This is a genomic window from Sphingomonas sp. R-74633, assembly GCF_013416555.1.
In the GTDB taxonomy this organism is placed as follows: Bacteria; Pseudomonadota; Alphaproteobacteria; order Sphingomonadales; family Sphingomonadaceae; genus Sphingomonas.
Genome location: NZ_JACCFG010000005.1, coordinates 390802 through 446814 on the forward strand (window position 1 = coordinate 390802; position 56013 = coordinate 446814).

The following is a 56013-nucleotide window of genomic DNA, read 5'->3' on the forward strand; positions in this document are numbered from 1 at the left end:
CGGTGCGCGCATTGAGGAAGAAGTCGGGTCCGACCGTCCAGCGGATCGCGGCGATGCGCGCGGACTGGTCGGTCACGCTGTGGATCGTCCGCGCAGGGGTGCCGTTGGTCGCGACGATCTGGTCTTCGAAATTGCAGCCGATCGCGCCGGTGGCGACGAGCTTCTCGACATTGGCGGCGACCGCGTCCGGATCGACGGCATAGCCGCCCTCGAAATCCACGCTCACCGGCAGCGCCACCGCCGCCACGGTACGCCGGGAATTGGCGAGCGCGAGATCGAGCGGCAGCGCTTCGGCATCGTCATAGCCATGCGCGGTGGAGACCGAGGCGCTGCCGGTGCCGATCGCCTTTGCGCCTGCCCGCTCGGCGACGCGCGCGCTGCCCGCATCCCACACGTTGAACAGGATCACCGGATCGCCGGGCACGTGAAGCGCGGCAAAGCTCTGATACTTGGACATGGAGAACCCCTCTTGTTCATGGATTGTTCTAGAGGGGTAACGACGCTACGGCAAGGGGGTGTAGCACCCGACTACCGCACAAAATTGTCGGCCGGGCCGGAGGTATTTCGGCGGCGTTGGATCGCTGCTCCTCTTAGTCACCCCGGCCTTGTGCCGGGGGCCACTGTGCCGCGCGGACTGCGCAAGCCGGTCTTGTCTTCAGCTCACCTCTCGGTGGACCCCGGCACAAGGCCGGGGTGACGAGGGAATATGGCTGCGGCCGCTTTGCGGCCTTCAGTGCAGGCTGGCGCGTGCAGGTGCGCGACGTGCCGGCACCGCGGCCGCCTCGGCGATCTGGAAGCGCGCGGCGCTGTCCGCCAGCGACTCCACTTCGTCGCTGAGCTTGCGCGCAGTGGCGGAGGTTTCCTCGACCATCGCCGCGTTCTGCGTGGTGGAGGCTTCCATCGTGCTCACCGCGGCGCTGATCCGGCCGATCGCATCGGCCTGGGTCTGATTATCTTCGGCCATCGCGCCGAGCAGCTTGTGGACCTGCTCGACATGCTCGGAAATGCTGCCGAGCGCGCCATCGACCTTCTCGACCGCGCCGACGGCGTTGTGGATGTCGCCCTGCGTGACGGTGAGCTGCTCGCGGGCGCGCTTGGCTTCTTCCTCGGCGCGCATCGCGAGCGCGGAGACGAGATCGGCGACCACCGCGAAGCCGCGGCCCGCCTCGCCGGCGCGGCCGGCCTCGACCGCGGCATTCATCGCCAGGACTCGGGTCTGGAAGGCGATCTTGTCGAGGCCCTCGATCACATCGTCGATGCCGCGCGCGCTGTCGGAGACGCGGCCCATCGCGACTACCACTTCATCGGAGACACTGCGGCTTTCGCGCACGGTGACGATCGCTTCGTCGGCACGCGCGACGACGCCGTCGGCGCTGAGCGCGATCGCCTTGAGCCGGCGGTCCATCAGGCCGATCGCCTCGCTGGTCTGCTCGAGTGTGTGTGCGGCGCTTTCGGTGCGGCGGGCGAGGTCCTCGGAGGCGGCGGCGATCTCGGTCGAGGCGAGCTGGATCGCCTCGGCACCCTGGCCGACCGAGCCGATCAGCTTGGAAAGACTATCGATGGCGAGGGTGAAATCGGCCTCGAGCGCGGCATAGGCGGCGGGGAGCCGGCCGGCGAGGCCGGTGCTGAGGTCGCCCTTGGCCAAGGCGGCGAGGCTGGCGCTGACGGTCTCCAGCGTTGCGGTGAGCTCGGCTTCGTGGCGCGCGCGCTCGGCCGCGGTCTGCGCCTCGATCTCGGCGCGCTGGCGGGCGCCGGCGTTGAGCGCGTCGATCAGCCCGGCCATGCGCGCGGCGAGGAAGACGAGCGCGCCGGTTTCGGCGATCAGGATCACCGCGTGGAGCAGGATGCGGCCGATGCCGCCGCCGCCGAGGAACACCCAGTCGGGGACGAGCATGCCGAGGCCGAGATGGTGGAGCGCGACCACGCCGGCGCCGGCGACGAGCGCGCGCCAGTCGCACAGCATCGCGGTGGTGGCGAGCGCGGCGAAGAACAGCATGTGAAGGTCGACCTGCCAGGGCTGGCCCTGGAAGACGAACAGCATCACCGCGGGCTGGGCGACCATCGTCATCGTCACTGCCATGCGCGCGGGCGCGTCGGTGCGCCCGTTCAACGCGAGCCAGACCGGCCAGGCGGGCAAGGCGAGCGCCAGGAACAGCGCCACGCCCTCGTTATTCACGTCGGTGAAGAAGGTGCCGGCCACGGTGGCGAGCGCCATCACGCCCATCAGCGCGGCGAGCAGCTTCATGCCGGCGTGGCGCATCGCGTCGAGGGAAAGTTCGGTCATTGCGGGGATTCCGTGGCTTCGCCGCAGATGCGCGGCGCGATGCTGACAAGGATCATGCCGTGCGCGAGCGCGGCGGGGAGGAGGCGGGTGCGCTCGCCTTCGACGAAGCGCGAGGCGGGCAGCGGGCCGGGGCTGCCCAAAATGGCGCCGGCGCCGAGGCCGACATTCTCGACCGACGCGGCACTGGCCGGCACCAGCGGCACGAGCAGCATCGTCCCGCGCGACGGCGGGGCGAAGAGGAGCAGGCCGGGGGCGAGCACCAGCCCCGCCTGCCAGACAAGGGCAAGCGGCAGTCCTGCACGCGAAGGGGCGGGGCTGTGGTCCACCCCTTATTATAGAGGCCGGCTAGTAGCTGAGGCGGGGCCGAGGCCTCGGGGAGTCTACGGAAGTGGGGCGTAAAGCCCTCTCCCCGTCGGGGAGAGGGGCAGGACTATGGATTGGTCCCGGCGCTCTGTTTCAAGACACACGCCCCCTCTCCCCGACCCTCTCCCCGGAGGGGAGAGGGAGGAGAGGTGCCTGCCTTGGTTTAGTGGACGAACCGCGCCACCACGTCGCGGTAGCTGCGGCTGACCTTCACCTGCGCGCCCGAATCGAGCACGAGGAAACATTCGCCATTGGTGTGCGGCTTGACCTGCTTGACCAGGTCGAGATTGACGATGGTCGAACGGTGGACGCGCTGGAAACGGCGCGGGTCGAGGCGCTTTTCGAGGTCCTTCATCGTCTCGCGAAGGATCAGCGTGTTGTCGCCGGTGTAGATGCACATGTAATCGCCGGCGGCGTCGATCCGCTCGATCGTGTCGACATCGACGCGGAAGATCTGGCCGCGGTCCTTGATGTTGATCAGCTTCTCGAAGCGGTTGGACGCGACTTCGCCGTCGCTGGCGGCGGCCATCTCGTCGGCGGCGTCGGGCGCCACTTCGGCGAGCACTTCCTTGAGCTTCTCGATCTCCTCGACGCCGCGCTTCTCGCTCAGGCGCTGACGGACACGCTCGATCGTGTCGGCGAGGCGCGAGGGCTCCACCGGCTTCATGAGATAGTCCATCGCCTGGGCTTCGAAGGCGCGAATGGCGTGATCGCTATAGGCGGTGACGAAGACGAAGAGCGGCGGCTCGATCTCCATCAGCCCCTGGACGACGGAGAAACCGTCGAAGCCGGGCATCTGGATATCGAGGAAAACAAGGTCTGGTTTGTGGGTTTTGATCGAACGGATCGCTTCGCGCCCGTTCGCGCATTTGTCGATGATCTCGACGTCGTCATGTTCCTGGAGCCTCAATTCGAGCCCCTGGATGGCCAGGGGTTCGTCGTCTACCAGGATGGTGCGGATGGTCATGCGGCCTCTCGGTTCGGTTCCTCGATCTGGAACGGTATCTCGATCTCAACGCTGAACCCCTTCCCTGGGTCCGAACGCGCCTCGAATCGATGATCAGGCCCGAATGCTTGGGCCAGCCGCTCCTTAATATTGGCGAGCCCCACGCCAGTTGAAAGGGTCGGCCGCTGCCGGGCCTCGATCAATCCCGGACCCGTATCGGATACGGCGATCTGCACTCGTTCTCCGGCGAGCCGAGCGGAGACGGTGATATCAGCGCCCTCTTCCTGCGGCGTGACGGCATATTTGATCGCATTTTCGACCAAAGGCTGGAGCAGCAGTGACGGCAACCGGGCCATGGCGACGCGGTCGTCGATCTCGAAATGGGTGCGCAGCCGCTCGTCGAAGCGCATCTTCTCGATCTCGAGATAGAGCTTCAGCGTCTCGGCCTCCTGCTGGAGCGTGACGTGGGCAGTGGGCTCGTTGGCCAAAGTGTAGCGCAGGAAGGACGACAGGCGGCTCAGCATGATGTTCGCCCGCTCGGTCTGCTTGAGCAGCACCAGCGTCGAGATCGAGTTCAGCGTGTTGAACAGGAAATGCGGGTTGAGCTGATAGCGCAGCATCGCCAGCTGGGCCTGGCTCGCCTGAATCTCGAGCGTCTGCATCTGGTCGATCTGCTGCTCGACGATCAGATAGAAGTTGATCGCGAAATAGAGCGCGGACCAGCCGGCGAGCACGGTGAAGTTGATGAACACCGTGCCGGTGACCAGCGTGAGCGTGATGCCCGGGGTGGGCATGCGGACGAAGGAATAGATGAACGCGTCGAGCACCGCATAGATGGCGGTGGCGAGGCCGAGCGTCGCCAGCGTCAGCAGGATGCCGGGCACGCGCGGGAGCTTGCGATAGGTGCTGTAGAGCGCCGAGAGCAGCAGCGTGAGGCAATAGCCGATGATCGCCTCGACGATGCCGGCGATCGCGCCTTCGATCGGCTGCGAGTTCGAGACCGAGGAGACGGTGCGCAGCAGCAGATAGCCGGTCCAGCCGCCGGCCTGGAGCATCCAGAAGGCGCGGTTCTTGTCCTCGAAGAACGGACGCGACAGCGCGGCAGGCTGCTTCAACGGCCGCGCGAGGAACGGGGAGCTAGGGTCCAGGGTCGCCACGCCCTGCCTCTAACACCGCTCGCCGGACGGGGCAAAGAGGCGTAGCTTCGCGCGGCCGGCACAAGACCGGCGCAAATGGAGAGCGAGGATGGACCAGGGCGGCGAACGCGCGAAATTCCATGCGATGGCCGAGGGCACGGCCGAGGACTGGGCGATCATCGGCGGGGCGTTTCGCGGCTTTGCCGGCGGGCTTCCGGACCGGATCCTCACGCACCTCAAGCTGCTCGACGGCGATTTCGGCGGGTTCGCGATCGACCGGCTCCAGCATTCGCTGCAGACTGCGACGCGCGCGCACCGCGACGGCAGGCCTGAGGATTATGTGGTGATGGCGCTGCTCCACGACATCGGCGACACGCTGGGGAGCTATAACCATCCCGAGATCGCCGCGGCGATCCTCAGGCCGTTCGTCAGCGAGGAACTGCACTGGATCGCCGACAAGCACGGCGCCTTCCAGGGCTATTATTTCTTCCACTATCTCGGGATGGACCGCGACGTGCGCGAGAATTTCCGCGGGCACCCGCATTTCGAGGCGTGCGCGGAGTTCTGCGCGAAATACGACCAGGCGGCGTTCGACCCGGCCTATGACAGCGCGCCGCTCGACTTTTTCGAGCCGATGGTGCGCCGGGTGTTCGCGCGGCCGATCAACAGCATCTACGCCAAGGCCGCCGAAGCGGCGTGATCCGACGCTGCGCCGGGTTTCGGCGCCCGCCCGCTTCCCCAAACGAAAACCGCCGCCCCGGTTGCCCGGAGCGGCGGCTTTTCTGGTCGTGACGCGGTGGCTTAGAAGGCCATCACGATCGAGCCGGTGATCGAGCGCGGCGTGCCGATGATGGCGTTGCCGATCGAGTAGCGGTTCGGAAGACCCACGAAGCCCGACGAACCGGTCAGGCCGCCGACGTAGAAGCGGTCGAACAGGTTGCTGACGTTCAGCTGGAAGTAGGTCTTGTTGCCGTCGAGCAGCTGGCCGAAGTTGAAGCGGACGTCGAGGTCGACAACCGCATAGGCCGGCATCTTCGCAGTGTAGATCTGGTACTGCGAAGCGGTCGGGCAGAGGCCGCCCGAGATCGTGCCCGCGCAGGCATAGACCGGGAGGTTCTCGTCGTTGACGAAGCGGCCGCCGGTGTACTTCGACTGCACGCCGAGGTCGAACAGACCCACGGTGCCCTGCACGCGGCCACCGAACGTCCAGTCGGGCGAGCCGCCTTCGCGCTTGCCGGCCGTCTGGAAGTAGTTGGTCACGCCGCCCGACGTCACGCCGGCCTCGATGTTGTCCTGGATCTTCGAGTGCAGGTACGAGGTGAAGGCGTAGACGAGCAGGTCGCGGGTCGGACGATACGAGATCGACGCATCGAAGCCGTACTTATCGACCTTGCCGAGGTTACGGTAGATGCTGGTGTCGCTCTCGATGTCGTAGACCGAGACGGTGCGGTTCTGGAACTTGGTGTACCAGCTGGCCAGCTGTGCCTGGATCTTGCCCGAGTTGTAGCGCAGGCCCAGATCGAAGCTGTCGGTGGTCTCCGGCTTCGGCGTCGCCTGCTCCGAACCCGACGCATAGTAGAACGAGTTGTACAGGTTGTCCGTGCCGGGGACCGAGAGGCCCTTGGCGTAGCTGGCATAAACGCTGAAGCCGTCACCGAACTTGTAGGTCAGGCCGATGTTCGGCAGCGCGCGGTTATAGTTGAACTCGCGCTTCTGCGGCGGTGCGAAACCAACCACGCAAGCGCGGGTGGTGATGGCGCACGAACCCGTGGTCGGACGGGCAACCGCGCCGACCGTCGTCACGCCCGGACCGAAGAAGGTGTACGGGTTGGCAGCCTGATAGGCCGCAGTCTGGCTCGGCGAGACGCACGACACGTTGCCGTTGCCGGCGACGGTGAAGCAGCGCTGGTCGAGGCGACGCTGGAAGAACGGCGCACGCACGCCGATGTTCACGATCAGCTTCTCATCGAGGAACTGGCCGCGATATTCGCCCGACACCTGGTTGAGCATCGCGATCGACTTGCGGTCACGCTTTTCGATCGCGGCGCCGGTGGCGTCGAGGATCGGGTCGTTGACCGGGAAGACGTCGAACGGCTCGCCGTTCGGCATCACATAGCCCGCTTCGCCGGTCTGGCGGTGGCGGCCATAGTCGAACGTGTAGTTCAGGCGGACGCGGTTGTTGTCGTCCAGGTCATAGGCGAGACCGGCGACTGCGCCGAAGCGGCGGGTCTGGGTCTGGCTGGGCGCAACACCGAGGATGGTGTCGAGCGTGTCGCCGTCGCCGTTGAGATCGCGGCCGACATAATAGCCGAAGCCGGCCGGCGAGAAGTTGCCGGTGTTCGGGCCGGTGTTGATCACGCCGGTCATGCCGTCATTGACCGCCGTCTGGCTCAGATTCGCCTTGCTCTCGAGCAGGCTGACCGTGCCGCCGCCATTGGCCTTGGTGTACTGGTAGCTGGCGTCGAGCGTGAAGGTCAGCTTGTCGCTCAGCGAGAAGCGCGAACCGAAGCGCAGGCTGCCGGTGTTCGACGGATTGTAGCGGCGATCGAATTCCTGACCGCAGCTTGCGCCCGCGGTCGGAGCGGCCGGGGCTGCCGACGGCACATCCGCGAGGCCCGGGCGGGCGGCGGTGTTGATCTGGCACGGGTAGTTGATGTTGTAGAAGCGCTCATCGCGGTTATGCGGGAAGCGGTTTGCGCTGTTCGGGCCGACGATGCGGGCCGCGAGGTTGGTGTTCGACTGAGTGCTGTCAGTGCGCAGCGGAACCGAACCGAAGAAGTTGTTGCGGTTCTCGTTATACTGGCCGCCGAGCGAGACGAAGTCGCCATTGTCGCCCAGGCTCTTGTACAGACGGAAGTTGTACTGCTGCTTCTTCAGCTTGCCGTAGTTGTTGAACGGCTGGCGCGCTTCGAGGTTCGAAGCCGAGAAGAAGGCGCGGACGCCCGAATGCGCGATGTCGCCGGTGTCGACCATGCCGAACACGCGGAACATCGGACGGCTCATGTTGTTGCCGATGCCGATATAGTCACCATAGGTGCCCGACAGCATGCCGCCGAAGGTCTCCGAGGGGACGCGCGTACGGATGTTGACGGTGCCGCCGACGGCCGATGCCGTGGGGCTGTCCACATCGGTGGTGCCCAGGTTGACGCTGACCGAGTCGAGCGTTTCCGGATCCTGCTGCTGGTTGGTGTAGATCGCGTAGTTGCCGGTGTCGTTCAGCGGAATGCCGTCCAGCGTCTGCGAGATGCGCGAGCTGTCGAAGCCGCGGATCGTGAACGTGCCGCCGGCTGCGCCGGTCGCGTCGTTGTTTTGGAAGCTCACACCCGGGACGAGGTTGATGATCTCGTTGACGGTCTGGCCGGGGCGCTGGTGCGAGATGGTCTCGGCGCCAACGGTCACACGCGACTTGGGCACGTCAGGGATGGTGATCTGGTTGGTGTTCACGCGCGAACCGGTGACGACGATTTCTTCGCCTTCGAAGTCCGCGGAACCGGTCGACTGCGCAAAAGCGCTCGCCGGGACCATCAGCGCGGCAAAAGCCACGCCCGCAAAAAGCTTGGTGCGCATTAGAGGTGTTTCCCTTTCGGTGTGTGCTTATCGTGTGCACTGAACGCGGTGCGGTTCACCGTCGTCGCCGCCCATGCGATTAATTTATGTCGGTCCTGTGACAGTCAATCCGTGACCTGTTGAGTGCGGTGGTTAATGCACGATTCAGGATTGTTGCGTTGCAAAAAAGTCACTCCGAATTACCGACTATTTCGAGCCATTCCCCCTCTGAAATCACGCGAATCCCGAGGTCCGCGGCCTTTTTGAGCTTCGAGCCGGCGCCGGGGCCCGCAATCACCAGATCAGTCTTCGCCGAGACCGATCCGGCGACTCGGGCACCGAGCGATTCGGCCTGGGCCTTGGCTTCGTCGCGACTCAGTTCCTCGAGCGTGCCGGTGAAAACCAGCGTCTTTCCCGAGACTTCCGATTCGCGCGTCTCGACGATGAAGGGCGGCGGCGCGACCTGGCCGCCATCGGCGCCGACCAGGTCGTTCCACACCGCGCGGTTGTGCGGTTCGTGGAAGAAATCGGCCAAAGCCTGACCTACCGCGCCGCCGACATTCTCGACGCCGATATGCTCGGCGATCGCCTTGTCGAGGCGGGCGCGGTGCTTTGTTTCGGTTTCGCCCAGCACCGCCGGACTGGCGTCGCGCAACGCGATGACCTCGTCGGCGAGTGCCTGGAGCGCCCCCATTGTTGCATAGCGTTTCAACAGGTCTCGCGCCGTGATCGCGCCGATATGGCGGATGCCCAGGCCGAAGAGCAGCCGCGCGGCATCGGGCGCGCGCTTGGCCTCGATCGCCGCCATCAGTGCATCGACCGATTTCTCCTGCCAGCCCTCGCGCCCGACCAGGTCGTCGCGGTGCGCGCCGAGGCGGAATATGTCGGCCGGCTCGGCGATCCAGCCCAGTTCGAGGAATTCGGCGAGCGTCTTCTCGCCCAGCCCCTCAATGTCGAGCGCGCCACGGCTGACGAAATGCTTGAGCCGCTCGAGCCGCTGCGCAGGGCAGATCAGCCCGCCGGTGCAGCGGACATCGACTTCGCCTTCCTCGGCCACCGCTTCGGAATCGCAGATCGGGCAATGGGTGGGGAAGACATAGGGGGGGCGCGCTTCGTCGCGGGTGAGGTTCTCGACGATCTGCGGGATTACGTCGCCGGCGCGCTGGAGGACGACGCGGTCGCCGGGGCGCACGCCAAGCCGGGCGACTTCGTCGGCATTGTGCAGCGTCGCATTGGTGACGACGACACCGCCGACGGTGACGGGCTCCAGTCGTGCGACCGGGGTGAGCTTGCCGGTGCGGCCGACCTGGATGTCGATCGCGCGCAAAATCGTCTGGGCGCGCTCGGCAGGGAATTTGTGCGCCAGGCCCCAGCGCGGGAAGCGGCCGACAAAACCGAGCCGGGTCTGCCAGTCGAGCCGGTCGATCTTGTAGACCACCCCGTCGATATCGAATGGGAGATCGGCGCGCACTGTCTCGATCTTGCGATACTGGGCCAGCGCGGCGTCGAGGTCGACCGGGCCGGTGAACAGGTCCGACACCGGGAAGCCCATCGCCGCGATCGCGCGGATCACCGCGACCTGGGTCTCGCCGGGCAGCGACGTGGTTTCGCCCCAGCCCCAGGCGAGGAAGCGCAAGGGACGCGATGCGGTGACGGCGGCATCCTTCTGGCGCAGCGAGCCGGCGGCGGCGTTGCGCGGATTGGCGAACTGGCGAGCTTCCTTGCCGCTCTCCTCGGCCTCGGCGAGGAGGCGGGCGTTCAAGGCGGCGAAGTCGTCCTTCGCCATATAGACCTCGCCGCGGACCTCGAAGATTTCCGGCGCGCCCGAGATCGTCTGGGGAATGTCGGCGATTGTGCGGGCGTTGGCGGTCACGTCCTCGCCGATCTGGCCGTCGCCGCGGGTGAGCGCCTGGACCAGCTTGCCGTTCTCGTAGCGCAGCGAGCAGGACAGGCCGTCGATCTTGGGTTCGGCGGTGAGCGCCACGGCCTCGTCGTCGCTGAGCGCGAGGAAGCGACGGACGCGGCCGAGGAAGTCGGCGACGTCCTCGTCCTGAAAGCCATTGTCGAGGCTGAACATCGGGCGGGCATGCGCGACCTTGGCGAGCCGGCCCGAAGGTGCCGAGCCGACCAGCTTCGACGGCGAATCGGCGCGGACCAGATCGGGGAAGGCAGCCTCGATCGCAGTGTTGCGCCGCATCAGCGCGTCATAATCCGCGTCGCTGATCTCGGGCGCATCCTCGGCGTGGTAGAGCCGGTTGTGGTGCGCGATCTCGGCAGCGAGCTTCTCGAGCTCGAGGGCGGCTTCTTGCGGGTGCTGCGGCAGGGACTCCATGATGCCGGGTTAGGCTGGGCGCGGGTTGGCGATCAAGCTTGAACGCGCGGGCGCGGACGACGACATAGGCCGCAATGCGCTTTGCCCGGATCGTTCTCGCCATCTTGCTCTGGGCCGTGGTCGCATTGTGCGTCTCCGCCACGGTTGCGCCCTTCTTCCTCGACCGGATTTATTATCGCGGGCCGGTGAGTAGCCATTTCGACGGGCAGCGCTTCTTCAATCCCGATGGCGACGCGCTCGATATCTCGCCGGCGCGGCGCAACCGGCTGCTGTGGCAGCAGGCGTTCGGCGATGCGACGCGGCCGGCCTGGCCGGACAAGGTGGCGGTGGCGCCGGGCAAGCCGCCGGCGCGCGTCGAGGGCGGGGAGATGCGAGTCACCTGGATCGGGCATGCCAGCGTGCTGGTACAGGCGGACGGCCTGAACATCCTGACCGATCCGGTGTGGAGCGAGACGGTTGGGCCGTTCGGCTTCGGGCCGAAGCGAGTGGCGGAGCCGGGGGTGCGCTTCCAAGATCTGCCGCGGATCGACCTCGTCCTCGTCAGCCATAATCACTATGACCATATGGATCTGCCGACGCTCAAGCGGCTGTGGGCGCGCGACAAACCGCGCATCGTCACCTCGCTCGGCAATGACGCAATCCTCCGCTCTGCCGGCATTCCGTCTTTCGCGCTCGACTGGGGGCAGGAGATTCCGGCGCGCCTTTGCCATAGCGACGTGCCGCAGACCGGCGAGCCTTGCGGGCGCTATTCGATGGCGGTTGTATCCCGCAGCCATCACTGGGGCAGCCGCTGGTTCGCCGATCGCAGCCGGGCGCTTTGGTCGAGCTTCGTGGTGACGCTGCCGCATGGCAATTTCTTCTTCGCGGGCGATACCGGGCTCGGGGACGGGAAGTGGCCCGCCGAGGCGGCGGCGCACGGGCCGATCCGCTTTGCTGCGATCCCGATCGGGGCGTTCCGCTTCGACGAGGGTCAGATGGCAGGCGCCAGCCATATCGGGCCGCAGGGTGCAATCCAGGTGTGGGACGGGCTCGGCCGCCCGTTCGCGATGCCGGTGCATTGGGGCACGTTCCGCCTGTCGCGCGAAGGCTATGCGACGCCGCCGGTCATGCTGCGCGGCATGCTGCGCTGTGCGGGCGAGGACCCGGCGCGGTTCGGGGCACGGCGGATCGGCGAGACCTTCGCGGTGCCGCCGCTCGGCGCGGTACCCCGCGCGCCCGATTATGCTGCGCTTCGGGCCTGTATCGCCGGTGGCCGGTTCGACGCGCTGCGCTGATCCGCCGGATTCGGCACCCCCGTATTTTCAGGTGCTTGTAGGGACTCGGCGCGCGGGGTTATCGTCGCCGCGAATCCGGGAGGGGTCCCCAGTGAACGACCGCGCGATGGGCGCCGTGCGACGCTATGATACGACGATCGACCGCGCCGGCCTTGCGCTCGGCGCGGGCAGTGCGTTTGCGGGGCTGATCGTGCTCGGCCTGCTGCTGCTCGGCGGCAAGCGCGATGCGCTGAGCCTGGTGAGCGGCTGGCTGATCGGCAGCCTGATCGCCGGCATCGCGATCACTGCGGTGGGCGGGCCGATCTGGCTGGTGATGCACGTCGCCGGCCTGCGCCGCGCGCGGCATGCTGCAATAGTCGGCGCGGTCACGGCGCTCGCGATCTTCGTCGGCGCGCAGACCTATGGCTTCGGGCTGTTCGAGATGCCGCCGATGGACAATCGCGCGCTGCTGTTCCGCTGGATCAGCGCGATCGCCTCGAGCGGGATCCTGGCGCTGTTCGCCGGGGCGACGGCGGTGCTGATGTGGCGCATCGCCTATCGCCCCGAACGCTAGCGCCGGGCAGTAAAGCCTAGCCCGGCTTGCATTCGCCGGTGCGGTGGCCGTCGAGCAGCATCGTCATCTTCATGCGCTGGGCGGGATCTTCGGGCTGCTGATCGATGTCGAGACGGATCGCGAAGCTTTCCGCGGCATAGGTGCCCGACACAGCGACATCGACCTTCGAGCCCGGCTCGTCACCCTGGCAGCTCAGCGTGCCGTCGAACTTGCCGCCGCCCATCGTCAGCTTCTGATAGTGGCATTCGGTACCGAGCATCTCGAAGATCTGCGCCGGCTCGGGCGCGGCGAGATCGGTGCCCGAATGGCAGACGCTCTCGACCTTCTTCATCTCCTTGGCCTTGGCGATCGCCGCGTCGCGATCGGCGCCCGGCGCCATGCCGGGCAGGTCGAACGCGGCGATGGTGATCGCGCGGTCCCACTGGCCCATGTGCATCGGGCCGCCGGGCCTGGCCTTGGCATAGGCGGCCGCCACCTGATCGGCGCTCGCGTCGGTGATCGTGAAGCCGTCGCTCGCCTGGCCGGCGCCCGTCAGCAGCACCAGCGCGGCGGCTGCGGCGGGCGCCGCCAGGGCGCGGATCATGCCTTGCACTCGCCCAGGCGCTTGCCGGTCATCCGGACGGTCATCGACGATTCCTTGGTCTGGCCCGGCACGGTCTGGCGCTGGGTCATGGTCAGGTCGTAGCTGGTCTTGGTCTGGCTGCCGTTGATCGTCATGTGCGACTTGCCCATCGGCGTGTCGCATTCCATCACCGCGTCGATCTTGCCGCTGACAACCTGGTATTTCGGGAACTTGCAGCCGCGCTGCATCGGCGAGAGCTTGGAGAGGTCGATCGGCTTGACGTCCTCGGCCTTGCGGCAGCTGGTCTCGGTCTTGGGCGGCTTGCCGACTTCGGCCTTCATCTGCGAAGCGATCGGCTCGGGTACGCCGCCGGTCTCGATCGCGACGAGCTGGAAGCTGTTCTCCCACTGGCCCGGCTGGCTGGCGGTCTTGGCATCGGCCGCGGCGCTCTGCTTGGCGACTTCCTCCATGCTGGCATTCTCGAGCCGGATCTCGCCGGTCGCGCGCGCGCTTTCCTCGGTCGAGGGGCCCTTGTTGCAGGCGGCGAGCGGGAGCAGCAGCGCTCCGGCGGCGAGAATGGTCAGGCGCATGATGTTCCCCCTGGGGTTGGCGTATGGCGCAGCCACACCCCATATTCCCCGCGATGGCAATCCAGATTCGCACCAGCCTGGCCGAGCCCGAGACCGGGCAGGCCTTCGTCCCGCACCGCCCGCAGCGCCCCGACAAGCTCGAGGGCGGCCGGGCGTTCAAGCTCGTCAGCGAATATGAGCCTTCGGGCGACCAGCGCTTCGCGATCCCCGAGCTCGTCGAGCAGGCGAAGGCGGGTGAGCGCGACCAGGTGCTGCTCGGCGTCACCGGGTCGGGCAAGACCTATACGATGGCCAAGGTGATCGAGACGCTGCAGCGCCCGGCGCTGATCCTCGCGCCCAACAAGATCCTGGCGGCGCAGCTCTATGGCGAGTTCAAGAGCTTCTTCCCCGAGAACGCGGTCGAATATTTCGTCAGCTACTACGACTATTACCAGCCCGAGGCCTATGTCGCCCGGTCTGACACGTACATCGAGAAGGAAAGCTCGGTGAACGAGGCGATCGACCGGATGCGGCACTCCGCCACCCGCTCGCTGCTCGAACGTGACGATGTGATCATCGTGGCATCGGTCTCGTGCCTGTACGGCATCGGATCGGTCGAGACCTATTCGGCGATGATCTTCGACCTGAAAAAGGGCCAGGTCGCCGACCAGCGCGAGATCATCCGCAAGCTCGTCGCGCTCCAGTACAAGCGCAACGACCAGGCCTTTGCACGCGGCAATTTCCGGGTGCGCGGCGACAGCCTCGAGATCTTCCCGTCGCACTATGAGGACACCGCCTGGCGGATCAGCTTCTTCGGCGACGATATCGAAGAGATCACCGAGTTCGACCCGCTGACGGGCGCGAAGGTGGCGAGCCTCAACTACATCCGCGTCTTCGCCAACTCGCACTATGTGACGCCCGGGCCGACGATGAAGCAGGCGATGGAGGGCATTCGCCACGAGCTGAACGAGCGGCTCAAGGAGCTGGAGATCGAGGGCAAGCTGCTCGAGCATCAGCGGCTGGAGCAGCGAACCAATTTCGACCTCGAGATGATCGCGGCGACCGGCTCTTGCGCGGGCATCGAGAATTACTCGCGCTTCCTCACCGGCCGCCTGCCCGGCGAGCCGCCGCCCACTTTGTTCGAGTATCTGCCCGAGAACGCGCTGCTGTTCGTCGACGAGAGCCACCAGACGATCGGCCAGATCAACGGCATGTCGCGCGGCGATCACCGCCGCAAGGTGACGCTGGCCGAATATGGCTTCCGCCTGCCGAGCGCGATCGACAACCGGCCGCTGCGCTTCAACGAGTGGGAGGCGATGCGCCCGCAGACCGTCTATGTCTCGGCGACGCCGGGCGGCTGGGAGATGGAGCAGACCGGCGGCGTGTTCGTCGAGCAGGTGATCCGCCCGACCGGGCTGATCGACCCGCCGGTCGAGATCAAGCCGGTCGAGGAGCAGGTTCAGGACCTGATCGTCGAGTGCAAGAAGACCACCGCGATGGGCTATCGCACCTTGGTGACCACGCTCACCAAGCGGATGGCCGAGGATCTGACCGAATATATGCACGAGGCGGGCGTGAAGGTCCGCTACATGCACTCGGACACCGAGACGCTGGAGCGCATCGAGCTGATCCGCGACCTGCGGATGGGCGTGTACGACGTGCTGGTCGGCATCAACCTGCTGCGCGAGGGCCTCGACATCCCCGAGTGCGGGCTGGTCGCGATCCTCGATGCCGACAAGGAAGGTTTCCTGCGCAGCGAGACTTCGCTGATCCAGACGATCGGCCGCGCGGCGCGTAACGTAGAGGGCCGGGTGATCCTCTATGCCGACCGCATCACCGGATCGATGGAGCGCGCGCTCGCCGAGACCGGGCGCCGACGCGAGAAGCAGCACGAATATAATCTCGAGCACGGCATCACGCCCGAGACGATCAAGCGCAACATCGGCGACATCATCGCGCATGTGTCGAACAAGGACCAGGTGACGGTCGAGATCGACGCCGATCGCCCGCACATGGTCGGCCACAACCTCCGTGCGTACATCGAGGAGCTCGAGAAGAAGATGCGCGATGCCGCAGCCAACCTCGAGTTCGAGGAAGCCGGCCGCCTGCGCGACGAGATCCGCGCGCTGGAGCAGGAAGAGCTTGGCCTGCCACCGGGCGAGCACAAGGCGCCGGTGATGGGGCGGAGCAACGAAGGCAAGCCGGGCACGCGCAAGACGCGGTACGGCAAGGTCCAGAAGAAATGGGGCGGGGGCAGCCGGCGATAAGCCGCGCTGCTTGCATCGCGCATAGTTAGCGCTAACATTCGCTCGAAGCCAGAGCGGCGGACTGTGATCCGTCGCCGGCAACGGAGGGATGTCGATGCGCTTGAAGGCATTTTCGAGCTTTGCGGTGCTTGCCCTGGTCGCGTGCAGCGGGGGCAGTGCCTCGGCGGGCGGGGGCGGGGCGACATCGGTCACGCCGACGCCGACTGCCAGTGCTTCGCCGACACCCACGCCCACCCCGAGCGCGCCGGTCTATACGGCCAAGGCTGCCTTTGTGCCGACCACCGGCATCTCGCTGCCGATCGGCAAATGCGTGAACATGGGCAATCACCTCGAGGCGCCCAATGAAGGCGATTGGGGCCGCGCGATCGTCGACAATGACTTCACGATCATCAAGACGGCCGGGTTCAACACGGTGCGCGTGCCGGTGCGCTGGTCGACGCATGCGCTGGCGGCGGCGCCCTATACGATCGACGCGGCGTGGATGGCGCGGGTGCGGCACGTCGTCGACACCGCGCGGGCGGCGGGGCTCAACGTGATCCTAAACGTCCATCATTATGAGGAAATGGCGACCGCGCCGGCGGCGCATGCCGTGCGCTTCGCCGAGATTTGGAAGCAGGTCGCGGCCGAATTCGCCAGCGAGCCGACGGCGTCGGTGTGGTTCGAGCTGATGAACGAACCCAATGGCGCGCTCAACGACACCAACCTCCAGGCGATCCTTGCGCCTGCGCTCGCCAATGTCCGCGCGACCAATCCGACGCGCCCGGTGATCATCGGCGGCCAGGGCTGGAGCGGGGTGGATTCGCTGGCGACGGTGTGGATCCCCTCCGATCCCTATGTCGTGGCGACGATCCACACCTATGACCCGTTCGCCTTCACCCACCAGGGCGCGACCTATGTGACGCCCACGCCGCCGCTCGGGCGCGTGTTCGGCAGCGCGGCGGACTATGCCGAGCTCAACGCCAATCTGGCCAAGGTGCAGGCCTATATGAGCCGCACCGGGCGCAGCGTGTTCGTTGGCGAATATGGCGTGCACGACGATCCCGCGATCCCGCTTTCGGAGCGGGTCAAATATTACGGCACGATCACCTCGGCCTACGCGTCGATCGGGGTGCAGAGCTGCGCCTGGGCCTATACCAACACGTTCAAGCTGCGCGACGGCAGTGCCTGGCTGCCCGGCATGGTCGAAGCGATCCAGACCACGACGACGCTACAATAAGTCGTTTCGCCGCCGCGGCGGTTGAGCCGTTCGGGGAGTTCCCGCATAAGGCCGCGATGCGCCGCCAACTGCTCGTCTTCGCCTCCGCACTCGCCATTGCGGGCTGTTCGGAAACGCCGTCCATCGTGCCGGCGCCCGCGCCGCGCCCGGCTCCGCTGCCCACCCCCATGCCGACGCCTGCCCCCGCACCCGCGCCGACGCCGACGCGCAGTGCCGATTGGCGCGACTGGCCGCTGACGCCCGGCAACTGGGCCTATCGCCAGGACGGACGCGGCTCGATCGCGCTGTACGGCGTGGCGGGCGGCGAGGCCGAACTGACGCTGCGCTGCGACAGCGGACGTGGCCGCGTTGTGTTCTCGCGCCGTGGAGGGGGTACCGCGAACCTCACGCTGCGCACGACCAGCACGCTGCGCCAGCTTGCCGTGCAGCCGGTGGCGGCGGGCACCTCACCCTGGCTCGCCGCGGAGCTGGCGCCGCGCGACCCGGCGCTAGATGCGATGGGCTATAGCCGCGGGCGGTTCCTGGTGGAGGGTGCAGGCCTGCCGACCATCGTGGTGCCCGCTTATGCCGAGATCCTGCGCGTCGCCGAGGATTGCCGGGGATAGATCGGCCGCCCTCGCGCATTGATGCGGCGAGGAGAGAGGCGATGATCCGCAAGCTCAAGTCGGGCGAGTACCGGCTCTATTCGCGCAAGGTCGATCCCGACACGCACAAGCGCCGCAATCTTGGCACATTCGACACGCGCGCGGCTGCGGAGAAGCACGAGCGCGAGGTGCAATATTTCAAGCGGCACTAGGGCGGCGGGCTGACGTTCCAGCGATGTGTGGGGAGCTCCGGCGCCGGCTTTCGGCCCAGAACTCCAAGAATCGCTCAGAAAAAGATTTTATACAAGACTTGTTCTGCGACTCGCGGTGATTCAAATAGTTGGCGTGCCCGACGCAGGGTACGTGCTCTTCAACTGGCGAAAGGAGGTGATCCGATGTCTCATGGTTCAGCAATGGGGTCGGTTCAGTTCGTTCGGGAGACGCACCGCTAAGCGGAGAACGCGATCGGAAGCCCTCCGATCGTAAGGCGCACGGGAGGTATTCTCCTCCAATCAACGGCGCCAGTTCGAAGCAAAGCGGTCCGCATGGTCTCCCGGGCTGGAACATCCGGCCGCTGTGACCATGTCGGAGGTCGCCGGGTCGTCGGGAGACGCCTCGGCGACCTCTTTCATTTTACGCTATGCGAACCTCGCGACGGGCGAGGAGCGGCGGCCTGCCAGGGCCGCCTCTTTATTGTGCGGCCTCCGCCTCGGCCTTTTTGGCCACGCCCGCGCTGATCTGCCCCATTTGCGACGCGGCGCTGCGATTGCCCCGGCCGTAATAGAGGCCGGTGAGATAGGCGCGGTCGCTGGTGGTCAGCGTCGTCGGACCGGCCACAGTGCCGGGCTCGAACAGGCGCAGGATCGTATTGTCGTCCGCCGCAAGCTTTTCGGGGCGGCTCTGCATCAGGCCGCGCATCGCCGCATAGTCGGCGACCTGCATGAGGTTCTTGCCGAGCGTCGCGCGCGTCTCGATCACCACATAGGCGAGCTCGATTTCCTGCTGCGTCGGCGGGTTGATGATCGATGCCTGCGACACGCGCAGCACGGGCTTGCCGTTGCCGACGGTGATGCGCGCGCCGTTCATGCTGGTGTCGCTCTCGCTCGAGCTGGACAGGCCGATCGCCTGGCCATCCTCATTGTGGATGCCCGTGACCGTCCAGCTGCGCGCGGCGGCCTGCGACGCGAGCAGGCGCTTGCGCTTGGCGGAGTCCATGTCGGTGAACTGGCCGGGATAGAGGCGGTAGAGCTCGCGCGTGAATTCGCGGCCGTCATCGACGATCACGACGACCAGATTGGGCCGGCATTTGGCGCCCCCGGGCGAGGCGCCGGCTTCGGCCGCGACCTTGCGGATCCGCGCGGCGACCTTGGCCGCATAGACTTCGGTGAACCCCGACACGAAGGGACAGACCTCGTCGCCGAACCGCGCCAGCTGCCCCTCCACGGGCACCGACATCCGGCCGACCAGCGCGCGCGCCTGTTCCTTGGCGCTGAGCGTCTTGCCGCGCACGACGATGTTGGAATCGGGATCGGACGCCGGGCGCTCCTGCGCGACGGCCGAGCCTGCCAGGAGCAGCGCCGCTGCGGTTCCGATGCCGTGAAACAGTCCTCGCATATACGCCTCGCTGAACAATCAGACGGCGTTGTATCGCATCGATTTGCGGCGGCCAACGGCCCGATCGGGCCTGGCTTCCAATTCGACGCGTGGGGGCTGGTTACCCGTTCGGGTCACCGCGCCGGCTCGAAGCGAAACCCGCGCACGGCCCCGTCAAAACTCTTCGAGCCCAGTACGAGCATGTTGTTGCCGTCGAGCAGGGCGACCGGCGCGGGCAGGCGGAGCTTCTGCCAGCCGGTGCCGGCCGGCACGTGCAGCGTGAACGGCGTGCCGTTGAGCGTGACCGTCAGCGCGCCGCCGGCCCCGGACTTGGCTTCGACCTCGACCGAGAAACTGCCGCCGCCGTCTGCGGAGAGCGAGTAGCGCATCCATTCGCCCGGCTTGAAGTCGCTGACATAAAGGCTCTCGCCCTCCTCGCGGGCGATATCGACGCCGTCGTTGCGCCAAGTCCGGCCGTTATTCCACAACGTCCGCGCCTTGCCCGTGGAGACATGGTAATTGGCGTCGTCGGTGTCGGAATAGGCGACGCCCGCGGGGCCGATATCATAGTCGACCGCATCGACCGCGCCGCCTTCCGCCGTGACCAGCAGCGGCGCCGAGGGGCGCGGGCTGGGATCGTGCGGCTGGCGCAGCATCGCGTCGACCACATCCTGGTGGAACTGGTTGTTCTCGTGGCGGATGTCGTGGCGGGCGAGCTGCATCAGCGTGGCATAGGCTTCGTCGGCGCTCGGACGCGGGCCCTTGCCGGTCCAATAGGCGACGAGCTTCGCCCAGCCGGGGTTGGGCGTGATCTCGAGCGGGTTGTTGAAGCCGATCTTCTTGAGCGGCCAGAAGGCCCAGCCAATATCGTGCTTCTCTACCAGGGCGATCGCGTCGCGGAACCAGACGTTCGAATTCTCGCCCGATTCCCCGAGCCAGAGCGGCATGTTCCAGGTCTCGCGCAGCTTGAGCACGCCGGCGATCGAGGCCTCGTCGTTGGCGTTCCAATATTTGTGGAAGCTGAGCGCGGTGTTCTTGTCGGTAAAGGGCAGTAGGCCGGCATAATTGTTGCCCCAGCAATTGCCCTCGATCACCAGCATGTGGCGCTTGTCGACTTCGCGAATTGCCGCGGCGATGTCGGTGTAGAGCTGCTTGAGCGGGGCGCTGTCCGTCTCCTTGCAGCCATGGTCGCCGCCCGGCGCGGTGAAGTCCCAATTGGGCTCGTTGAGCACGTCATAGGCGCCGATGCCCGGTTCATTGGCGTAGCGCTGGGCGAGCTTGCGCCATATCGCGATCGTCTTGCGGCGGTTCTCGGCGCTCTGCCACAGCGAGGGCTTGGCGGGGTCGCGGTCGGCGATCGGCAGGTCGTTGCCCTGGCCGCCCGGTGCGGCGTGGAGATCGAGGATCAGATACATGCCGTTCGCCCTGGTCCAGGCGAGCAGGGTGTCGATGCGGCGAAAGCCATCCTCGAGCCAGCTGTCCTTGCCGGCCACCGGTTCCTTCTCGATGGGCAGAGTCAGGAGATAGTAGTGGATCGGCAGGCGGACCGAGTTCATTCCCCAGCGCGCCATCATGTCGATGTCCGTCTTGCGAATATGGTTGTCGAGCCAGGCCTGGTAGAATTCGGCGGTCTTCTCCTCGCCGATCAGCTCGGCGATCGCGGCGCGGATGCGGTATTGCTGGCCCGAGCCGAGTTGCCCGAGCTGGAGCATATAGCCCTCCTGCAGCATCCAGCCGCCGAGCCCCATTCCGCGCAGGAGGACTTCCTTGCCGCTCTCATCGACGATGCGCGGGCCATCGGCGCGCAGGAAGCTCTGCGCAGATGCTGGCAACGTTGTCATGCAGGCGAGCAGGGCGAGCGCGAGCGTCTTCATTCCGGGCGGTCCTCTCTGTGATTTTAAGGGAGCCTAGCGCGGGGATGGGCCGGGCGTCGAGGCCCTCAGCCGATGATCGGATACTTCTCGCGCAGTCGATCGGCGATGCGCTCGACCGCGGCGTTCTCGTCCGCGTTGCCGCCGGGGGTGATCGACCAGTTGCAGTGCGGATGCGTCGCGGCGCTGTAGAGCTTCACCGCGCCCAATACCGTGCGCCAGCGCCCCCGCCTGCCGCCGACTTCGCGCTGCAGGATGGCGAGGAACTGGTCGAGCAGATCGGCCGAATTCATGCGCCGTCCGCCGCCAGGCCCTTGAGGCGGTAGAGCATTTCGAGCGCTTCGCGTGGGCTCAGGCTGTCGATGTCGATCGCGCCGAGCTCGGTGCGCAGCGTGTCGACGGCTTCCTCTTCCTCCACGGCCATGGCGGCGAAGAGGGGGAGGTCGTCGAGCCCTGCGGCAAGCCCGCCGGTCTGGGCGCGGCCCGCCTCGAGCTTGTCGAGCACTGCCTTGGCGCGCTTGATCGTCACCGGCGGCAGGCCGGCGAGGCGGGCGACGGCGAGGCCGTAGCTGCGGTCGGCCGGGCCCTCGGCGACTTCGTGGAGCAGGACGAGATCGCCCTTCCATTCGCGCGCGCGGACATGGTGGAGGGTGAGCGCGTCGCAGCGCTCGGCCAGCCGGGTCAGCTCGTGATAGTGCGTGGCGAACAAACACCGGCACCGGTTGTCCTCGTGGATCGCCTCGACCACGGCCCAGGCGATGGCAAGACCGTCATAGGTCGAGGTGCCGCGGCCGACTTCGTCGAGGATGACGAAGCTGCGCGGGGTCGCCTGGGCGAGAATCGCGGCGGTCTCGACCATCTCGACCATGAAGGTCGAGCGGCCGCGCGCGAGATTGTCCGAGGCGCCGACGCGGCTGAACAGCCGGTCGACCATGCCGAGCGTGGCGCGCGTGGCAGGAACATAGCTCCCGGCCTGGGCAAGCACTGCGATCAGCGCGTTCTGGCGCAGGAAGGTCGACTTGCCGCCCATGTTCGGGCCGGTGACCAGCCAGAGGCGGCTGGCTTCGGAGAGGTTGCAGTCGTTTGCGACGAAGCGGCCGCCGCTCTTCGCCACGGCCTCCTCGACCACCGGGTGGCGGCCGCCGTCGATCTCGAAACAGGCATGTTCGACGAGATGCGGCCGGGCCCAGCCACCCTCGGCGGCGCGCTCGGCGAGGCCGGCCGAGACGTCGATCCGGGCGAGTGCATCGGCGGTACGGGCGATGGTCTCGCGGTCTGAGAGGGCTCGCGTGGTGAGCTCTTCGAGATGCGCGGCTTCGGCGGCGAGGCCGTGCGCGCCGGCCTGCGTCACCTTGAGCGCGACTTCGTGGAGCTCGGGGGCGTTGAAGCGGACGACGCCGGCGAGCGTCTGGCGGTGGGTGAAGCCCGAATCCTGCGCCATCAGCGGGTCGGCATTCTTCGCCGGAACCTCGATATGATAGCCGAGCACGCCATTATGGCGGATCTTGAGCGAGCCGATGCCGGTGCGTGCCTTGTATTCGGCCTCGAGCGCGGCGATCGCGCGGCGGCCGCCGGCGCCGGCATCGCGCAGATCGTCGAGCGCGGCGTCATAGCCCTCGGCGATATAGCCGCCATGTGCGGCATCGACCGGCGGCTCGGGGACGAGCGCGCGGCTGAGCAGGTCGATCAGCGCGCCGTGGCCGCGCATCTGCGGGATCAGGTCGGCGAGGAGCGGCGGGATGCCCGTTGCCTCCAGCCGCTCGGCAAGGCGCCAGGCGCCGTCGAGCCCATCGCGCAGCTGGCCGAGATCACGGGGGGAGCCGCGTCCGGCGGCGATGCGGCCGAGCGCGCGGCCGATGTCGGGCATCGCCCTGAGCGCGCCGCGGACCATGTCGCGCAGCAAGGAATCGTCATGGAAATGGGTGACGAGATCGAGCCGCGCCTCGACCGCGGGGCGGTCCATCAAGGGTGCGGCGATATCGGCGCCGAGCAGGCGCGCACCGGCGCCGGTGACAGTGCGATCGACGCTGTCGAGCAGGCTGCCCTTGCGGGTGCCTCCGCTGCTGACGGTCAGCTCGAGGCTCTCGCGCGTCGCCGCGTCGATCGCCATCGCTGCCTCGGTGCGCGAAAGACGGGGCGGGCGCAGGAAGGGGAGCGCGCCCTTGGCGGTGTGCTCGAGATAGGCGGCGAGGCCCCCGGCAGCGGCGAGCGCGGCTCGGGAGAAGGCGCCGAAACCGTCGAGCGTCGCGACGCCGAACAGCCGCTTCAATCGCGCCTCGCCGCCGGCGCTGTCGAAATCCACCTTGGGCCGCGTGACGGTGGCGAGCTCGTCGAACGCCGATCCGTCGGCGACCACTGTTTCGGCGGGTGACAGGCGGGCGACTTCGGCGGCGGCGCGGTCGGCGGTGGTCTCGACGATCTCGAACAGGCCGGTCGAGATGTCGGCACAGGCGATCGCGACGCTGCCGCCCGCCTCTCCGATCGCGACGCACCAGTTCGCCGTGCGGCTGTCGAGCAGCGCCTCCTCGGTCAGCGTGCCGGCAGTGACGACGCGGACGATCGCGCGGTTGACCAGCGCCTTGGAGCCCATGCGCTTGCGCGCTTCCTCGGGCGTCTCGGTCTGGTTGGCGATGGCAACGCGGTGGCCGGCCTTGATCAGCCGGGCAAGATAGCCCTCCATCGCGTGGACGGGGACGCCGCACATCGGGATGCGCTCGCCCTCATGCTCGCCGCGTGCGGTGAGCGCGATATCGAGCACCGCGCTGGCGACCTTGGCATCGTCGAAGAACAGCTCGAAAAAGTCGCCCATTCGGTAGAACAGCAGGCAATCCTCGGCCTCCGCCTTCAGGGCGAGATATTGCGCCATCATCGGGGTGGGAGCTGTCGAGGCCATGCCCGGCCCGGACTAGCCGAACGCCTCCGTCGATCAACACCCGATGCACGCTTTTCTGGGGACAAAGCGCGATGTGCGGGATTCCGCACAGTTGGGCGATATTATCAGACCAGGAACGCTGCGGACTCAGCCATATTTGCGGCATTCGGCACATTGCGACGACGGAACGGCCCCCCTAAAGGAGAGGCAATCTGGAGAGAAAAATGTCTGAGGAATCGAACGTCCAGTTTTCGGAGCGCGAGGCGCTGCTGTATCACTCCGAAGGCCGGCCGGGCAAAATCGAGATCGTGGCTTCCAAGCCGATGGCGACGCAGCGCGACCTGGCGCTGGCCTATTCGCCCGGCGTTGCGGTGCCGGTGCTGGCGATCGCGCAGGATCCGGCGCTCGCCTACGACTATACCGCCAAGGGCAACCTCGTCGCGGTGATCTCGAACGGCACCGCGATCCTCGGCCTCGGCAATCTCGGCGCGCTGGCCTCGAAGCCGGTGATGGAGGGCAAGGCGGTCCTGTTCAAGCGCTTCGCCGATGTCGATTCGATCGACATCGAGCTGAAGACCGAGGATGTCGACCGCTTCATCGACGCGGTCGAGCTGATGGAGCCGAGCTTCGGCGGCATCAACCTTGAGGACATCAAGTCCCCCGAATGCTTCGTGATCGAGCAGACTCTCCGGGAACGCATGAACATCCCGGTGTTCCATGACGACCAGCACGGCACTGCGATCATCGCCGCCGCCGGCCTGATCAACGCGCTCCACCTGACGGGCCGCGACATCAAGGACACCCGCGTGGTGATGAACGGCGCCGGCGCCGCAGCGATTGCCTGCGCCGAGCTGATCAAGGCGATGGGCCTGCCCAACGGCAATCTGCTGATGCTCGATCGCACCGGCGTGATCTATCAGGGCCGCGAAGGCGTGAACCAGTGGCAGTCGGCGCATGCCGTCGCCACCGATCGCCGCACGCTGTCCGACGCGCTCGAGGGCGCCGACGTGTTCATGGGCCTGTCGGCGGCGGGCGCGCTGCCGGCGGCGTTGCTCAACCAGATGGCGCTCAAGCCGATCATCTTCGCGATGGCCAATCCCGATCCCGAGATCACGCCGCCGGAGGCGCGCGCGGCGCGTCCGGACGCGATCATCGCGACGGGACGCTCTGATTATCCCAATCAGGTCAACAACGTGCTCGGCTTCCCGTTCATCTTCCGCGGCGCGCTCGACGTGCGCGCGACGACGATCAACGATGCGATGAAGATCGCCGCTGCGACTGCGCTTGCCGAGCTGGCCCGCCAGCAGGTGCCTGAGGAAGTGGCTGCGGCGTACGGCGTGCAGCACAGCTTCGGCCCGGATTACATCATCCCGGCGCCGTTCGATCCGCGGCTGATGGAGATCGTCCCCGCCGCCGTCGCCCAGGCGGCGATGGACTCGGGCGTCGCGACCAAGCCGATCGCGGACATGGCGGCGTATCGCCAGCAGCTACGCGCGCGCCTCAATCCGACCACCTCGGTGCTCAGCCTTGCCTATGAAGGTGCGCGGGCCAATCCGAAGCGGGTGATCTTCGCCGAGGCCGAAGAGGAAGTCGTGCTGCGCGCGGCGATCGCGTTCAAGGATGGCGGCTATGGCACGCCGGTGCTGGTCGGGCGTGAGAGCGTGCACGAGCGGCTGCAGGCGCTCGGCGCCAATCCGGACGAGTTCGAGCTGCACAACAGCGTCAACTCGCCGCTCGTCGAGAAGATGGTCGAGTTCCTCTATTGCCGGCTCCAGCGCCGCGGCTATCTGCGCCGCGACTGCGAGCGGATGGTCAATCGCGACCGCAACATCTTCGGCGCGCTGCTGCTCCAGCTCGGCCATGCCGATGCGATGATCACCGGCGTGACGCGGACCTGGGCCGAATCGATGCGCCAGGTGAAGCGCGTGATCGATCGCCGCCCGGGCCAGACGCCGTTCGGCATGCACGTGCTGGTCGGCCAGTCGCACACGGTGTTCATCGCCGACACCACGGTGAACGAGCGCCCCAATGCCGAGGAACTGGCCGACATCGCCGAGGGCGCGGCCACGGTCGCGCGCCGCATGGGGCATGAGCCGCGTGTCGCGTTCCTCAGCTACTCCAACTTCGGCAATCCCGAAGGCCAGTGGCTCGACAATGTCCGCGGCGCGATCAAGGTGCTCGACGGCCGCGCGGTCGAGTTCGAATATGAAGGCGAGATGTCGCCCGACGTGGCGCTCAATGCGCGCCAGCTCGCCAATTATCCGTTCGCACGGATCTCCGGGCCGGCCAATGTGCTGATCATGCCGGGTCTTCAGTCGGCCAATATCTCGGCCAAGCTGCTGCGCGAGCTGGGCGGCGATTCGACGATCGGCCCGATGCTGATCGGCATGGAGAAGCCGGTGCAGATCGCCCCGATGACTGCGACGGCGAGCGAGCTGGTGACGCTGGCGGTGCTGGCGGCAGGCGGGATTGCCCGCTGATTTAGCACGATAAAACACCTCTTGCCTGCTACATTTGTAGCATGTTACATATGTAGCAGGTTAGAGGAGGTCGAGTCGTGATCGAATCGCTGCCGCGCCGCGAGCGCGACGTATTCGAGGCATTGTGCAGCCTGGGTGAGGGCACCGCCGCCGCCGTGCGCGGCGCGCTTGCCGATCCGCCGAGCGATTCGGCCGTGCGCACGTTGCTCGGGCGGTTGAAGGCCAAGGGCCTGATCGACCACCGCACACTCAACCAGGCCTATGTCTATGTGCCGGTGCCGCAGGCCGATGCGGTGGCGGAGACCGCGCTGCAGCGGTTGGTGCAGACCTTCTTCCAGGGATCGGCGGCGCGCGCCGCCACCGCGTTGCTCGGGATGGAAAAGGGCCTCGACCCGCAGGAGATCGAGGCGCTGCAACAGGCGATCGACAAGGCGCGGGGAGAGGCGAAATGATCGCATCGCTGCTGATCGAGCTCGGCTGGAAGTCGGCGCTGGCCTGTGCGGTGGCGCTGCTCGCGAGCGGGGCATTGCGCGGCCGTCCGGCGGCACAGCGCGTGGCGATGCTGCGCGCAGGGATTGCAGCATTGCTGCTGCTGCCGCTGCTCATCCTGACCGTGCCGGCGCTCGAAATCGCGGTGCTGCCCGCCGTGGCCCCGTTGCCCGATTTGCCGATGCCGGAGATCGTCGCGGCACCCGTCGCGGTCGATGCACCGGAAATCGACTGGATTGCCCTGGCGTACGGCGCGGGCGCCGCCTTTGTGCTGCTGCGCCTCGCCATCGGCCTTGTCATGCTGCACCGCTGGACCCGCCATGCGGTGCCCGCCTCCAACCCGGTGTGGCTGGAGGCGATCGCACGGGCCGCCGAACCCTTGAAGCGGCCCGTGCGGCTACTCGTCTCGCCCAGCATCGCCTCGCCGTTGAGCCTCGGCGTTGCGCCGGCGACGATCCTGATCGGCCCCGATACCGAGCGTTGCGCCGATCGCGCTGCCGCCGTGATCGCGCATGAGATGGCGCATGTCCGCCGCTTCGACTGGCCGGCGATGCTTGCCGCGCGGCTCGCGCTCGCCTTGTTCTGGTTCAACCCGCTGGCCTGGCTGCTCGCCGCCGAGCTCTCTCGCCAGACCGAACTCGCTGCCGACGAGGAAGCGGTGCGCCATGTCGCGCGCACTGATTACGCGCAGGCGCTGCTCGCGGTCGCCGGCGGCTGCGGCGCGCATGCGGCGTGCGGCATGGCGGTGACGCGCAGTGCGCTCGCTCGGCGGATCCGCCGGGTTCTCGATGCGCGCCAGGCCAAGCCGGCGAGCGGGCTGCTTTGTGCGGCGCTGATCGGCAGCATCCCGCTGGGCATCGCCCCGCTGGCAGCAATGCAGCTGGTGCCAGCACCAGCCGCACCTGCTCCCGAGCCCGTGGTCAAGGTTCGGCAATCGGCGCCGGAGCGTCTCCGAATGCCGGCGTCGACGCCGCAGCCGGTGCAAGCGGCGCCGGAGGCGCCCAGGCCGCGCCGCGCGGCTGCGAAACCGGCTCCAGCACCCGCCCCGGTTGCCGACGGGCTCAAGCCGCCGCTGGCGATGATGCGTGCGCCCGAAACGCCGGAAGCGCCGGACTTCAAGGCTCGGTTCCAGGCCAGGATGACCAAGTGGCGGCTGGACAGGCAGCAGCCCGACGGCAAGCCCGCGCCGGGTACCGAAGCGAGCCGCCAGGCCGAGGCAACGGGCCTGCGCATGGCCAAGGCCGCGGTTGCCGCAAAGCCGGAAGACAAGCCGCTGCCGGTCAAGACCGTGTGGGGCGCGGGGCCGGATGCGCGTGGCCAGGTGCAGCAGCGGATCCGGGCGGCGAGCCAGTTGCGCGCCCAGGCGCAGACCTACAGCAAGCTCGCCAAGGACGAGAGCCTCTCGCCCGATATCCGCCAGAGCTACGTCAAGGTGGCGGAGTCGCTGCGGGACAATGCGTCCCGGCTTGAGGCACAGGCGAGACAGATGAAGGGCGTCTTCTAGACCGCCCTTGACCCCCAATCACTGAACCAAAGCGCGGTTTTCGCGCCACGGGGCCGGCTTGCCCGGCGACTTGAAGGGAGAATGACGATGCGTTCGATCCTGTTTCTGTCCCTTGTCCTCGTCGGCGCCTGCGCGGCGCGGGATCCCAGGCCCGAGCCCGCAGCGGGCCTGGCCTATAGCGACCTGGCGCTCGACACCGAAGCGGGCCGCGACGCGCTGCGGGAGCGCGTCGAGGTCGCGGCGCGCAACTTCTGCCGGGAGCATGCCAGGGAGGTCGTCCCCCAGCTGATCCGGCACGAGACGAGCTATTGCCTCGACGCGCTGCGCCAGTCGCTGGCGGAGGCGATGCCGGCCACGGTGCGCCGCGCCTATTACCGGCGCTAGCCGTCGATGCTGATCCCAAGCGACGCGTTGACCAGCCCGCCATCGACCGTGATCGTGTCGCCCACGACATAGTCGCCGGCGCGGCTGGCGAGGTAGATGGCGGCCCCGGCCATATCCTCGTCGAAGCCGATGCGCCTGGCCGGGATCGCCTTGGCGACATCGCCGCCATGGTCGCGCGCCGCCTTGTTCATGTCGCTGGCAAAGGCGCCGGGGGCGATCGAGGTGACGTTGATATGGTCGCGGATCAGCCGGGCGGCCATGCGCTTGGTCAAATAGATCAGCGCCGACTTCGAGGCGTGGTAGCTATAGGTTTCCCAAGGGTTGAGCCGCTGGCCGTCGATCGAGGTGATGTTGATCACCTTGGCCGGCTGCTGCGCCGAACCGCCGACCTTGAGCAGGCCATGCAGCGCCTGGGTGAGGAAGAAGGGGGACTTCACATTGAGGTCCATCACCTTGTCCCAGCCCTTTTCCGGGAAATTCTCGAAGGGCTCACCCCAGGCGGCGCCGGCATTGTTGACGAGGATGTCGAGCCGCTCCTCGCGTTCGGCCAGCGCGGCGGCCAGTGCCTTGCAGCCCTCGACCGTGCCGACGTCCATCGGCAGGGCGATGCAGTTCGGGCCGAGCGCCGCGGCGGTTTCCTCGCAGGCCTCGGCCTTGCGGGACGAGACATAGACCCTGGCGCCCTGGGCAACATAGCCCTCGGCAATCATCCGGCCGATGCCCCGTGAGCCGCCGGTGACGAGTGCGATCCGGCCGTCGAGGCGGAAGAGCGTGCTGGTATCCATGGTTTCCTCTCCTGGGTTCGTTACCCGCCGCGCTTGAGCGTCTCGCGGGCGATGATCAGCTGCTGGATCTGGCTGGTGCCTTCATAGATCCGGAACAGGCGCACGTCGCGGTAGAGCCGCTCGATGCCATAGTCGGCGATATAGCCTGCGCCGCCGAAGATCTGCACGGCGCGATCGGCGACGCGGCCGACCATCTCGCTGGCGAAATATTTGGCGGCGGCGGCTTCCATCGTGGTGTTCTGGCCAGCGTCCTTGGCGGCGGCGGTTTCCAGCACCAGCGCACGGGCGGCGAGTGCTTCGGTCTTGGAATCGGCGAGCATTGCCTGGATCAGCTGATGCTCGGCGATCGGCTTGCCGAACTGCTTGCGTGTCGAGGCATAGGCGACGCAGTCGGCGATGAGCCGCTCGGCCACGCCGACACAGACCGCGGAGATGTGGAGGCGGCCGCGGTCGAGCACCTGCATGGCGATCTTGAAGCCTTCGCCCTCGGCGCCGAGCCGATTGGCGGCGGGGACGGGGGTGTCGTCGAACACGACATCGGCGACCCGGGCGCCCTTCTGGCCCATCTTCTTCTCGGGCTCGCCGATGCTGATGCCGGGCAGGTCGCGCGGCACCAGAAAGGCGGAGACGCCCCGGCCACCGGGTTCGTCGCCGGTGCGTGCCATGACGGTGAACAGCTCGGCCTTGTCGGCATTGGTGATGAAGCGCTTGGTGCCGGTGAGGCGGTAGACATCGCCGTCCTTGACCGCCCGGGTCTTCACCGCGCCGCTGTCCGATCCGACATCGGGCTCGGTCAAAGCGAAGCTGGTGACAATCTCGCCGCTGGCGATCTTCGGCAGCCATAGCGCTTTCTGCTCGGGGGTACCGGCCATGACGAGGCCCTGCGAGCCGATGCCGACATTGGTGCCGAAGGAGGAGCGGAACGCCGGAGTAGTGCGGCCAAGCTCGATGGCGACCTTGCACTCCTCGAGCATCGTCAGGCCCAGGCCGCCAAACTCCTCGGCGATCGACAGGCCGAAAAGGCCGAGCTGCTTCATCTCCGCAGTGATGTCGGCAGGGATGGCGTCGGCGGCCTCGACATCGGCCTCGAGCGGGCGGAGACGCTCGGCGACGAAGCGGCGAATGGTGTCGATCAGCGTGTCGAAGACTTCGGGGTCGAGCGCCATTGCTTCACGTTCCTCAAGTTCGAAGCGGGACGCTATACCGGTCTCATGCTCGGTAGCAAGGCCATACCCAATGTTCCAATCTGTTCCGGTTGACCCTTGGTGGGTGGCACCTATGCTGCGCGGCGAAGGATAAAGGGAGAGGCTATGTCGGGCGCGCAGACCAACCAGGCGGCAGTGCCCCCGGCGCGGCGAATCCGCACGCCGATCATGCTCGCTTACGGGTTCGGCACCGTGGCGTATGGCGTGAAGGACTTCTGCTTCTCGACCTTCCTGCTCTTCTATTTCAACCAGGTGCTGGGGCTCCCGGCGACCGAAGTCGGCTTTGCGATCATGTGTGCGCTGCTGCTCGACGCTGTGGCCGACCCGGCGATCGGCTTCCTGTCGGACCGGACCAGCAGCCGCTGGGGGCGGCGCCATCCCTGGATGTATGCCTCGGCCATCCCGATCGCGCTCGGCTGGGTGCTGCTGTGGAACCCGCCGGCGCTGTCCAACGCGCATCTGCTGCTCTGGGTATTCGCCATGTCGGTGCTCGTCCGCACCGCGGTGAGCGCCTATGAAGTGCCGAGCCAGGCGCTGACTCCGGAACTGTCCGCCGATTATGAGGAGCGGACGCGGATCATGGCGTACCGCTTCCTGTTCGGCTGGGCCGGCGGACTGGCGATGATGATCCTCGCTTATGCCTGGCTGCTCGGCCCTTCGCCGGGGCATCCCAATGGCCAGCTGGTGCGGGAGAATTATCCGGGCTTCGCGGCGGTGAGCGCGGGCATCATGGTGTTCGCCATCCTCCTCTCGGCATTCGGCACGCATGGCGAGATCAAGCGGCTGCCGCGGGCCGAGATGAAGCGCCAGTCGATCGGAGCGCATTTCGGCGAGCTGGTCGCCACGGTGAAGAACCGCGCCTTCCTGATCCTGATGGCGGCGGGGCTCTGCTATTATTGCGCCCAGGGGGTGAGCTTTGCCCTTTCCAGCTACATCTATGCCCATGTCTGGCGCTTCCAGAACCAGGACTTCACGATCATCGCCTTCTCGCTCCTCGTCGGGGCGTTCCTTGCCTTCCTCATCGCGCCACGCATCTCGCGCCGGATGGGCAAGCCCAGGGCGGCGATGCTGCTGATGATGGCTGCCGCCTTCTGGGTGGCGCTTCCCTATGTTCTGCGCCTCGCCGGGCTGTTTCCGGCGCCGGGCAACCCCTGGATGCTGCCGTCGCTGTTCGCCATCTACGCCGCCAATGTCGCCTGCAGCATTTCGGCGACCATCCTCGGCGCGTCGATGATGGCGGATGTCGTCGAGCAATCGGAGATCGAGACCGGGCGGCGGAACGAGGGCGTGTTCTTCGCCGGCGCCTTTTTTGTGCAGAAATGCTGCAGCGGACTGGGGATCTGGGCGACCGGCATGCTGCTCGACCTGGTCGACTTTCCAGCACTCGCCAAAGTGGGGCAGGTCGCCCCGGCGGCAGTCGATCGGCTGACCATCCTCTTCTCCGTGCTCTACGCCGTGCTCGCCTTCGCCGCAGCCGGGCTCTACCGGATCTTCCCGTTCGGCAAGGCCGAGCATGAGGCCCGGGTTGCCGCGCTCGCCGCCGGAAAGACGGAAATGTCCGCCGAGGGCTGAGCCCCCGGCGGACATCCTTTCCTCCCCAGGAAAAGCTACGCTCAGGCCACGCGGCCCAGGCGGTGATAGAGATTGGCGTATTTCACGGACTCGGGTGCGTCCTTCACCTTTTCGAGATGGGTCGCCACCGCATCGCGGATCAGGCGGAAATCCTCGGTCGAGAAAACGGCGCGGCTGCGCTGGGGTTCGGTCATGTCGTGGCTCCTTTCTACGCGGCTTCGGTGGTGAACTGGGCGGCTTCGGTGCTCTCGGCGAGCGCGGTGGTGCTGCTCGAGCCGCCGGCCAAAGTGGTGGCGATCGCATCGAAATAGCCGGTGCCGACTTCGCGCTGGTGGCGAGTCGCGGTGTAGCCGTTCGCCTCGGCGGCGAACTCGGCCTGCTGCAGCTCCGAATAGGCCGCCATGCCGCGATCCTTATAGCCCCGGGCCAGCTCGAACATGCCGTAGTTGAGCTGGTGGAAGCCGGCGAGGGTGACGAACTGGAACTTGTAGCCCATCGCGCCGATCTCGCGCTGGAACTTGGCGATGTCGTCCTTGTCGAGATTCTTCTCCCAGTTGAAGCTGGGTGAGCAATTGTACGCCAGCATCTTGTTGGGGAATTCCTTCTTGATCGCCTCGGCGAAGCGGCGGGCGTCGTCCATGTTCGGCTTGGAGGTCTCCCACCACAGCAGGTCGGCATGCTCGGCGAACGCCAGGCCACGCTTGATGCAGTGATCGACGCCGGTGCCGTCCTTGAGGCGGAAGAAGCCTTCCGGAGTCCGCTCGCCGGTGAGGAACTCGCGGTCGCGCTCGTCGACATCGGAGGTGATCAGCCTGGCGCTCTCGGCATCGGTGCGGGCGCAGATCACCGTCGGCACGCCGGCGACGTCGGCGGCGAGGCGCGCCGCATCGAGGTTGCGGATATGCGCCTGGGTGGGGATCAGCACCTTGCCGCCGAGATGGCCGCACTTCTTCTCCGAGGCGAGCTGGTCTTCATAATGCACGCCCGCGGCGCCGGCGGCGATATAGGCCTTCATGATCTCGAAGCAGTTGAGCGGGCCGCCGAAGCCGGCCTCGGCATCGGCGACGATCGGCATGAACCAGTCGCGCTGGGCGCCGCCTTCCATATGCTCGATCTGGTCGGCGCGCTGGAGCGTGGCGTTGATCCGCTTCGCCAGCTCGGGGCCGGCATTGGCGGGGTAGAGCGACTGGTCGGGATACATCTGGCCGGCGGTGTTGGCGTCGGCCGCAACCTGCCAGCCGGAGAGGTAGATTGCCTTCAGCCCGGCGCGGACCATCTGCATCGCCTGGTTGCCGGAGAGGGCGCCGAGGGCGTTGATATAATCCTCTTCATGGAGCAGCTCCCACAGCTTGAGCGCGCCGCGGCGGGCCAGCGTATGCTCGATGGGCAGCGAGCCACGCAGGCGCTCGACATCCTCGGGGCTGTACGGACGCACGATGCCGTCGAATCGACCGGTGGGAGCGGGGATCAGATCTTCGAAGCGCGTCGGCATTGTGTGTTCCTTGACTAGATTGCTCGGCTTGTATGGATATTCCTTGACTCCTTTGACGATAGAGAAGGGGTAGTTGACCGGGTCATGGTGTGCGGGAGGGGTTTTCCTTGGTTTGAAAGGGTGTAAAGAATTTACAATGCGACGATTAGAACATAACAAGAACTATTGCGTGTAGGAAAGCGCTGATGTGAGTCCGTTCCCCTCCCTGGAAGGGAGGGGCTAGGGGTGGGTTGCTCTCCCCGGGCTGCGCAGCTTGCGGAGGCCCACCCACCCCCGACCCCTCCCTTCCAGGGAGGGGAGGTTTTAGAATGGAGTGGCAGGTGGCCGAACAGAAGCTCTTCGCAGGACATGCCGTCCGCCGTCTCCGGCGGCAGTTGCTGCTGACCCAGGCGGCGATGGCCGAGGCGCTGGGGGTGTCCGCCTCCTATCTCAACCTGGTCGAGCGCAACCAGCGGCCGGTATCGGCGATGCTGATGCTGCGGCTGTCCGAAGTCTATGACTTCGATCCGCGCAAGCTGGCCGCGGCCGAGCCCGGCGGGGGCATGGAGGCGCTGCGGCGGCGGCTGGCCGATCCGATCTTCGCCGATCTCGAGATCGACCGGCAGCAGATGGAGGAATGGCTGGCGGGCGCGCCGGGCGGCGCCGAGGCGTTCGCGCGCGCCTATGACCGGATCGGCGCGGCCGGGCCAGTGGCGGGCGAGGGAGTGAGCGATCCGGGGCGGCAGGTGCGCCGCGAGATCGAGCGCTGGCGCGGGCATTTCGCCGATCTCGACGCGCTTGCCGAGGCGCTGGCCGATGAGCTGCGCCAGGCGGCGGGCGATCCCTATGGGGCGATGGCCGAGCGGCTGCGGGTGAAGCACCAGCTTTCGGTGCGCATCCTGCCGGCGGAGGTGATGCCGGGGCTGTTGAAGCGGCTCGATTTGCACGCGCGCCAGGTGCAGCTGTCCGAACTGCTCGATGTGCCGGGGCGGACCTTTGCACTGGCCGAACGGCTGTCGCAGGAGGCGCGCGGCGAGATCGATGCGCTGGTGCGCGGCGCCGGGCTCGATCGCGGCGGCGAGCGGCTCTACCAGCGCCATCTGGTGGGTTATTTCGCCGCGGCCTTGGTGATGCCCTATGGCCGCTTCCTGCGCGCGTGCGAGCAGACCGGATACGACATGGAAGTGCTGCAGCGGCGCTTCGGGGCGAGCTTCGAGCAGGTGGCGCACCGGCTGACCACCTTGCAGCGCGTGGGCGCGCGCGGGCTGCCGTTCTTCCTGATCCGCACCGACCGGGCGGGGCAGGTGTCGAAGCGCTTTGCCGGGGCGAGCGGGTCGGCGCTCGTGGAGGGCCCCGGCCTGTGTCCGCTATGGAATCTGACCGAGGCGTTCGGCCGCGCGGACGAGACTTTGGTCCAGCTGATCGAGACCGAGGACGCGGCGCGCTGGTTCACGCTCTCCCGCGCCCGCACGCCGCATGGCGCGCAGGGGGTGAAGGCGCGGTTCGCGCTGGGGATCGGGCTGGCGGCCGGCGAGGCGCGGGCGCTGAGCGCGGCGCGCGGGGTCGATCTTGCGGGCGAGGCGGTGCCGGTGGGGCTGGGCTGCCGGGCCTGCACGCGGCCCGATTGCCCGCAACGGAGCGCGCCGCCGGCGGGGCGGGCGGCGCTGGCGAGCGAGCGCGAGAGCGGGGTTACGCCGTTCGGGTTTGCGGGGGATTAGGGGAGGGCGGCGATCCGCGGTTAGCCGCCGTTCGATCTCGCCGCCTGCTCGCGGTGATGCCGGGCGGCCAAGCGCAGGATCGCGCTGCCGAGCAGGACGAGAAGCAAGCCAACCCCTCCGAAGACGAGCAGCAGGACGGCTATGCCCAATTCGGACGAGGGCTGGCCGGTATTTCGATCATGGATGGGGAGCCCCAGTCCGAAATGCCCCACGGCCATTGCCAGCGAAACCGCCACGAACACCGCCCCGATCAGGATGGCGCCCTGCGGTATGCGGCGAGCGGGGTATGAGCGGCGCATGCGGCGAGTTTGCTCCGCTATCCACATGGCCGCAAGGGGGGGCGTTTCGTGCCACGAAGCGCCCCGATCCCAGTAGCGGTTCCCCGGCGAAGGCCGGGGCCCAGGATCGCGAGCGATACGGCAGAGAAACCCTGGGCCCCGGCTTTCGCCGGGGATCAGTGCAGTGTTGCATCGCAGGAGGGCGGTTTTACCCCGCCATCTCCCCCAGCAGCGCCTCCAGCTGCGCCAGCTGCTCGGGCATGCCTTCGGCGCCGCCAATGCCTTCGTCGAGCGCTTCCTTGGTGGGGTAGACTTCGCGGAAGGTCAGCAGCGTCTTGCCGTCCTGTTCCTCGAGCGTGACCGAGGAGATCGCGCCGCCGTCGCCGCTTTCCTCGTTGGTCCAGACGATGCGTTCGTTGGGGATGACTTCGGTATAGCTGCCGAAGAACGCCCAGACCTGGCCGCCTTCGGGGGTGAACTCGATACGGTAGCCGCCGCCGACGCGGACATCGAACTCGCGGACGTGCATCGGCACGCCCATCGACTTGGGCGCCCACCAGCGCTGGAATAGCTCGGGCGTGGTCCAGGCCTTGTAGACGAGGCGCGGCGGGGCGTCGAAGATGCGCGTCACGGTCACTTCGGTGTCGGAGGTGCGCACCACCTGGGTGGCGCTGAAATCACTGGCGGTCAGGCCCATCCATTTTCTCCTTGGCTTTGAGTTCGGCGATCACATCATCCAGCGCGTCGAAGCGGGCGTGCCAGCGCGCGTGGTAATTCTCGATCCAGTCGGCCTCTGCGGTCAGCCCCTGCGCGCCGAGCCGACAGGTGCGGACGCGGCCGACCTTCTCGGTGATGACCAGCCCGGCGCGCTCGAGGATGCCGACATGCTTCTTCATGCCGGTGAGCGTCATGTGGAAGCGCTCGGCAAGGTCGGTGATCGACGCCTCGGCCCGGCCGAGCTGCTCGAGCACGCCGCGCCGCGTCGCGTCCGAAAGCGCGGCGAAGGAGGCGTCGAGGCGAGTGGCTTCGGCATAGTGAACCATATGGTTCAGTATTAGCGCGTGCGGGGCTGGCGCGCAAGGGGGCAGCGGAACCGATGCGTTCCGGCACGGGTTGCCGCAGGCAAAAGAGGAGTGCTCCCATGGAAACCATGCAGCTGCATCGCGGACGGCTGATCGACCATATCCAGCTCGTCGTGCAGGATCTCGCCGCCAGTCGGCGCTTCTACGGCACGGTGTTCGACGTGATCGGGGTGCCGATCGCGGGTGAGGGCGAGGATTATTTCTGGGCCGACGAGCTGTTCATCTCGACCGCGGAGAGCAAGGCGGCGGCGGGCAAGCTGACGGGCAGGCACCATATCGCCTTCCAGGCGAAGGACCGCGAGACGGTGGAGCGCTTCCACAAGCAGGGGCTCGAAGCCGGCGGCAGCGACAATGGCGCGCCGGGCGAGCGGCCCTATCATCCCGGCTACTACGGCGCGTTCCTGATCGACCCCGACGGGAATAACATCGAGGCGGTGTTCCACGGAGTCGCCGAGAAGTCGGCGGACAGCGTGGTGGTGACGTTCGAGATGTAAGGGGAGCTCGTTCCCCGGCGAAAGCCGGGGCCCAGGGTTTCTCTGCCGTCCCGCTTGTGACCCTGGGCCCCGGCTTTCGCCGGGGAACAAGTATCAGAACAGCGTCGTCAGATAGTAGAAGATCGCGCCCACCGCCGCCGAGGCGGGGATGGTGATGATCCAGGCGACGACGACATTGCTCGCCACGCCCCAGCGCACTGCCGAGGCGCGGCGCGCGGTGCCGGCGCCGATCACTGCGCCGGTGATCGTGTGCGTGGTCGAGACCGGGATGCCGAGCAAGGACGCGCCGAACAGCACGATCGAGCCCGCCAACGAGGCACTGAACCCCTGGTGCTGCGAGAGCTTGGTGATGCGGCTGCCCATCGTCTCGATGATCTTCCAGCCGCCGCTCAGCGTGCCGAGCGCGATCGCGATATAGCAGGCGATCGCCACCCAGTGCGGCACATGGAAGTCGCCGTGCAGATAGCCGGTCGAATAGAGCAGCACCGTGATGATCCCCATCGTCTTCTGCGCGTCGTTGAGGCCGTGGCTGAGCGAATAGGCGCCCGAGGAGATCAGGTGCAGCGTGCGGAAGCTGCGCTCGGCGGTGCGCGAGCTGGCGCGCATGAACAGCCAGGAGGTGAGCAGCATGATCAGCATCGCCAGGATCATGCCGATCGTCGGCGAGAGGACGATGGCGATCAGCGTCTTGTTGAGCCCGGTCCATTTGATCCCGGTGAGCCCGGCATGCGCGACGCCCGAGCCGATCATCCCGCCGACCAGCGCATGGCTCGACGAGGAGGGGATGCCCTTGAGCCAGGTGACGACGTTCCAGAACATCGCCCCGATCAGCGCGCCGAAGACGACGCCGGGGGTGATGAGGTTCTTGTCGATCAGCCCCTGGCCGATCGTGTCCGCCACCTTGTGCAGCGCCGGGAAGGCGATGGTGAGGAAATAGGCGGCGAAGTTGAACGCTGCGGCAAAGGCCACCGCATGGACCGGCTTGAGCAGCCGCGTGGCGACGACGGTGGCGATCGAATTGGCCGCGTCGTGCAGCCCGTTCAGAAAGTCGAACGCCAGCGCGACCAGGATCAGGCCGACGAGCAGGGGAAAGGCGAGTTCGTGCATCTGTCCGGGCCGTTCAGGCGTGGTCGATCACGATGCCGTCGATCTCGTTGGCGACATCCTCGAACGCGTCGACGATCCGCTCGAGATGCTTGAACAGCTCGCGGTGGACGGCGAACTTGAGCGGGTCGGTGGGGCCGATGCTCTTATAGGCTTTCTTGAGGCCCTCGGCATGGATCTGATCGGCATGGCTTTCCATGCGGACGATGCGCTCGGTCAGTTCGTGGAGGCGCGGGCCGTTGCGGCCGACATCGCGCAGCAGGGGCATCGCCTCGGCGGTGAGGCGGGCGGCGTCGACGATGATCGCCGCCATGTCCTTCATCTCCTGCTCGAAGCTGGTGACTTCATAGAGGTCGATCGCCTGGACGGCGGCCTGCATCTCGTCGATCGCGTCGTCCATCGCGCCGATCAGCGAGGTGATCGCGCCGCGGTCGAACGGAGTGAGGAAGGTCTCGCGCACGGTGCGCAGCACTTCGCGGATGATCTCGTCGGCGTCATGCTCGCGCTCGATTACTTCGCGGATATGGTCGGGGCTGCCGTCCTGGAGCAGGCGGGCGAGCGCATCGGCGCCGGCGACGACGGTGCGCGCATGCGCCTCGAACATCTCGAAGAAATTGCCGGTGCGGGGCAGCAGGCGCTGGAACCAGGCGAACATCGTATGGACCTTTGATTTGCGGGCGACGGCAGTAAGCAGCCCGTTGCGTTGGGTTGCCGCGCGGAATTCGGCGGGGCCGAACGAGCGGATGAGATCGGCGAGATCGGCTTCGTCGACCGCTTCGGCGGCCTCGGCCAGGCTGAACCAGCGGCGTTCGCGCTGGCCCTGTTCCTTCCAGGCGGCGAGCTCCTGGTTCACCGCGAGCGGGAACACGTCGACGTCGATCATCAGCGCGGAACCGTTGCGGCGCTTCTTGCGGTAGCGGAACGAGCCGAGCGGGATCGGGCAGACCAGCCCGCGCACGCCGGCTTCTTCCTCGGCCTCGATCGCGGCGGCGGTGTGCTGCGACATGCCGGGTTCGGGATTGCCCTTGGGGATCACCCAGCGGCCACTCTCCCGCGACGTCACCAGCAACACGCGCACCGGCGCATCGATCGCACTGCCTTCCGTACGGTAGGGCAAGGCGGCGATCTGACGAATGGTACGGGACTCCGAAGCTGCGGGAAGGGCGGCGGCGGGCTTGTTACAAATTCATGGCAAGCGCAAGCCTTGGGCGGTCAGTCGGGCACCGCACAGCTTTCGGCCGGCAGTTCGATCAGGTTGATCGACACCTTGTCGTTGTCGAGCGACTTGAACTGCACGGCCGGCAGGATCACCCAGCCATAGGCCGGACGGCCATCGATCGTCGGAACCGGGAGCGGCGGCAGGCGCGCCGGGTCGAAGAGGCGCCTGGCATTGCCCTTGCCGCTGCTGACCAGCGAGAAGCGCGCACCGGCAGAGGTGCAGAGCTGGACATAGAGCAAGCGGCCCTGCGGATCGACCAGCGCGCGCAGCGGGATGGGCGGCGTGCTGCCCGGCGAGCGGAGTGTGTCACGGCGCAGCAGCGCAAGCAGCGTCTTGACCGCGGGGCGCTCTGTGGCCGTGGGAAGCGTGCCGCCGTTCAGCGCGTTCACTGCCTTGAACATCCGCGCGATCAGCTTGTCATTGCCGGTCATGCGGATGGCTTCGACCCAGATCGGAATGTCGGCAGGCTTGTCCGCCTCAGGGATGCTGCCCGCCGCCTCCAGCTCGAACAGGCGGTTCAGCGCGCGGAAATCGGGGATAAGCAGGAGCTTGCGGGCACGCGCCGGATCGCTCGGCAGCGCTTCCTCGGCGAGGATGATGTGCGCCGCGCCCGAATAGGGTCGAAGCGCCTGTTCTTCGAGATAGGGGCGCATGCCGGCGCGCTCGATATTGGCGAGCAGGTCCTTGTCCTTGCCGTCGGACCAGCTGTCATGCCCGAGCAGCTGCCAGTGGATGCGGCCGCGCAAATAGTAATGCTGCGCCCGGACCGGATCGGGCGCTCCCACCGCACCGATCGCATAAGCGAGGCCAAGCACGTCGAACGCATTGCCCCAGCCGCGCAGATCGCCTGGATGCTCGCCGACCAGATATTCGAGGAGGGCGATGGCCTCTTTGGGCCGGGCGGGGCATTTGATGCCCGGGCCGCCATCGACGAACCAGGTCGGCGCGCCCAGGGCGGGGAACAGCATCGCCTTGCCGATCTCATAGAGCTCATAGCCTCCGTCCTCGTCGAGCGCGAGGGAGGGGCGGTTGAGCAGGGCGAGCCGGGGCGCGAGTTCCGCCGGCCCGATCATCTTCCAGTCGTGCGCGGCGGACTGCCAGCCGCCGGTACAACTGGGCAGCGTCTTGGCGATCACGTCGATCGTCGCGGCGGGGAGCGGTGGCGAGGCATGGGCTGCGGGCGCGAACAGGAGCGCGGCGAGAGCGAGCAGCTTCTTGATGGTCATGCGGTGCCGTCCCCCTCAAGCGGCGTGGGGCTGAGCAGTCTCGCAGATGCTCTTGTTTTGCAATCGAGATCGTTTCGTTTCCGCGGCGGTTTTCATTGCCCTGTCGCACCCTTTGTGGAGGATGCGCCGCAAAGAGGGAGGTGGCGTATGCGTCATTTGGTGCGATTCGGAGTGCTGGCGCTGGGTAGCGCGGCGCTGGTTTCGGCGAGCGGGCCGGTGCCCGACATGGAGGCGGCGGTGCAGGCGGCGATGGCCGAGACCGGGGCCAAGGGCGTCGCGGTCGCGCTGATCGACAAGGGCCAGGTCGTCTCGGTCAAGAGCTGGGGCGTGCGCAACGCCAAGGGCGATCCGCTGCAGGACGACACGGTGATGTACGGCGCGTCGCTGACCAAGGCGGTGTTCGGCTATCTGGTCACCCAGCTTGCCTCGGAGGGGAAAATCGACCTCGACAAGCCGATCGCGGCGATGCTGGCGAAGCCGATCCCCGACTATGGCAATGTCGAGGGCTATGGCCAGTGGGGCGACCTGGCCGGCGATCCGCGCGTGCAGAAGGTGACGCCGCGCCACGCGCTCAACCACGCGACCGGCTTTGCCAATTTCGCGTTCCTCGAGCCCGACCAGAAGCTGAAGTTCCATTTCGATCCGGGTACCAACTATGCCTATTCGGGCGAGGGCATCTCGCTGCTCCAGTTCGGCGTCGAGAAGGGACTGGGGCTGAGCGTCGAGGCCGAGCTGCAGCGCCGCTTCTTCAAGCCGCTCGGCATGACGCGGACCAGCCTGATCTGGCAGGACAGCTTCGGCACCAACCTGGCGGATGGCTGGAACGAGAACGGCAAGGCCGAAGTACATGACGACCGCAGCCGGGTGCGCGCGGCGGGGTCGATGGACACGACGATCCACGACCTCGCGCAGATGACCGCGGCGATGGTGCGCGGCTATGGGCTGCCGAAGAAGTGGCGGGTCGAATATGCCCGCGGCACGCAGAAGATCGGCAGCAAGACGCAGTTCCCGACGCTCAACAACCCGGCGGGTCCGGGCGAGGGGACCGACGCGAAGGCGGCGCTCGGTGTGGTCGCGTTCACCGGGCCGCAGGGCGCGGGCTGGTTCAAGGGCGGGCATAACGACACCACCGCGAACACGCTGGTGTGCCTCGAGCGCGGGCAGCGCTGCGTGCTGATCCTCGGCAATGATGTGCGGATCGAAAAGGCATTCCCGAAGCTCGTGCGCGCGGCGCTGGGCGAGACGGGGGTGCCCTATGGCTGGGAATATGGGGTGAAGTGATTCCCTCTCCCATTGGGAGAGGGAGGGAGCCGACGAAGTCGGCGGAAGGGTGAGGGCAGTTCGATAGCTGCCCTCACCCTTCCCACTCGCTACGCGAGCGGGCCCCTTCCCGCTCCCAAGGGGAGCGGGAGCTCAAGGCTTAGAAGCCGAAGCCGATCGTGGCGAAGACCTGGCGCGGGGCCGAGGCGTGGAACACCAGCACGTCGCCGGCGACCGCGTTCGAGTCGCCCTTTGCGACCACGCCCGAATCGCTCGGTGCGAACACGCTCGAGTCGAAGTTCGAGGCGTAGCGCTTGTTGGTCAGGTTGGTGACGTTGAGCGAGATCTTGGCGCCCTTCACCCAGCCATAGTCGCCGAAATTATAGCCCATGCCGAGGTCGAAGGTCGTGACCGGACCGAAGCTCTGGTCGTTGGTGTAGGTGTAATAGCGGCGGCCGGTATATTTGCCCTGGAGCGACCCGTAAAAGCCGTCCTTGTGCAGGCTGAGCACGCTGGCCAGCATCGTCTTGGGCGTGTCGACCTGCTGCTTGCCCGCGGTCGGCAGGATCGCGGTGGTGGTGCCGAGGCTCCACACCAGATCCTCGTCATAGGTCGACTTGTTGTACGAAGCCGAATTGTACCAGTTGATCCACGGCGCCGGCTTCCACAGCACGCCGATCTCGGCGCCCTTGCTGGTGACGCTGCCGGCATTGTGGAAGCTGTTGCCGCAACCCGGATTCTGCTGCTGGTTGGTCGGGCACGGATTGTACTGGAGCAGGCGGTTGTCGAACTTGACGTAATAGCCGCTCAGCGAGACCTGGAGCGGGCCGCTGACATAGCGATAGCCGCCGTCGAAGCTTTTCGAAGTCTCGGGCTTGAGCGTATGGCCCTGCTGGTTCCACACGGTCTGCGAGACCGACTGCGGCCCGAGCTTGAAGCCGCCCTGATACATGGCCATGTTTTCGGCATAGCTGGCGAACAGCTCATGGCCGGGCGCGACGTTCCAGTGCACGCCGACTTCCGGCAGGAAATTGTCCTTGGCGACCAGCGAGCCGGTGGCGAACTGGCTCGAGGCGGTCACCGGTGCCTTGGCGATACCGCGCAGTGCGGTGGCGTCCGAGCGCGAATAGGTGCTCTTGAAGCCGAAATCGACGCTCAGCGCATCGTCGAACAGCTTGACGCTGTCCTGCACGAAGAACTGCTGGGTGTGCCACTTGGTCTCCTGGACCCACTGGGCGGTGTCCGGCGTGCCCTTGAGGAACTGGGCGAGGCTGAACGGGTGGGTGACATTGGTCCAGATGTAGCGCGCGGCGCTGCTGGTATTCTCTTCGACCCAGAGGCCGGCCTGGAGATTGTTGAAGCCGAGCTGCCAGTTGAGGCTGGCGAGCACGCCGGTGCGGTTGATCGTGTAGCGCGTGTCGCGGATCTGGACGGGAACGTCGTCGGCGGTCGACGTCGTGCCCTGGTTCGACAGGCCGGCGATCCAATTGTTGCCCGCGCCCTTGTCCTGGTGGTGATAGACCTGGGTGTGGACGCTGAGCGTCTTGGTCAGGTCGAAATCGCCCGAGAGGTAATAAAGGTCGTCGTTGCGCAGGATCTGGCCGTTGGTGAAAGTCACATCGGCATTCTTCTGCGGGGCAGGAGCCGCGGCGCACTTGTACGGCGTGGTGGTCACGGTGCAGGCGGCGACGCCGAGATAGCGGTTCCAGTCGGGTGCATAGCCGGCCCAGTCCCAGCCGAGGCGATTGAGCATGTCCTTCGACAAATAGGTGTCGTCGGCCTGGTTGGTGCGCGAGATGTCGGCGAAGGCAGTGATCTTGCCGCCCTCGAACTTGTAGACCGCCTTGCCGTTGAACTGCTTGCCGGTCGACTTATTCCAGGCGCCCTGGTTCACGAACAGGTCCTGCTCGACATAATGGCCCGAGAGATAGGCCGAGAAGCCATCATGCTCGCCGGTGTCGAAGCGCACGAAGCTGCGGAAGCTGTTCTCGCTGCCCACGGTCTCGTTGAACGAGAAGCCCATGTCCTTCTTCGGATCGCTCGAAATGTAGGTCAGCGCGCCGCCCAGGTTGCTGGTCGACGGGATCGAGAGGCCGGCGATGCCGGTGGCGAGATCGGCGCGGCCGAGATTCTCCGAGATCAGCGCGCGGCTGATCGTGAGGCCGTTGTAATTGTTATAGGCGCCGTCACCGAGCGGCATGCCGTCGAGCGAATAGCCGAGGTGGGTGGTGTTGAAGCCGCGGACCTGGAGCGAGAGCGACTGCTCGTTGACGCCGAGCGCGTCGATCGACTGCGCGCTCACGCCCGGCAGGAAGTTCAGCGCCTTCTGGATGCTGGTGCCCGGCGGCAGCGTGTCGAGATTGGCCGGCACGAGCGTCGAGACCGAGCGGGTCTGGCCGCTGCCGACGACGACGATCGTGCTGTCGCCGGCGTCGCTGTCATCGCTGGTGACGGCGGCGCTGTCGGCGGTCTGGGCGTGCGCGGCGGCGGGCAGCAGTGCGGCCGAGGCCATGAGCAGCGCATAAGCGTGGCCGCGGCGCAGCCCGCGCGAAAAATTGGTCATCGGTCTTTTCCCTTCCCCAACGGCCGTATGGCCGCTCCCAAGGGGGCCGCTAAGTAAGGTTCGGGTCGATATCGTTACGGTTTCGCGATGCTTTGATGACAGCGCATGTCCGCAACATATCCGTCAGCCGGCGTTGCCGATGCGCCACATCCGTCACCCACGGGTCGCATCCCTTTCGGTTGCAAAACGATTGGCCAGTGCCGGGCCTTCCCCGGTAGGAATGCGCGTGGGGTTTTCCATTTTCGGTGCGGAGAGCGGGCATGTCCGACTATGATGACGATGCGTATTTCCAGCCGCAGAACACCAACAACCCCGCAGCAACGGGATATTGCCCTGACGGCAATCCCTTCATCACCTTTGCCGGCAGGCAGTGGTGGATCAATTATCACTGGACCCAGGCGCAGGGCACCTATGTCTGGGAGCCGTTCAAGTCGATCTTCGATCCCAGGCTAGTCGAGAATGGCGCGGACGGGGTGCGGCTGCAGATCGTCCCCGGCGACGATCCGGCGGCGTGGCGCACGTCTGAGCTCGTGCTGATGGACAAGCTTGGCTATGGCAAATACCTCGTCACCGCGCGCGCCGATGGCGGGTCCTTTTCCGACCTCGACCCCCATGCGATCTTCGGGGTGTTCCTCTACCAATATTCGAAGGCGCCGCCGAGCAACGGCCCGAATGTGCACCGGGAAATCGACTTTCTCGAAGTGCTGCGCAGCGGCGAGGGCAATGCGCAGTTCACGCTGCAGCCCTTTGGCGACTACAAGCCGCATCCGGTGGAATATCTCAAGATACCGCCGGGGACGCAGATGATCACGATCGTCAACGACTGGCATGTCGGTTCCGACTCCTGGCGCGTCGCCGCCTTCTCCTGCTACAGCGGGGACTGGTCGCTGGAGAACCCGCCGCCCGAACAGAACCTGATCGCGAAATGGTCGCCGGCGCAGGATCCGACCTTCGCGAAGCTGATCCCCGATCACACCGAGACCAGCTGCGAGCGGCTGCATCTCAATCTCTGGCTGATGCACGGCGAGGCGCCGGCCGGGCCGCAATCGGTGACGGTGACCCGGTTCGAGTTCCAGCCGGCCGCCTAGCCCGGCGCCTGCTCGCGCACCGATTTGAGCCAGCGGGCGCGGAGTTGGGCAGGGCTGCCGGGGATCAGGTCGTCGAGGAAGGTCGCCCCGGCGATGCGATCGAGCCGGAAGGTGCGGAAGTCACTGCGCAGTTCGCACCAGGCAACGAGGATGCGCGTGGCATCGGCATAGCCGATCATCAGCGGCCAGACGGTGCGCTGGGTGGGGCGGCCCTGCTCGTCGGCATAATCGAGATGGAGCTTGCGGCCCGCGCGGATCCAGGCGCGCAGCTCGGCGGCGTCGATGCCGTCGGTCGGGCGATCCCAGGCAGGTACGGCGCGCATCGCGGGGTTGCCGAGGAACGGGCGCATCTCCTCGGGCAGCACCGCGGCGATCTTGGCGAGCAGGTCGCTCGCGGCGCGGGCGAGTCCTTCGTCGGCGTGCCCCGCGACCCAGGTGGCGCCGAGCGCGACCGCGTCGATCTCGTCGGCGGTGAGCATCAGCGGCGGCAGGTCGAACCCGCTTTCGAGGACATAGCCCATCCCCGCCTCGCCGCGGATCGGCACGCGCTGGCCGATCAGGGCGGCCATGTCGCGATAGACCGAGCGTTTCGAGGTCTCGAGCTCGGCGGCGATTTCGTCTGCGGTTACCGGCCGCGCGTGGCGGCGGAGGATCTGGACGATCTGGAAGAGGCGATCGGCTTTGCGCATTTCGAGACCCTACTGCCAGGCTGCTGACACCATGCTGGCAGCAGTGTGGCAGTAGGTCGAGCCCGGGTTCACGAAAACGGGAGATACGACATGGCGACCAAGACCTATCAGGGCAGCTGCCACTGCGGCGCGGTGGCGTTCGAGGCGGACGTGGATCTCGCGGCGGGCACGGGCAAGTGTAACTGCACTTATTGTCGCAAGCGCCGCAACTGGGGCGTGCTGCTCAAGCCCGACCAGTTCCGGCTGCGCAAGGGGAGCGACGCGCTGGGCGAATATCAGTTCGGGACGAAGCAGGGGCATCACCGCTTCTGCGTCTATTGCGGGATCGCGCCGTTCGGTGACGGCTATGTCGAGCAGATCGGTGGGGCGTTCGTCTCGGTGCAGGTGATGTGCCTCGACGATGTGCCGCTGGCCGAGCTCGAGGCGGCGCCGGTCAATTATGGCGACGGGCTGCACGATGCGTGGTGGCAGGAGCCGGCGGAGAAGGGGATTTTGTGATCCACTTTCCCTCTCCCGCTTTCGCGGGAGAGGGGTTTTTCAGGCCCCCACCGCCGTCAGCGTGTCGAGCTGGGCGGGGGTGAGGGTGAGGTCCCACGACCCCACCAGCTCGTCGACCTGCGCGAGCGAGGTGGCGCTGGCGATCGGGGCGGTGATGCCGGGCTGGGCGGCGACCCAGGCGAGCGCGATCTGGGCGAGGGTGGCGCCGGTCTCGGCGGCGATCTGGTCCATCGCGGCGAGCATCGCGGGGCCCTTGGCTTCCATGAACGCCGTCATCCGGCCGCCGCGCACGCTCTTCCCGAGATCGGCTTCGCTGCGGTATTTGCCGGTGAGATAGCCCGAGGCGAGCCCGTAAAAGGGCACGGCGCCGACATTATACTGGACGCACAGGTCCTGCAGCTCGCCCTCATATTTGTGGCGGCTGAGCAGATGATATTCGTTCTGCAGCGCGCGGTAATGCGGCAGGCCCTCGCGCGTGGCGATGTCGAGTGCGGACTTGAGGCGCGCGGCGTGGAAGTTGGAGGCGCCGATCGCCTGGACCTTGCCCGCCTTGATCAGCGCATCGAACGCCGCGAGGACGTCTTCCTGCGGCACGTCCTCATCGTCCTGATGCGCGAAATAGAGGTCGATCATCTCGACGCCGAGCCGCTTGAGGCTGGCGTCGCAGGCGGCGGCGATGCGCGCGGGGGCGAGCTTGGTGCCGCCCTCGCCGTCGAGCATGCCGACCTTGGTGGCGATCTGGACCCGACCAGCCTTGCCGGGCTGCGCGAGCCATTCGCCGATGATGCTCTCGGACTCGCCGCCCTGATGGCCGGGTACCCAGGCCGAATAGACATCGGCGGTGTCGATCAGCGTGCCGCCGGCTTCGGCGAAGCGATCGAGCACGGCGAAGCTGGTCGCCTTGTCCGCGGTCCAGCCGAAGACGTTGCCGCCGAGGATCAGCGAAGGTGTCCGGATGCCGCTGGCGCCGAGGTCACGAAGGTTCATTGTGCTGTCCCGTTGCTGGCGTTGACGTCGATCGACGCGGCTGCCGCGTCGAGCTGGCGCGCCTCGCTGGCGCTCAGCCCGCCCTTATTATCGTCGGTGCCGCCGCGCCCGCAGGCGGCGAGCGCGAGCAGCAGGAGGAGCGGCGCGGCGCGCATCAATCGGTGTCGCCGTCGCCCGAGCCCTGGTCGGCGGCGGCATTGCCCACCGGCACGGCCTGGTCGTAATTGCTCTCGGCGGCGCCGAACGCGGCATTCTCGGCCGCGTTCACATCGCTTACCGCTTCGCCCATCGTGTTGCTGTCGCCGGCGACCGATTCATTGGCCTCGGCCGCTTCGTTCTTCGCCTTGTTGCCGCAGGCCGACAGGCCGAGCAGCGCGACCGCCGCGAGCGGGAGGAAGATCTTGCGCATGGATGCGTCCCTTTTGCCGAAAACAGATTTGGCCAAGGGCTAATCGGGCGCGGACTCGCGTGCAAGGCGCATGCGATGCGTTGACCTCATATAAAGATATCTTTATATGTCTAACTGACCATGCAGCAGGCTCTCGCCATCTTCCGTGCCCTGGCCGATTCGACGCGGCTGCGCATCCTTGCGCTCGTTCGCTCGATGGAGCTGAGCGTCGGCGAACTCGCGCAAGTGCTCGGGCAGAGCCAGCCGCGCGTCTCGCGCCATGTGAAGATCCTGTGCGACGCCGGGCTGCTCGAGCGGCGCAAGGAAGGCAGCTGGGTGTTCGTCGGCATGGGCGCCGCGGCGACGGTGGACCCGATGCTCGCGGCGCTCGACGCCTGGGACCAGGCCGATCACTGGATGGTGGCGGACGAGGCCCGGCTGGCGGCGGTGCGCGCCGACCGGGCGAGCGCGGCGGCAGACTGGTTCGAGACCAACGCGGTCGAATGGGACGCGATCCGGTCGCTCCACATCGCCGAGAGCGAAGTCGAGGCGGCGATGGGCCGGGCACTGGGCGACAGCCCGATCGGGTGCCTGGTCGATATCGGCACGGGCACCGGGCGGATGCTCGAATTGTTCGCGCCGCGGGCCGAGCGTGCGCTGGGTATCGACCGCTCTTCCGAGATGCTGCGGCTTGCCCGCGCCAAGCTTTCCGAGCAGGGGCTGGCCAATGCCGAGCTGCGCCAGGCCGATCTCTATGCGCTGCCGCTGCAGGATGGCGGCGCCGACCTCGCTATATTGCATCATGTGCTGCACTTCGCGCAGCAGCCGGGTGCGGCGATCGGCGAGGCGGCGCGCGTGCTCAGCCCCGGCGGGCGGCTGCTGATCGCCGACTTCGCGCCGCATGAGCGCGAGGAGCTGCGGCAAAAGGATGCGCATACGCGCCTCGGCTTCTCGGACGAGCAGGTGCTCGGCTGGTTCGAGGCGCATGGGCTCTCGCCCGTCCAGGTGGAAACGCTGGAGGGCGGCGAGCTGACGGTGAAATTATGGCTGGGTCGCAAGACCGGGCAAGTGACGGAAAAGGTGAAGGCCGCATGAGTAATCTGGACCCGCTGGCGGCGCCGCTGTTCGCGGACGTGGCGGGCGATATCGACGTCAGCTTTGAGTTCTTCCCGCCCAAGACGGAGAAGATGGAAGAGACGTTGTGGGACTCGATCGAGACGCTCAAGCCGCTCGATCCGCGCTTCGTCTCGGTCACCTATGGCGCCGGCGGCACCACCCGCGAGCGGACGCACAACACGGTGGCGCGGATCGCCCGCGAGACCGGCATCCCGGCAGCGGCGCACCTGACCTGCGTCGAGGCGACCAAGGAAGAGATCGACCAGGTCGCCGAGGAATATTGGGCGGCGGGCGTGCGCCATATCGTCGCGCTGCGCGGCGATCCGCCGCGCGCCGGCGAGAAGTACGCGACGCATCCGGGCGGCTATGAGAATGCCGCGGACCTCGTCGCAGGGCTGCGCAAGCTGCATCCGTTCGAAATCTCGGTCGCGGCCTATCCCGAATGCCATCCGGACTCGCCGAGCCAGATGGACGACCTCGACAACCTCAAGCGCAAGATCGATGCGGGCGCGACCCGGGCGATCACGCAGTTCTTCTTCGAGGCGGACACCTTCCTGCGCTTCCGCGACGACGCCGCCAAGGCGGGGATCACCGCGGAGATCGTCCCGGGGATCATGCCGGTGATGAGCTTCGCCAGCGTCGTCCGCATGTCGGCGATGTGCGGCACGCAGGTGCCGGGCTGGATGGAGCGGCTGTTCGAAGGCCTCGACGACCGCCCCGCCGCGCGCCAGCTGGTCGCGGCGACGCTGGCCGCCGAGCTTTCGCGCAAACTCTATGCGGGCGGCGTGCGCCAGTTCCACTTCTACACGCTCAACCGTGCCGAGCTGAGCTACGCGATTTGCCACCTGCTCGGCGTGCGGCCGAAGATGCCGGCGCTGGTGGGAGCGTAGGAATTCCCCTCCCGCTTGCGGGAGGGGCAAGGGGAGGGGATGTGCTGGGCCGCATGCCTTCCGCTCGAAATTGACAGGCCCTCCCCCGACCCCTCCCGCAAGCGGAAGGGGAGAAGGAAGATGACATGACTGCACGCGAGAAACTGCTGGCCGAAGCCGCCAAGCGCATCCTGATCACCGACGGGGCGTTCGGCACCGAGATCCAGAACTGGAAGCTGGGCGAGGAAGCCTATGCCGGCGATCTGGGGCTGAGCCACGACCAGAAGGGCAATAACGACATCCTCGCGCTGACCATGCCCGAGGTGCCCGCGAGCATCCACCGCGCCTATTTCGAGGCGGGGGCGGACATTGCCGAGACCAACACCTTCTCGGCCAACCGGATCAGCCAGGCCGATTACGGCGCCGAGCATCTGGTGCGCGAGATCAATGTCGAGAGCGCGAAGCTGGCGCGCACGATCGCCGACGAGTTCGAGGCCAAGGACGGGCGTCCGCGCTTCGTCGCCGGCGCGCTCGGGCCGACCAACAAGACGCTGTCGCTGTCGCCAGACGTCAACGATCCGGGCTATCGCGAGATCGACTTCGACTATCTGAAGGACGTGTACCGCGAGCAGATCGACGCGCTCGTCGAGGGCGGGGTGGACTTCATCCTGATCGAGACGGTGTTCGACACGCTCAACGCCAAGGCCGGGATCATGGCGGCGATCGAGGCGGGCAACGACCTGGGCCGCGACTTGCCGATCATGCTGTCGATGACGCTGACCGATCTTTCGGGGCGCAACCTGTCGGGTCACACGGTCGAGGCCTTCTGGCACGCGGTGCGCCACGCGAAGCCGGTGACGATCGGGCTCAACTGCTCGTTCGGTGCCGAGCAGCTGCGCCCGCATGTGAAGACGCTGTCGGCGCTGTGCGACACGCTGATCATGGTCTATCCGAACGCCGGCCTGCCCAATGAGCTGGGCGCCTATGACGAGGCGCCGGTGACGACTGCCGGGCTGGTCAAGGAATGGGCCGATGCCGGGCAGGTCAATGTGCTCGGCGGCTGCTGCGGCTCGACCCCGGCGCATATCAAGGCGATCGCGGATGCAGTGGCGGACCTGCCGGCGCGGCCGATCCCGGTGCCCGAAGTGCGCACGCGGCTGGCCGGGCTCGAGCCGTTCACGATGGCGGCTGCTTAAAAATAGCCATCTCCCCATCGGGGAGAGGGTTGGGAGAGGGGCAGGATTGTGCCTCTTCTCCCGACGCTGGCGAATGAAGACACACTGCCCCTCTCCCTGGCCCTCTCCCCGGAGGGGAGAGGGAGCTTAGAAGAAGAAGACCATGACCAACCTCTCCACCGGCTTCGTCAATATCGGCGAGCGCACCAATGTCACCGGCTCTGCGCGCTTCAAGAAGCTGGTGATGAACGGCGATTATGCCGCCGCGGTGGAAGTCGCGCTGCAGCAGGTGGAGGCCGGTGCGCAGGTGCTCGACGTCAACATGGACGAGGGCCTGCTCGACGCGCACGAGGCGATGACGACCTTCCTCAAGCTGATCCAGGCCGAGCCCGACATCGCGCGGATCCCGGTGATGGTCGATTCGTCGAAGTGGGACGTGATCGAGGCGGGCCTGAAGTGCGTCTCGGGCAAGCCGATCGTCAATTCGATCAGCATGAAGGAAGGCGTCGACCAGTTCCTCGATCATGCGCGCAAGTGCATGGCCTATGGCGCCGCCGTGGTGGTGATGGCGTTCGACGAGACCGGCCAGGCCGATACCCAGGCGCGCAAGGTCGAGATTTGCGAGCGGGCGTACAAGCTGCTCGTCGGCATCGGCTTCCCGCCCGAGGACATCATCTTCGATCCAAACGTGTTCGCGGTGGCGACGGGGATCGAGGAGCACAACAATTACGGCGTCGACTTCATCGAGGCGTGCAAGGAGATCAAGGCGCGCTGCCCGCATTGCCACATTTCGGGCGGCCTCTCGAACCTGTCGTTCTCGTTCCGCGGCAACGAGCCGGTGCGCAAGGCGATGCACTCGGTGTTTCTGTACTATGCGATCCCCGCGGGCATGGACATGGCGATCGTCAATGCCGGCCAGCTCGACGTCTATGACCAGATCGACCCGGAGCTGCGCACCGCGGTCGAGGACGTCATTCTCAACAAGGATCCGGAGGCCGGCGACCGGCTGGTCGCGCTCGCCGAGAAATATCGCGGCACCGATGCGGTGGCGGAGAAGCAGGCGGCCGAGTGGCGCGGCTGGGATGTCGCCAAGCGGCTCGAGCATGCGCTGGTCAAGGGCATCGACCAATATGTCGTCGAGGATACCGAGGAGTGTCGCCAGGCCTTCGCCCGCCCGATCGAAGTGATCGAGGGGCCGCTGATGGACGGCATGAACGTGGTCGGTGACCTGTTCGGTTCGGGCAAGATGTTCCTGCCGCAGGTGGTGAAGTCGGCGCGCGTGATGAAGAAGGCGGTGGCGCATCTGCTTCCCTTCATCGAGGCGGCGAAGGAGCCGGGCGCCAAGGGCAAGGGCAAGGTGGTGATGGCCACCGTCAAGGGCGACGTCCACGATATCGGCAAGAACATCGTCGGCGTGGTCCTGCAGTGCAACGGCTTCGAAGTGGTCGATCTGGGCGTGATGGTCGCCTGGACCAAGATCCTCGAGGCGGCGAACGAGAATGACGCGGACATGATCGGCCTGTCGGGGCTGATCACGCCGAGCCTCGACGAGATGGTGACCGTCGCCGAGGAGATGCAGCGCGCACAGATGACGATGCCGCTGCTGATCGGCGGCGCGACGACCTCGCGCGTGCATACCGCGCTGCGCATCGAGCCGGCGTATAAGGGCCCGGTGGTGCATGTGCTCGACGCCAGCCGCGCGGTCGGCGTGGCGACGGCGCTCGTCTCCGACACGCAGCGCGACGATTATGTCGCCAAGATCGCCGCTGAATATGAGGCGGTGCGCGTCGCGCGTGCCGGCCGTGGGCAGAGCGAGCTGCTGCCGATCGACAAGGCGCGCGACAATGCGTTCGAGGCGGACATGAGCCTCAAGCCGGGCAAGCCGCGCATGCCGGGCGTGCACGAGTTCCTCGACTGGGACCTCAAGGACCTGCGCAACTATATCGACTGGACACCCTTCTTCCGCGCCTGGGAGCTGGCGGGCAATTACCCGGCGATCCTCGAGGACAAGGTGGTCGGCGAGAGCGCGACCAGCCTGTTCGCCGACGCACAGGCGATGCTCGACAAGATCATCGCCGAGAAGTGGCTGACCGCGCGCGGCGTTGCCGGGCTGTGGCCGTGCCGCCGCTCGGGCGACGACATCATCGTCCATGTCGAGGACGAGAAGCACGTCACGCTGCCGATGCTGCGCCAGCAGATCGCCAAGCGCGAAGGCCGGGCGAACATGTGCCTGGCCGACTTCATCGATCATGACGGCGACTGGATCGGCGGCTTTGCCGTCGGCATCCACGGCATCGAGCCGCATCTGGCGCGCTTCAAGAACGCGATCGACGATTACAGCGACATCCTGCTCAAGGCGCTGGCCGACCGTCTCGCCGAAGCCTTTGCCGAGCGGCTGCACCAGTTCGTCCGCACCTCGCTCTGGGGCTATGCCGAGGGCGAGCAGCTCGACAATGAGGCGCTGGTCCGCGAGCAATATCGCGGCATCCGCCCGGCGCCGGGCTATCCGGCCTGCCCCGAGCACAGCCTGAAGCCGCTGCTGTTCAAGATGCTCGACGCGCACAAGCGCACCGGCATCTCGCTGACCGAGAGCTTCGCGATGCTGCCGACCGCGGCAGTGAGCGGCTTCTATTTCGGGCATCCGCAGGCCGAGTATTTCGGCGTGGCGCGGATCGGGCAGGACCAGCTGGCGGACTATGCCGTGCGGCGCGGCGTCGATGTGGAGCAGGCGACGCGCTGGCTTCGGCCCAATCTGGACTGACCTCGACTCACGGCGGGTCGCGGCACCTGTTATGCTGCGTCTTCCCAGGGGAGGATGCAGCATGCCGGACCGGGACCAGATTCTGCAGTTGATCGACGATGCCTATGTGGCGCGGATCGCGGGCGACCGCGCGGCGCTGGCGCGCTACTGGGCGCCCGAGGCGAGCTTCCGCATAGCCGCGAACAGCGCGCTGATCGGCGATGTGCCTGACGGCGAATGCGATGCCGAAGCCAGCGTGGCCCGGTTGATCGACCTGTTCCGTTTCCATGACCTGCAGCGGGTGAGCGCAGTGGTAGAGGGCAATCGCGCGGCGATCCACTGGCGGCTGCGCGTGTCGGCGGGGGACGGGCCGGCGGTGGATACCGAGATACTCGACCTGTGGCAGCTCAGTCCCGAGGGGAAGCTGCTCAGCCTCGTGCAGTTTACCGATACCGCGCAAATGGCGGCGTTGTTGGGCTAGCGCTGATCTGCGTTGATTGCGGATCGCCCGGCATCGGATAACGTTGTGCGTTCGTCCCGCTGCCCGGAGCCTGCATGACCGATAGCCGCAAAGAAAAAAACTCGGTCGCAAAACAGCTTGGGCCGGGCCTGATCACCGGCGCGGCCGACGACGATCCCAGCGGCATCGCAACTTACTCCCAGGCCGGCGCGCAGTTCGGCTATGGGCTGATGTGGACGATGCTGCTCACCTATCCGCTGATGTCTGCGGTGCAGCTGGTGAGCGCGCATATCGGCCGGGTGACCGGGCAGGGGCTGGCGCAGAACATGCGCGACCTGCTGCCGAAATGGCTGCTGACGCTGCTCGTCACCGTCCTCTTCATCGCCAACACGATCAACATCGGCGCGGACATCGCCGCGATGGGCGATGCGGCACAGCTGGTGGTCGGCTGGGGCGATCACTGGTTCACCATCGCCTTCGCGCTGTTCAGTCTCGTGCTGCAGGCGCTGGTCCCCTATCATCGCTATTCGCGCGTGCTGAAATGGCTGACGCTGTCGCTGTTCGCCTATGTCGCGGTGCTGCTGGTGGTGCATGTCGATTGGGCGGCGGCGGGCAAGGGGCTGGTGATCCCCAGCCTGAGCGGGCCGCAGGCGATCGCCACGGTGGTCGCGATCTTCGGCACCACGATCAGCCCCTATCTCTTCTTCTGGCAGACCGCGCAGGAAGTGGAAGAGATCGAGGATGACGACGACGCCAAGCCGCTGGTCGAGGCGCCCGAGCAGGCGCCGAACGAGATCAAGCGGATGCGGATCGACACCTTTGTCGGCATGGCCTTTTCCAACCTGATCGCGCTGGCGATCATTATCGCGGCGGCCGCGACGCTGCATCTGCAGGGCGTGACCGAGATCGACACCGCCGCCGATGCCGCCAAGGCACTGCAGCCGGTGGCGGGTGACTTCGCCTTCGCGCTGTTCGCGATCGGCATCATCGGCACCGGGCTGCTCGCGGTGCCTGTGCTGGCGGGCTCGGCCGGTTTCGCGGTGAGCAATGCGCGCGGCTGGCGCTGCGGGCTGGAGCACAGGGTGACGGAGGCGCCGGGCTTTTACGGCGTGATCGCGCTTTCGATCCTGCTCGGCATCGCGCTCGACTGGTCGAGCATCCCGCCGATGCAGGCGCTGTTCTGGAGCGCGGTGGTCAACGG

51 protein-coding genes (2 of these 51 cut by a window edge) are annotated in these 56013 nt (G+C 66.8%); 23 read left to right on the plus strand and 28 right to left on the minus strand.

Going from position 1 to position 56013, the window contains the following annotated elements; genetic code table 11:
• The 5 genes from HZY97_RS18030 to HZY97_RS18050 form a co-directional block, all read right to left on the minus strand.
• Positions 1 to 457, minus strand: partial view of an isocitrate lyase/phosphoenolpyruvate mutase family protein gene (locus HZY97_RS18030; protein ID WP_180147100.1) — the 5' portion only. Its footprint begins 308 nt before the window's first position; 457 of the gene's 765 nt are visible here — the first part of the coding sequence; its start codon is at positions 455 to 457; its stop codon lies beyond the left edge, outside the window.
• A gap of 273 nt (positions 458 to 730) precedes the next feature.
• Complete coding sequence (locus HZY97_RS18035) at positions 731 to 2284, minus strand: methyl-accepting chemotaxis protein (RefSeq protein WP_180147102.1); 1554 nt, start codon at positions 2282 to 2284, stop codon at positions 731 to 733.
• Entirely contained in the window at positions 2281 to 2610 is a 330-nt protein-coding gene (locus tag HZY97_RS18040) for a hypothetical protein (protein WP_180147105.1), read from the minus strand. The genes HZY97_RS18035 and HZY97_RS18040 overlap by 4 nt, the downstream gene beginning before the upstream one ends.
• A 200-nt stretch (positions 2611 to 2810) precedes the next feature.
• On the minus strand, positions 2811 to 3614 hold the full coding sequence (locus HZY97_RS18045) for a LytTR family DNA-binding domain-containing protein (protein WP_180147108.1): 804 nt from the start codon (positions 3612 to 3614) through the stop codon (positions 2811 to 2813).
• Complete coding sequence (locus HZY97_RS18050) at positions 3611 to 4648, minus strand: sensor histidine kinase (RefSeq protein ID WP_180147529.1); 1038 nt, start codon at positions 4646 to 4648, stop codon at positions 3611 to 3613. The genes HZY97_RS18045 and HZY97_RS18050 overlap by 4 nt, the downstream gene beginning before the upstream one ends.
• A gap of 190 nt (positions 4649 to 4838) precedes the next feature.
• On the opposite strand from HZY97_RS18050, the gene HZY97_RS18055 reads away from it, so the two are divergent.
• On the plus strand, positions 4839 to 5429 hold the full coding sequence (locus tag HZY97_RS18055; RefSeq protein ID WP_180147111.1) for an HD domain-containing protein: 591 nt from the start codon (positions 4839 to 4841) through the stop codon (positions 5427 to 5429).
• 101 nt (positions 5430 to 5530) lie between these two features.
• Here the strand turns inward: HZY97_RS18055 and HZY97_RS18060 are convergent, their stop codons facing one another.
• Positions 5531 to 8296: a TonB-dependent receptor gene (locus HZY97_RS18060; RefSeq protein ID WP_180147114.1), complete on the minus strand. Its 2766-nt coding sequence runs from the start codon at positions 8294 to 8296 to the stop codon at positions 5531 to 5533.
• A 169-nt stretch (positions 8297 to 8465) separates the two neighbouring features.
• On the minus strand, positions 8466 to 10607 hold the full coding sequence (gene ligA, locus HZY97_RS18065; protein WP_180147117.1) for an NAD-dependent DNA ligase LigA: 2142 nt from the start codon (positions 10605 to 10607) through the stop codon (positions 8466 to 8468).
• A 74-nt stretch (positions 10608 to 10681) separates the two neighbouring features.
• Between ligA and HZY97_RS18070 the strand changes: the two genes are divergently transcribed.
• Both HZY97_RS18070 and HZY97_RS18075 read left to right on the plus strand, forming a co-directional pair.
• Positions 10682 to 11881, plus strand: coding sequence for an MBL fold metallo-hydrolase (locus HZY97_RS18070; RefSeq protein WP_180147120.1), 1200 nt, complete (start codon positions 10682 to 10684; stop codon positions 11879 to 11881).
• A 91-nt stretch (positions 11882 to 11972) separates the two neighbouring features.
• Positions 11973 to 12434, plus strand: a complete 462-nt coding sequence (locus HZY97_RS18075; RefSeq protein WP_180147123.1) for a hypothetical protein — start codon at positions 11973 to 11975, stop codon at positions 12432 to 12434.
• Positions 12435 to 12450: 16 nt separating this feature from the next.
• On the opposite strand, the gene HZY97_RS18080 is transcribed toward HZY97_RS18075, so the two are convergent.
• Both HZY97_RS18080 and HZY97_RS18085 read right to left on the minus strand, forming a co-directional pair.
• Positions 12451 to 13017, minus strand: coding sequence for a DUF3617 family protein (locus HZY97_RS18080; protein ID WP_180147126.1), 567 nt, complete (start codon positions 13015 to 13017; stop codon positions 12451 to 12453).
• Entirely contained in the window at positions 13014 to 13586 is a 573-nt protein-coding gene (locus tag HZY97_RS18085; RefSeq protein WP_180147129.1) for a DUF3617 domain-containing protein, read from the minus strand. The genes HZY97_RS18080 and HZY97_RS18085 overlap by 4 nt, the downstream gene beginning before the upstream one ends.
• A 53-nt stretch (positions 13587 to 13639) precedes the next feature.
• Between HZY97_RS18085 and uvrB the strand changes: the two genes are divergently transcribed.
• From uvrB to HZY97_RS18105, 4 genes are all read left to right on the plus strand, one after another.
• Positions 13640 to 15832, plus strand: a complete 2193-nt coding sequence (gene uvrB / locus HZY97_RS18090; protein WP_180147132.1) for an excinuclease ABC subunit UvrB — start codon at positions 13640 to 13642, stop codon at positions 15830 to 15832.
• A gap of 94 nt (positions 15833 to 15926) precedes the next feature.
• Complete coding sequence (locus HZY97_RS18095; RefSeq protein ID WP_257215147.1) at positions 15927 to 17048, plus strand: glycoside hydrolase family 5 protein; 1122 nt, start codon at positions 15927 to 15929, stop codon at positions 17046 to 17048.
• Positions 17049 to 17104: 56 nt separating this feature from the next.
• A complete protein-coding gene (locus HZY97_RS18100) occupies positions 17105 to 17653 on the plus strand; it encodes a hypothetical protein (protein WP_180147134.1) in 549 nt (182 codons plus the stop codon).
• A gap of 41 nt (positions 17654 to 17694) precedes the next feature.
• Positions 17695 to 17844: a hypothetical protein gene (locus HZY97_RS18105; protein ID WP_180147137.1), complete on the plus strand. Its 150-nt coding sequence runs from the start codon at positions 17695 to 17697 to the stop codon at positions 17842 to 17844.
• A 478-nt stretch (positions 17845 to 18322) separates the two neighbouring features.
• On the opposite strand, the gene HZY97_RS18110 is transcribed toward HZY97_RS18105, so the two are convergent.
• The 4 genes from HZY97_RS18110 to mutS form a co-directional block, all read right to left on the minus strand.
• The gene (locus HZY97_RS18110; RefSeq protein ID WP_180147141.1) at positions 18323 to 19246 is read right to left on the minus strand and encodes a hypothetical protein; all 924 of its coding nucleotides are present in this window, start codon (positions 19244 to 19246) and stop codon (positions 18323 to 18325) included.
• A gap of 113 nt (positions 19247 to 19359) precedes the next feature.
• Positions 19360 to 21099 (minus strand): cellulase family glycosylhydrolase, encoded by a 1740-nt coding sequence (locus HZY97_RS18115; protein WP_180147144.1) that lies wholly within the window; start codon positions 21097 to 21099, stop codon positions 19360 to 19362.
• Between the two features lie 65 nt (positions 21100 to 21164).
• Positions 21165 to 21389: a hypothetical protein gene (locus HZY97_RS18120; protein WP_180147147.1), complete on the minus strand. Its 225-nt coding sequence runs from the start codon at positions 21387 to 21389 to the stop codon at positions 21165 to 21167.
• The gene (gene mutS / locus HZY97_RS18125; protein ID WP_180147534.1) at positions 21386 to 23965 is read right to left on the minus strand and encodes a DNA mismatch repair protein MutS; all 2580 of its coding nucleotides are present in this window, start codon (positions 23963 to 23965) and stop codon (positions 21386 to 21388) included. Before mutS ends, HZY97_RS18120 begins: the two co-directional genes overlap by 4 nt.
• Before the next feature lie 227 nt (positions 23966 to 24192).
• Between mutS and HZY97_RS18130 the strand changes: the two genes are divergently transcribed.
• The 4 genes from HZY97_RS18130 (at position 24193) to HZY97_RS18145 (ending at position 28825) form a co-directional block, all read left to right on the plus strand.
• On the plus strand, positions 24193 to 26448 hold the full coding sequence (locus HZY97_RS18130; RefSeq protein ID WP_180147151.1) for an NADP-dependent malic enzyme: 2256 nt from the start codon (positions 24193 to 24195) through the stop codon (positions 26446 to 26448).
• 77 nt (positions 26449 to 26525) lie between these two features.
• Entirely contained in the window at positions 26526 to 26900 is a 375-nt protein-coding gene (locus tag HZY97_RS18135) for a BlaI/MecI/CopY family transcriptional regulator (RefSeq protein WP_180147169.1), read from the plus strand.
• Positions 26897 to 28441, plus strand: a complete 1545-nt coding sequence (locus tag HZY97_RS18140) for a M56 family metallopeptidase (protein ID WP_180147172.1) — start codon at positions 26897 to 26899, stop codon at positions 28439 to 28441. Before HZY97_RS18135 ends, HZY97_RS18140 begins: the two co-directional genes overlap by 4 nt.
• Before the next feature lie 81 nt (positions 28442 to 28522).
• Positions 28523 to 28825, plus strand: a complete 303-nt coding sequence (locus HZY97_RS18145; RefSeq protein WP_180147175.1) for a UrcA family protein — start codon at positions 28523 to 28525, stop codon at positions 28823 to 28825.
• Here HZY97_RS18145 and HZY97_RS18150 read toward each other — a convergent pair.
• Both HZY97_RS18150 and HZY97_RS18155 read right to left on the minus strand, forming a co-directional pair.
• Positions 28822 to 29610: an SDR family oxidoreductase gene (locus HZY97_RS18150; RefSeq protein WP_180147178.1), complete on the minus strand. Its 789-nt coding sequence runs from the start codon at positions 29608 to 29610 to the stop codon at positions 28822 to 28824. The two genes, HZY97_RS18145 and HZY97_RS18150, sit on opposite strands and share 4 nt — an antisense overlap.
• A 20-nt stretch (positions 29611 to 29630) precedes the next feature.
• Complete coding sequence (locus tag HZY97_RS18155; protein WP_180147181.1) at positions 29631 to 30776, minus strand: acyl-CoA dehydrogenase family protein; 1146 nt, start codon at positions 30774 to 30776, stop codon at positions 29631 to 29633.
• Between the two features lie 144 nt (positions 30777 to 30920).
• On the opposite strand from HZY97_RS18155, the gene HZY97_RS18160 reads away from it, so the two are divergent.
• Positions 30921 to 32387: an MFS transporter gene (locus tag HZY97_RS18160; protein ID WP_257215148.1), complete on the plus strand. Its 1467-nt coding sequence runs from the start codon at positions 30921 to 30923 to the stop codon at positions 32385 to 32387.
• A gap of 41 nt (positions 32388 to 32428) precedes the next feature.
• Here the strand turns inward: HZY97_RS18160 and HZY97_RS18165 are convergent, their stop codons facing one another.
• Positions 32429 to 32581, minus strand: a complete 153-nt coding sequence (locus HZY97_RS18165) for a hypothetical protein (protein WP_180147184.1) — start codon at positions 32579 to 32581, stop codon at positions 32429 to 32431.
• 14 nt (positions 32582 to 32595) lie between these two features.
• Complete coding sequence (gene aceA, locus HZY97_RS18170; RefSeq protein ID WP_180147187.1) at positions 32596 to 33879, minus strand: isocitrate lyase; 1284 nt, start codon at positions 33877 to 33879, stop codon at positions 32596 to 32598.
• 320 nt (positions 33880 to 34199) lie between these two features.
• On the opposite strand from aceA, the gene HZY97_RS18175 reads away from it, so the two are divergent.
• Positions 34200 to 35576, plus strand: a complete 1377-nt coding sequence (locus HZY97_RS18175) for a short-chain fatty acyl-CoA regulator family protein (protein WP_180147190.1) — start codon at positions 34200 to 34202, stop codon at positions 35574 to 35576.
• Positions 35577 to 35596: 20 nt separating this feature from the next.
• Here the strand turns inward: HZY97_RS18175 and HZY97_RS18180 are convergent, their stop codons facing one another.
• From HZY97_RS18180 to HZY97_RS18190, 3 genes are all read right to left on the minus strand, one after another.
• Positions 35597 to 35875: a hypothetical protein gene (locus HZY97_RS18180; RefSeq protein WP_180147193.1), complete on the minus strand. Its 279-nt coding sequence runs from the start codon at positions 35873 to 35875 to the stop codon at positions 35597 to 35599.
• A gap of 187 nt (positions 35876 to 36062) precedes the next feature.
• On the minus strand, positions 36063 to 36551 hold the full coding sequence (locus HZY97_RS18185) for an SRPBCC family protein (RefSeq protein ID WP_180147196.1): 489 nt from the start codon (positions 36549 to 36551) through the stop codon (positions 36063 to 36065).
• Positions 36532 to 36897 (minus strand): helix-turn-helix transcriptional regulator, encoded by a 366-nt coding sequence (locus HZY97_RS18190; protein WP_180147198.1) that lies wholly within the window; start codon positions 36895 to 36897, stop codon positions 36532 to 36534. The genes HZY97_RS18185 and HZY97_RS18190 overlap by 20 nt, the downstream gene beginning before the upstream one ends.
• A gap of 98 nt (positions 36898 to 36995) precedes the next feature.
• Here HZY97_RS18190 and HZY97_RS18195 point away from each other — a divergent pair, with 98 nt between their 5' ends.
• A complete protein-coding gene (locus HZY97_RS18195; RefSeq protein WP_180147202.1) occupies positions 36996 to 37430 on the plus strand; it encodes a VOC family protein in 435 nt (144 codons plus the stop codon).
• 93 nt (positions 37431 to 37523) lie between these two features.
• On the opposite strand, the gene HZY97_RS18200 is transcribed toward HZY97_RS18195, so the two are convergent.
• The 3 genes from HZY97_RS18200 to HZY97_RS18210 all read right to left on the minus strand — a co-directional run bounded on the left by HZY97_RS18200 (position 37524) and on the right by HZY97_RS18210 (position 40979).
• Entirely contained in the window at positions 37524 to 38537 is a 1014-nt protein-coding gene (locus HZY97_RS18200; protein WP_180147204.1) for an inorganic phosphate transporter, read from the minus strand.
• 13 nt (positions 38538 to 38550) lie between these two features.
• The gene (locus HZY97_RS18205) at positions 38551 to 39651 is read right to left on the minus strand and encodes a DUF47 family protein (RefSeq protein ID WP_218943135.1); all 1101 of its coding nucleotides are present in this window, start codon (positions 39649 to 39651) and stop codon (positions 38551 to 38553) included.
• Positions 39652 to 39746: 95 nt separating this feature from the next.
• Positions 39747 to 40979 (minus strand): hypothetical protein, encoded by a 1233-nt coding sequence (locus tag HZY97_RS18210; protein WP_180147207.1) that lies wholly within the window; start codon positions 40977 to 40979, stop codon positions 39747 to 39749.
• A gap of 147 nt (positions 40980 to 41126) precedes the next feature.
• Here HZY97_RS18210 and HZY97_RS18215 point away from each other — a divergent pair, with 147 nt between their 5' ends.
• On the plus strand, positions 41127 to 42260 hold the full coding sequence (locus HZY97_RS18215) for a serine hydrolase (RefSeq protein WP_180147210.1): 1134 nt from the start codon (positions 41127 to 41129) through the stop codon (positions 42258 to 42260).
• Positions 42261 to 42399: 139 nt separating this feature from the next.
• Here HZY97_RS18215 and HZY97_RS18220 read toward each other — a convergent pair whose 3' ends face one another.
• Positions 42400 to 44802: a TonB-dependent receptor gene (locus HZY97_RS18220; RefSeq protein ID WP_257215149.1), complete on the minus strand. Its 2403-nt coding sequence runs from the start codon at positions 44800 to 44802 to the stop codon at positions 42400 to 42402.
• 260 nt (positions 44803 to 45062) lie between these two features.
• On the opposite strand from HZY97_RS18220, the gene HZY97_RS18225 reads away from it, so the two are divergent.
• Positions 45063 to 45890 carry a hypothetical protein gene (locus tag HZY97_RS18225; protein ID WP_180147213.1) on the plus strand — a complete coding sequence of 276 codons (828 nt, stop codon included), beginning with the start codon at positions 45063 to 45065 and terminating at the stop codon, positions 45888 to 45890.
• Here HZY97_RS18225 and HZY97_RS18230 read toward each other — a convergent pair.
• Positions 45887 to 46579 (minus strand): YafY family protein, encoded by a 693-nt coding sequence (locus HZY97_RS18230; RefSeq protein ID WP_180147216.1) that lies wholly within the window; start codon positions 46577 to 46579, stop codon positions 45887 to 45889. The genes HZY97_RS18225 and HZY97_RS18230 overlap by 4 nt on opposite strands.
• Before the next feature lie 90 nt (positions 46580 to 46669).
• On the opposite strand from HZY97_RS18230, the gene HZY97_RS18235 reads away from it, so the two are divergent.
• Positions 46670 to 47077, plus strand: coding sequence for a GFA family protein (locus tag HZY97_RS18235; RefSeq protein WP_180147219.1), 408 nt, complete (start codon positions 46670 to 46672; stop codon positions 47075 to 47077).
• A 39-nt stretch (positions 47078 to 47116) separates the two neighbouring features.
• Here the strand turns inward: HZY97_RS18235 and HZY97_RS18240 are convergent, their stop codons facing one another.
• From HZY97_RS18240 to HZY97_RS18250, 3 genes are read right to left on the minus strand one after another with little or no spacing between them, the layout of a single operon-like run.
• The gene (locus tag HZY97_RS18240) at positions 47117 to 48064 is read right to left on the minus strand and encodes an aldo/keto reductase (protein WP_180147222.1); all 948 of its coding nucleotides are present in this window, start codon (positions 48062 to 48064) and stop codon (positions 47117 to 47119) included.
• Complete coding sequence (locus tag HZY97_RS18245; RefSeq protein ID WP_180147225.1) at positions 48061 to 48222, minus strand: hypothetical protein; 162 nt, start codon at positions 48220 to 48222, stop codon at positions 48061 to 48063. Before HZY97_RS18245 ends, HZY97_RS18240 begins: the two co-directional genes overlap by 4 nt.
• Positions 48219 to 48473: a hypothetical protein gene (locus HZY97_RS18250; protein ID WP_180147228.1), complete on the minus strand. Its 255-nt coding sequence runs from the start codon at positions 48471 to 48473 to the stop codon at positions 48219 to 48221. The genes HZY97_RS18245 and HZY97_RS18250 overlap by 4 nt, the downstream gene beginning before the upstream one ends.
• 120 nt (positions 48474 to 48593) lie before the next feature.
• Between HZY97_RS18250 and HZY97_RS18255 the strand changes: the two genes are divergently transcribed.
• The 6 genes from HZY97_RS18255 to HZY97_RS18280 form a co-directional block, all read left to right on the plus strand.
• Complete coding sequence (locus tag HZY97_RS18255) at positions 48594 to 49547, plus strand: metalloregulator ArsR/SmtB family transcription factor (RefSeq protein WP_180147238.1); 954 nt, start codon at positions 48594 to 48596, stop codon at positions 49545 to 49547.
• Positions 49544 to 50458 (plus strand): methylenetetrahydrofolate reductase, encoded by a 915-nt coding sequence (gene metF, locus HZY97_RS18260; protein WP_180147248.1) that lies wholly within the window; start codon positions 49544 to 49546, stop codon positions 50456 to 50458. The genes HZY97_RS18255 and metF overlap by 4 nt, the downstream gene beginning before the upstream one ends.
• A gap of 125 nt (positions 50459 to 50583) precedes the next feature.
• Positions 50584 to 51633, plus strand: a complete 1050-nt coding sequence (locus HZY97_RS18265) for a homocysteine S-methyltransferase family protein (RefSeq protein WP_180147260.1) — start codon at positions 50584 to 50586, stop codon at positions 51631 to 51633.
• Positions 51634 to 51775: 142 nt separating this feature from the next.
• A complete protein-coding gene (gene metH / locus HZY97_RS18270) occupies positions 51776 to 54373 on the plus strand; it encodes a methionine synthase (protein WP_180147264.1) in 2598 nt (865 codons plus the stop codon).
• 61 nt (positions 54374 to 54434) lie between these two features.
• Complete coding sequence (locus tag HZY97_RS18275) at positions 54435 to 54833, plus strand: nuclear transport factor 2 family protein (protein WP_180147267.1); 399 nt, start codon at positions 54435 to 54437, stop codon at positions 54831 to 54833.
• Positions 54834 to 54907: 74 nt separating this feature from the next.
• On the plus strand, positions 54908 to 56013 hold the 5' portion of the coding sequence (locus HZY97_RS18280) for an NRAMP family divalent metal transporter (protein WP_180147270.1). It continues 157 nt past the right edge of the window; only the first 1106 of its 1263 coding nucleotides appear in the window; its start codon is at positions 54908 to 54910; its stop codon lies off the right edge, out of view.

Coding starts and splice junctions, on each gene's coding strand:
- HZY97_RS18190 (WP_180147198.1), bottom strand. CDS start 36,897: ATGGTTCACTATGCCGAAGCCACTCGCCTCGACGCCTCCTTCGCCGCG.
- metF (WP_180147248.1), top strand. CDS start 49,544: ATGAGTAATCTGGACCCGCTGGCGGCGCCGCTGTTCGCGGACGTGGCG.
- HZY97_RS18235 (WP_180147219.1), top strand. CDS start 46,670: ATGGCGACCAAGACCTATCAGGGCAGCTGCCACTGCGGCGCGGTGGCG.
- HZY97_RS18095 (WP_257215147.1), top strand. CDS start 15,927: ATGCGCTTGAAGGCATTTTCGAGCTTTGCGGTGCTTGCCCTGGTCGCG.
- HZY97_RS18150 (WP_180147178.1), bottom strand. CDS start 29,610: ATGGATACCAGCACGCTCTTCCGCCTCGACGGCCGGATCGCACTCGTC.
- HZY97_RS18275 (WP_180147267.1), top strand. CDS start 54,435: ATGCCGGACCGGGACCAGATTCTGCAGTTGATCGACGATGCCTATGTG.
- mutS (WP_180147534.1), bottom strand. CDS start 23,965: ATGATGGCGCAATATCTCGCCCTGAAGGCGGAGGCCGAGGATTGCCTG.
- HZY97_RS18185 (WP_180147196.1), bottom strand. CDS start 36,551: ATGGGCCTGACCGCCAGTGATTTCAGCGCCACCCAGGTGGTGCGCACC.
- HZY97_RS18100 (WP_180147134.1), top strand. CDS start 17,105: ATGCGCCGCCAACTGCTCGTCTTCGCCTCCGCACTCGCCATTGCGGGC.
- ligA (WP_180147117.1), bottom strand. CDS start 10,607: ATGGAGTCCCTGCCGCAGCACCCGCAAGAAGCCGCCCTCGAGCTCGAG.
- HZY97_RS18255 (WP_180147238.1), top strand. CDS start 48,594: ATGCAGCAGGCTCTCGCCATCTTCCGTGCCCTGGCCGATTCGACGCGG.
- HZY97_RS18195 (WP_180147202.1), top strand. CDS start 36,996: ATGGAAACCATGCAGCTGCATCGCGGACGGCTGATCGACCATATCCAG.
- HZY97_RS18240 (WP_180147222.1), bottom strand. CDS start 48,064: ATGAACCTTCGTGACCTCGGCGCCAGCGGCATCCGGACACCTTCGCTG.
- HZY97_RS18045 (WP_180147108.1), bottom strand. CDS start 3,614: ATGACCATCCGCACCATCCTGGTAGACGACGAACCCCTGGCCATCCAG.
- HZY97_RS18080 (WP_180147126.1), bottom strand. CDS start 13,017: ATGATCCGCGCCCTGGCGGCGCCCGCCGCAGCCGCCGCGCTGGTGCTG.
- HZY97_RS18180 (WP_180147193.1), bottom strand. CDS start 35,875: ATGCGCCGCTCATACCCCGCTCGCCGCATACCGCAGGGCGCCATCCTG.
- aceA (WP_180147187.1), bottom strand. CDS start 33,879: ATGCCGACGCGCTTCGAAGATCTGATCCCCGCTCCCACCGGTCGATTC.
- HZY97_RS18120 (WP_180147147.1), bottom strand. CDS start 21,389: ATGAATTCGGCCGATCTGCTCGACCAGTTCCTCGCCATCCTGCAGCGC.
- uvrB (WP_180147132.1), top strand. CDS start 13,640: ATGGCAATCCAGATTCGCACCAGCCTGGCCGAGCCCGAGACCGGGCAG.
- HZY97_RS18230 (WP_180147216.1), bottom strand. CDS start 46,579: ATGCGCAAAGCCGATCGCCTCTTCCAGATCGTCCAGATCCTCCGCCGC.
- HZY97_RS18225 (WP_180147213.1), top strand. CDS start 45,063: ATGTCCGACTATGATGACGATGCGTATTTCCAGCCGCAGAACACCAAC.
- HZY97_RS18250 (WP_180147228.1), bottom strand. CDS start 48,473: ATGCGCAAGATCTTCCTCCCGCTCGCGGCGGTCGCGCTGCTCGGCCTG.
- HZY97_RS18145 (WP_180147175.1), top strand. CDS start 28,523: ATGACGATGCGTTCGATCCTGTTTCTGTCCCTTGTCCTCGTCGGCGCC.
- HZY97_RS18220 (WP_257215149.1), bottom strand. CDS start 44,802: ATGACCAATTTTTCGCGCGGGCTGCGCCGCGGCCACGCTTATGCGCTG.
- HZY97_RS18110 (WP_180147141.1), bottom strand. CDS start 19,246: ATGCGAGGACTGTTTCACGGCATCGGAACCGCAGCGGCGCTGCTCCTG.
- HZY97_RS18155 (WP_180147181.1), bottom strand. CDS start 30,776: ATGGCGCTCGACCCCGAAGTCTTCGACACGCTGATCGACACCATTCGC.
- HZY97_RS18050 (WP_180147529.1), bottom strand. CDS start 4,648: ATGCTCCAGGCCGGCGGCTGGACCGGCTATCTGCTGCTGCGCACCGTC.
- HZY97_RS18165 (WP_180147184.1), bottom strand. CDS start 32,581: ATGACCGAACCCCAGCGCAGCCGCGCCGTTTTCTCGACCGAGGATTTC.
- HZY97_RS18105 (WP_180147137.1), top strand. CDS start 17,695: ATGATCCGCAAGCTCAAGTCGGGCGAGTACCGGCTCTATTCGCGCAAG.
- HZY97_RS18210 (WP_180147207.1), bottom strand. CDS start 40,979: ATGACCATCAAGAAGCTGCTCGCTCTCGCCGCGCTCCTGTTCGCGCCC.
- HZY97_RS18265 (WP_180147260.1), top strand. CDS start 50,584: ATGACTGCACGCGAGAAACTGCTGGCCGAAGCCGCCAAGCGCATCCTG.
- HZY97_RS18215 (WP_180147210.1), top strand. CDS start 41,127: ATGCGTCATTTGGTGCGATTCGGAGTGCTGGCGCTGGGTAGCGCGGCG.
- HZY97_RS18115 (WP_180147144.1), bottom strand. CDS start 21,099: ATGAAGACGCTCGCGCTCGCCCTGCTCGCCTGCATGACAACGTTGCCA.
- metH (WP_180147264.1), top strand. CDS start 51,776: ATGACCAACCTCTCCACCGGCTTCGTCAATATCGGCGAGCGCACCAAT.
- HZY97_RS18085 (WP_180147129.1), bottom strand. CDS start 13,586: ATGCGCCTGACCATTCTCGCCGCCGGAGCGCTGCTGCTCCCGCTCGCC.
- HZY97_RS18140 (WP_180147172.1), top strand. CDS start 26,897: ATGATCGCATCGCTGCTGATCGAGCTCGGCTGGAAGTCGGCGCTGGCC.
- HZY97_RS18055 (WP_180147111.1), top strand. CDS start 4,839: ATGGACCAGGGCGGCGAACGCGCGAAATTCCATGCGATGGCCGAGGGC.
- HZY97_RS18070 (WP_180147120.1), top strand. CDS start 10,682: ATGCGCTTTGCCCGGATCGTTCTCGCCATCTTGCTCTGGGCCGTGGTC.
- HZY97_RS18200 (WP_180147204.1), bottom strand. CDS start 38,537: ATGCACGAACTCGCCTTTCCCCTGCTCGTCGGCCTGATCCTGGTCGCG.
- HZY97_RS18130 (WP_180147151.1), top strand. CDS start 24,193: ATGTCTGAGGAATCGAACGTCCAGTTTTCGGAGCGCGAGGCGCTGCTG.
- HZY97_RS18035 (WP_180147102.1), bottom strand. CDS start 2,284: ATGACCGAACTTTCCCTCGACGCGATGCGCCACGCCGGCATGAAGCTG.
- HZY97_RS18060 (WP_180147114.1), bottom strand. CDS start 8,296: ATGCGCACCAAGCTTTTTGCGGGCGTGGCTTTTGCCGCGCTGATGGTC.
- HZY97_RS18160 (WP_257215148.1), top strand. CDS start 30,921: ATGTCGGGCGCGCAGACCAACCAGGCGGCAGTGCCCCCGGCGCGGCGA.